The organism is Pseudoalteromonas sp. P1-8, from assembly GCF_001399985.1.
GTDB lineage: Bacteria > Pseudomonadota > Gammaproteobacteria > Enterobacterales > Alteromonadaceae > Pseudoalteromonas.
Genome location: NZ_LJSO01000003.1, coordinates 173,015 through 230,685, shown reverse-complemented (window position 1 = coordinate 230,685; position 57,671 = coordinate 173,015). Strand labels below are relative to the sequence as shown.

At 40.5% G+C, this 57,671-nt stretch carries 57 protein-coding genes; 13 read left to right on the top strand and 44 right to left on the bottom strand.

Annotation, left to right across the window (positions count from 1 at the left end):
* The first annotated feature begins 44 nt into the window (after positions 1-44).
* Positions 45-2,819: a flagellar hook-length control protein FliK gene (locus tag AN213_RS06430; protein ID WP_055197969.1), complete on the top strand. Its 2,775-nt coding sequence runs from the start codon at positions 45-47 to the stop codon at positions 2,817-2,819.
* 5 nt (positions 2,820-2,824) lie between these two features.
* The gene (locus tag AN213_RS06425) at positions 2,825-3,133 is read left to right on the top strand and encodes an EscU/YscU/HrcU family type III secretion system export apparatus switch protein (RefSeq protein WP_054562165.1); all 309 of its coding nucleotides are present in this window, start codon (positions 2,825-2,827) and stop codon (positions 3,131-3,133) included.
* A gap of 30 nt (positions 3,134-3,163) precedes the next feature.
* On the opposite strand, the gene AN213_RS06420 is transcribed toward AN213_RS06425, so the two are convergent.
* From AN213_RS06420 to AN213_RS06270, 31 genes are all read right to left on the bottom strand, one after another.
* The gene (locus AN213_RS06420; RefSeq protein ID WP_055020709.1) at positions 3,164-3,568 is read right to left on the bottom strand and encodes a DUF2802 domain-containing protein; all 405 of its coding nucleotides are present in this window, start codon (positions 3,566-3,568) and stop codon (positions 3,164-3,166) included.
* Positions 3,569-3,583: 15 nt separating this feature from the next.
* Positions 3,584-4,081 (bottom strand): chemotaxis protein CheW, encoded by a 498-nt coding sequence (locus AN213_RS06415; RefSeq protein WP_054553251.1) that lies wholly within the window; start codon positions 4,079-4,081, stop codon positions 3,584-3,586.
* Positions 4,082-4,102: 21 nt separating this feature from the next.
* Positions 4,103-4,861 (bottom strand): chemotaxis protein CheW, encoded by a 759-nt coding sequence (locus AN213_RS06410; RefSeq protein ID WP_055020708.1) that lies wholly within the window; start codon positions 4,859-4,861, stop codon positions 4,103-4,105.
* A gap of 2 nt (positions 4,862-4,863) precedes the next feature.
* Positions 4,864-5,634 carry a ParA family protein gene (locus tag AN213_RS06405; RefSeq protein WP_054562168.1) on the bottom strand — a complete coding sequence of 257 codons (771 nt, stop codon included), beginning with the start codon at positions 5,632-5,634 and terminating at the stop codon, positions 4,864-4,866.
* An 11-nt stretch (positions 5,635-5,645) separates the two neighbouring features.
* Positions 5,646-6,605, bottom strand: coding sequence for a flagellar motor protein MotB (locus AN213_RS06400; RefSeq protein ID WP_054562169.1), 960 nt, complete (start codon positions 6,603-6,605; stop codon positions 5,646-5,648).
* A 6-nt stretch (positions 6,606-6,611) separates the two neighbouring features.
* Positions 6,612-7,376 carry a flagellar motor protein gene (locus tag AN213_RS06395; RefSeq protein WP_054562170.1) on the bottom strand — a complete coding sequence of 255 codons (765 nt, stop codon included), beginning with the start codon at positions 7,374-7,376 and terminating at the stop codon, positions 6,612-6,614.
* Positions 7,369-8,532 carry a chemotaxis response regulator protein-glutamate methylesterase gene (locus AN213_RS06390; protein ID WP_054562171.1) on the bottom strand — a complete coding sequence of 388 codons (1,164 nt, stop codon included), beginning with the start codon at positions 8,530-8,532 and terminating at the stop codon, positions 7,369-7,371. The genes AN213_RS06395 and AN213_RS06390 overlap by 8 nt, the downstream gene beginning before the upstream one ends.
* A gap of 62 nt (positions 8,533-8,594) precedes the next feature.
* Entirely contained in the window at positions 8,595-10,898 is a 2,304-nt protein-coding gene (locus tag AN213_RS06385; RefSeq protein WP_055197967.1) for a chemotaxis protein CheA, read from the bottom strand.
* Between the two features lie 15 nt (positions 10,899-10,913).
* Positions 10,914-11,681: a protein phosphatase CheZ gene (locus tag AN213_RS06380; protein WP_054562173.1), complete on the bottom strand. Its 768-nt coding sequence runs from the start codon at positions 11,679-11,681 to the stop codon at positions 10,914-10,916.
* Between the two features lie 17 nt (positions 11,682-11,698).
* Positions 11,699-12,082, bottom strand: coding sequence for a chemotaxis response regulator CheY (cheY, locus tag AN213_RS06375; RefSeq protein ID WP_016708035.1), 384 nt, complete (start codon positions 12,080-12,082; stop codon positions 11,699-11,701).
* Between the two features lie 40 nt (positions 12,083-12,122).
* Positions 12,123-12,833 carry an RNA polymerase sigma factor FliA gene (locus tag AN213_RS06370; protein ID WP_054562345.1) on the bottom strand — a complete coding sequence of 237 codons (711 nt, stop codon included), beginning with the start codon at positions 12,831-12,833 and terminating at the stop codon, positions 12,123-12,125.
* Between the two features lie 26 nt (positions 12,834-12,859).
* Complete coding sequence (locus AN213_RS06365; protein ID WP_054553259.1) at positions 12,860-13,720, bottom strand: MinD/ParA family protein; 861 nt, start codon at positions 13,718-13,720, stop codon at positions 12,860-12,862.
* Positions 13,713-15,194: a flagellar biosynthesis protein FlhF gene (gene flhF / locus AN213_RS06360; RefSeq protein WP_055020706.1), complete on the bottom strand. Its 1,482-nt coding sequence runs from the start codon at positions 15,192-15,194 to the stop codon at positions 13,713-13,715. Before flhF ends, AN213_RS06365 begins: the two co-directional genes overlap by 8 nt.
* A gap of 20 nt (positions 15,195-15,214) precedes the next feature.
* Entirely contained in the window at positions 15,215-17,326 is a 2,112-nt protein-coding gene (gene flhA / locus AN213_RS06355) for a flagellar biosynthesis protein FlhA (protein WP_055020705.1), read from the bottom strand.
* Positions 17,327-17,397: 71 nt separating this feature from the next.
* Entirely contained in the window at positions 17,398-18,528 is a 1,131-nt protein-coding gene (gene flhB, locus AN213_RS06350; protein ID WP_054562176.1) for a flagellar biosynthesis protein FlhB, read from the bottom strand.
* A 9-nt stretch (positions 18,529-18,537) separates the two neighbouring features.
* Complete coding sequence (fliR, locus tag AN213_RS06345) at positions 18,538-19,317, bottom strand: flagellar biosynthetic protein FliR (RefSeq protein WP_054553263.1); 780 nt, start codon at positions 19,315-19,317, stop codon at positions 18,538-18,540.
* Positions 19,318-19,587 carry a flagellar biosynthesis protein FliQ gene (gene fliQ / locus AN213_RS06340; protein WP_054553264.1) on the bottom strand — a complete coding sequence of 90 codons (270 nt, stop codon included), beginning with the start codon at positions 19,585-19,587 and terminating at the stop codon, positions 19,318-19,320. It lies immediately after the preceding gene.
* A 40-nt stretch (positions 19,588-19,627) separates the two neighbouring features.
* Complete coding sequence (fliP, locus tag AN213_RS06335) at positions 19,628-20,368, bottom strand: flagellar type III secretion system pore protein FliP (protein ID WP_054553265.1); 741 nt, start codon at positions 20,366-20,368, stop codon at positions 19,628-19,630.
* Between the two features lie 4 nt (positions 20,369-20,372).
* Entirely contained in the window at positions 20,373-20,756 is a 384-nt protein-coding gene (gene fliO / locus AN213_RS06330; protein WP_054553266.1) for a flagellar biosynthetic protein FliO, read from the bottom strand.
* Positions 20,753-21,154, bottom strand: a complete 402-nt coding sequence (gene fliN / locus AN213_RS06325; protein WP_054553267.1) for a flagellar motor switch protein FliN — start codon at positions 21,152-21,154, stop codon at positions 20,753-20,755. Before fliN ends, fliO begins: the two co-directional genes overlap by 4 nt.
* A gap of 22 nt (positions 21,155-21,176) precedes the next feature.
* Positions 21,177-22,268 carry a flagellar motor switch protein FliM gene (fliM, locus tag AN213_RS06320; RefSeq protein ID WP_054553268.1) on the bottom strand — a complete coding sequence of 364 codons (1,092 nt, stop codon included), beginning with the start codon at positions 22,266-22,268 and terminating at the stop codon, positions 21,177-21,179.
* A 9-nt stretch (positions 22,269-22,277) separates the two neighbouring features.
* On the bottom strand, positions 22,278-22,799 hold the full coding sequence (gene fliL / locus AN213_RS06315) for a flagellar basal body-associated protein FliL (RefSeq protein WP_054562177.1): 522 nt from the start codon (positions 22,797-22,799) through the stop codon (positions 22,278-22,280).
* 72 nt (positions 22,800-22,871) lie between these two features.
* Complete coding sequence (locus AN213_RS06310) at positions 22,872-25,310, bottom strand: flagellar hook-length control protein FliK (protein WP_055197965.1); 2,439 nt, start codon at positions 25,308-25,310, stop codon at positions 22,872-22,874.
* A gap of 100 nt (positions 25,311-25,410) precedes the next feature.
* Positions 25,411-25,866, bottom strand: coding sequence for a flagellar export protein FliJ (gene fliJ / locus AN213_RS06305; RefSeq protein WP_055020703.1), 456 nt, complete (start codon positions 25,864-25,866; stop codon positions 25,411-25,413).
* The gene (gene fliI / locus AN213_RS06300) at positions 25,866-27,200 is read right to left on the bottom strand and encodes a flagellar protein export ATPase FliI (RefSeq protein WP_055197963.1); all 1,335 of its coding nucleotides are present in this window, start codon (positions 27,198-27,200) and stop codon (positions 25,866-25,868) included. The genes fliJ and fliI overlap by 1 nt, the downstream gene beginning before the upstream one ends.
* 17 nt (positions 27,201-27,217) lie before the next feature.
* The gene (fliH, locus tag AN213_RS06295) at positions 27,218-28,036 is read right to left on the bottom strand and encodes a flagellar assembly protein FliH (RefSeq protein WP_054562181.1); all 819 of its coding nucleotides are present in this window, start codon (positions 28,034-28,036) and stop codon (positions 27,218-27,220) included.
* A 3-nt stretch (positions 28,037-28,039) separates the two neighbouring features.
* The gene (gene fliG, locus AN213_RS06290; protein ID WP_054553274.1) at positions 28,040-29,080 is read right to left on the bottom strand and encodes a flagellar motor switch protein FliG; all 1,041 of its coding nucleotides are present in this window, start codon (positions 29,078-29,080) and stop codon (positions 28,040-28,042) included.
* Positions 29,073-30,788, bottom strand: coding sequence for a flagellar basal-body MS-ring/collar protein FliF (gene fliF / locus AN213_RS06285; RefSeq protein ID WP_054562182.1), 1,716 nt, complete (start codon positions 30,786-30,788; stop codon positions 29,073-29,075). The genes fliG and fliF overlap by 8 nt, the downstream gene beginning before the upstream one ends.
* Positions 30,789-30,808: 20 nt before the next feature.
* Positions 30,809-31,141: a flagellar hook-basal body complex protein FliE gene (gene fliE, locus AN213_RS06280; RefSeq protein ID WP_054562183.1), complete on the bottom strand. Its 333-nt coding sequence runs from the start codon at positions 31,139-31,141 to the stop codon at positions 30,809-30,811.
* Between the two features lie 170 nt (positions 31,142-31,311).
* A complete protein-coding gene (locus tag AN213_RS06275) occupies positions 31,312-32,715 on the bottom strand; it encodes a sigma-54 dependent transcriptional regulator (protein WP_054562184.1) in 1,404 nt (467 codons plus the stop codon).
* Positions 32,712-33,824 carry a PAS domain-containing sensor histidine kinase gene (locus AN213_RS06270; RefSeq protein WP_054562185.1) on the bottom strand — a complete coding sequence of 371 codons (1,113 nt, stop codon included), beginning with the start codon at positions 33,822-33,824 and terminating at the stop codon, positions 32,712-32,714. The genes AN213_RS06275 and AN213_RS06270 overlap by 4 nt, the downstream gene beginning before the upstream one ends.
* A 127-nt stretch (positions 33,825-33,951) precedes the next feature.
* On the opposite strand from AN213_RS06270, the gene AN213_RS06265 reads away from it, so the two are divergent.
* On the top strand, positions 33,952-34,539 hold the full coding sequence (locus AN213_RS06265) for a DNA-3-methyladenine glycosylase I (protein WP_055197961.1): 588 nt from the start codon (positions 33,952-33,954) through the stop codon (positions 34,537-34,539).
* A gap of 33 nt (positions 34,540-34,572) precedes the next feature.
* Here the strand turns inward: AN213_RS06265 and AN213_RS06260 are convergent, their stop codons facing one another.
* Positions 34,573-36,012 carry a sigma-54 dependent transcriptional regulator gene (locus tag AN213_RS06260; RefSeq protein ID WP_055197959.1) on the bottom strand — a complete coding sequence of 480 codons (1,440 nt, stop codon included), beginning with the start codon at positions 36,010-36,012 and terminating at the stop codon, positions 34,573-34,575.
* 142 nt (positions 36,013-36,154) lie between these two features.
* Positions 36,155-36,940: a flagellin gene (locus AN213_RS06255; protein WP_054562188.1), complete on the bottom strand. Its 786-nt coding sequence runs from the start codon at positions 36,938-36,940 to the stop codon at positions 36,155-36,157.
* Positions 36,941-37,133: 193 nt separating this feature from the next.
* Between AN213_RS06255 and pseB the strand changes: the two genes are divergently transcribed.
* Genes pseB through AN213_RS06240 form a run of 3 tightly spaced genes read left to right on the top strand, consistent with a single transcriptional unit; the run spans position 37,134 to position 40,131 of the window.
* Complete coding sequence (gene pseB / locus AN213_RS06250) at positions 37,134-38,135, top strand: UDP-N-acetylglucosamine 4,6-dehydratase (inverting) (protein ID WP_054562189.1); 1,002 nt, start codon at positions 37,134-37,136, stop codon at positions 38,133-38,135.
* 9 nt (positions 38,136-38,144) lie between these two features.
* On the top strand, positions 38,145-39,311 hold the full coding sequence (gene pseC / locus AN213_RS06245; protein WP_055197957.1) for a UDP-4-amino-4,6-dideoxy-N-acetyl-beta-L-altrosamine transaminase: 1,167 nt from the start codon (positions 38,145-38,147) through the stop codon (positions 39,309-39,311).
* Between the two features lie 19 nt (positions 39,312-39,330).
* Complete coding sequence (locus AN213_RS06240) at positions 39,331-40,131, top strand: AAC(3) family N-acetyltransferase (RefSeq protein ID WP_054562191.1); 801 nt, start codon at positions 39,331-39,333, stop codon at positions 40,129-40,131.
* Between the two features lie 5 nt (positions 40,132-40,136).
* On the opposite strand, the gene AN213_RS06235 is transcribed toward AN213_RS06240, so the two are convergent.
* Genes AN213_RS06235 through AN213_RS06215 form a run of 5 tightly spaced genes read right to left on the bottom strand, consistent with a single transcriptional unit; the run spans position 40,137 to position 45,262 of the window.
* The gene (locus AN213_RS06235) at positions 40,137-40,367 is read right to left on the bottom strand and encodes an acyl carrier protein (RefSeq protein WP_054562192.1); all 231 of its coding nucleotides are present in this window, start codon (positions 40,365-40,367) and stop codon (positions 40,137-40,139) included.
* Positions 40,357-41,763 carry a class I adenylate-forming enzyme family protein gene (locus AN213_RS06230; RefSeq protein ID WP_055197955.1) on the bottom strand — a complete coding sequence of 469 codons (1,407 nt, stop codon included), beginning with the start codon at positions 41,761-41,763 and terminating at the stop codon, positions 40,357-40,359. The genes AN213_RS06235 and AN213_RS06230 overlap by 11 nt, the downstream gene beginning before the upstream one ends.
* Entirely contained in the window at positions 41,763-43,262 is a 1,500-nt protein-coding gene (locus tag AN213_RS06225; RefSeq protein WP_055197953.1) for an argininosuccinate lyase, read from the bottom strand. Before AN213_RS06225 ends, AN213_RS06230 begins: the two co-directional genes overlap by 1 nt.
* Entirely contained in the window at positions 43,259-43,621 is a 363-nt protein-coding gene (locus tag AN213_RS06220) for a 2Fe-2S iron-sulfur cluster-binding protein (protein WP_055197952.1), read from the bottom strand. Before AN213_RS06220 ends, AN213_RS06225 begins: the two co-directional genes overlap by 4 nt.
* Before the next feature lie 3 nt (positions 43,622-43,624).
* Positions 43,625-45,262 (bottom strand): L-aspartate oxidase, encoded by a 1,638-nt coding sequence (locus AN213_RS06215; RefSeq protein WP_054562196.1) that lies wholly within the window; start codon positions 45,260-45,262, stop codon positions 43,625-43,627.
* 145 nt (positions 45,263-45,407) lie between these two features.
* On the opposite strand from AN213_RS06215, the gene AN213_RS06210 reads away from it, so the two are divergent.
* From AN213_RS06210 to AN213_RS06180, 7 genes are all read left to right on the top strand, one after another.
* Positions 45,408-46,160 (top strand): phosphosulfolactate synthase, encoded by a 753-nt coding sequence (locus AN213_RS06210; RefSeq protein ID WP_054562197.1) that lies wholly within the window; start codon positions 45,408-45,410, stop codon positions 46,158-46,160.
* 62 nt (positions 46,161-46,222) lie between these two features.
* Positions 46,223-46,915 (top strand): phosphoadenylyl-sulfate reductase, encoded by a 693-nt coding sequence (locus AN213_RS06205; RefSeq protein ID WP_054562198.1) that lies wholly within the window; start codon positions 46,223-46,225, stop codon positions 46,913-46,915.
* A 14-nt stretch (positions 46,916-46,929) separates the two neighbouring features.
* On the top strand, positions 46,930-47,619 hold the full coding sequence (pseF, locus tag AN213_RS06200) for a pseudaminic acid cytidylyltransferase (protein WP_054562199.1): 690 nt from the start codon (positions 46,930-46,932) through the stop codon (positions 47,617-47,619).
* Positions 47,619-48,578 (top strand): hypothetical protein, encoded by a 960-nt coding sequence (locus AN213_RS06195; RefSeq protein ID WP_055197950.1) that lies wholly within the window; start codon positions 47,619-47,621, stop codon positions 48,576-48,578. Before pseF ends, AN213_RS06195 begins: the two co-directional genes overlap by 1 nt.
* Positions 48,575-49,468 carry a DapH/DapD/GlmU-related protein gene (locus tag AN213_RS06190; protein WP_055197949.1) on the top strand — a complete coding sequence of 298 codons (894 nt, stop codon included), beginning with the start codon at positions 48,575-48,577 and terminating at the stop codon, positions 49,466-49,468. The genes AN213_RS06195 and AN213_RS06190 overlap by 4 nt, the downstream gene beginning before the upstream one ends.
* 4 nt (positions 49,469-49,472) lie before the next feature.
* Complete coding sequence (pseI, locus tag AN213_RS06185; RefSeq protein ID WP_055197947.1) at positions 49,473-50,528, top strand: pseudaminic acid synthase; 1,056 nt, start codon at positions 49,473-49,475, stop codon at positions 50,526-50,528.
* Positions 50,507-51,808 (top strand): DUF4910 domain-containing protein, encoded by a 1,302-nt coding sequence (locus AN213_RS06180; RefSeq protein WP_054562203.1) that lies wholly within the window; start codon positions 50,507-50,509, stop codon positions 51,806-51,808. The genes pseI and AN213_RS06180 overlap by 22 nt, the downstream gene beginning before the upstream one ends.
* 17 nt (positions 51,809-51,825) lie before the next feature.
* Here the strand turns inward: AN213_RS06180 and AN213_RS06175 are convergent, their stop codons facing one another.
* The 6 genes from AN213_RS06175 to AN213_RS06150 all read right to left on the bottom strand — a co-directional run bounded on the left by AN213_RS06175 (position 51,826) and on the right by AN213_RS06150 (position 57,558).
* Positions 51,826-53,904 carry a 6-hydroxymethylpterin diphosphokinase MptE-like protein gene (locus tag AN213_RS06175; RefSeq protein WP_054562204.1) on the bottom strand — a complete coding sequence of 693 codons (2,079 nt, stop codon included), beginning with the start codon at positions 53,902-53,904 and terminating at the stop codon, positions 51,826-51,828.
* A gap of 7 nt (positions 53,905-53,911) precedes the next feature.
* Entirely contained in the window at positions 53,912-54,208 is a 297-nt protein-coding gene (locus tag AN213_RS06170; protein ID WP_055197945.1) for a hypothetical protein, read from the bottom strand.
* Entirely contained in the window at positions 54,198-54,626 is a 429-nt protein-coding gene (fliS, locus tag AN213_RS06165) for a flagellar export chaperone FliS (protein WP_054562206.1), read from the bottom strand. The genes AN213_RS06170 and fliS overlap by 11 nt, the downstream gene beginning before the upstream one ends.
* A 39-nt stretch (positions 54,627-54,665) precedes the next feature.
* Positions 54,666-56,072 (bottom strand): flagellar filament capping protein FliD, encoded by a 1,407-nt coding sequence (gene fliD, locus AN213_RS06160; RefSeq protein ID WP_054562207.1) that lies wholly within the window; start codon positions 56,070-56,072, stop codon positions 54,666-54,668.
* A gap of 27 nt (positions 56,073-56,099) precedes the next feature.
* Positions 56,100-56,516: a flagellar protein FlaG gene (locus tag AN213_RS06155; RefSeq protein WP_054562208.1), complete on the bottom strand. Its 417-nt coding sequence runs from the start codon at positions 56,514-56,516 to the stop codon at positions 56,100-56,102.
* A 79-nt stretch (positions 56,517-56,595) separates the two neighbouring features.
* Positions 56,596-57,558 (bottom strand): flagellin, encoded by a 963-nt coding sequence (locus AN213_RS06150; protein ID WP_054562209.1) that lies wholly within the window; start codon positions 57,556-57,558, stop codon positions 56,596-56,598.
* Positions 57,559-57,671: the final 113 nt, after the last annotated feature.

The window sequence follows — 57,671 nt, the reverse complement described above, 5'->3', positions numbered from 1 at the left end:
CGAATATTGCTTTAAAACGATTAACTTATATTTGATCTAAAATAATGAATAAACAAAGCCAGTTGACTCTCAGCACTCAGCTTAATCTAGACCCAAAAGCAATCAGCAGTGCATCACAGCAATCACCTAATGATGCATTGAAAATGCTGGCTGAGCAGAGCCTAACTGCCCGTAATATCGTGATTGGTAAGCACAGTGTGCAAATGGACATGCTAATCAATAACTCATGGCAAACATTACGCTTATCAACAGAGCAAGAAAACCTTAAAACTGAGCGCTTTTTAGCGGCCAATATTCAATTAAGTAGTGATGGTAAACAGCTGACTATCACACCAGCACCGCTGACGATTACACTTGGCAAAAGCCAGCAATTACAAGCACTACTGAACTTGCTAACGCAAGGGAGTGCAAATACAAATATGCCGCACCCGGCTCAGATTGCGCCAAGTAAACCTTTACTACAACTACCGGCATTAAAAGCTGAGTTTGCTCTTAACAATAGCCTGGTTGCTCTTTTAAAAGCTGAAGCACCACTTAAAGCCATTTTGCTGCCTGCTACCAACCAACAAAATAGCTTTAATTTAAACATTATTAATCGCTTTGGGGATTCTCTCCATCAGCAAAGTGTTAGCCAACAAAAAGTAGCTGAGTTGGTGGCTAAGCTAACCCCTGAAATGAATTTAAAATTAGCTGGGCAACAAGTACAGTTAAGCGTTGCAAACAAGCAAAGTAATGAATTAACTTTACCGCTACCGGCAATATCGCCAAAACAAGCTAAGCAAATTCAAGCGCAGTGGCAATTTCATCCTCATGCATTAAAACTAATACCCCAGCAAGTTAAAAATACTGTTGAACTTATAAATAAAGCACCTGTGCAACAAATACTGTTAAAGAACTCTCTGTCAGAGACATTCAATCAAGCATTAAAAAGCCAAGCTGTTGAACCTAAGAGTACGTTGATAGCGCCATCGAGCAGCTCAAAATCCCCCATTAGCTCTTGGCTAAAAGACAGTTTTGCTGATTTAAAAACGCGTATTAGTGATGCAGTGCGCTATTTTGAAAAGCTCCCCGCTACCACCAAAGCGGCTGTTAACCAGTCAACGCATCAGCTGATTGAAAGCAAAAATACAATTAGCCAACTGGGCTTTAATGCTAATAAAATCAATATAGTAAAGTTTGCCGCTATTCAACAAAGCGCGCCACAACACGCCGTCCCCCAAGTATCGCAAAAAACCAGTGGACCAGTTTCAGCAAATACGCCATTACCTGCGACTAAACAGACAGAGCCATTAACCGAAAGTCAGTCTACAAGGCAAGTTAGCTTACCCGTGAGTTATAACAAGGCTCCACCTTTAATACAGTTACTGCAACGGATAAAAGTCAGCTTAGAGCCGCTTGTTAGCGTGCAGCGCCCTGCCACTCAAATAGCAATCAATAGTAAAGCGCAAACTCCTGCTTTGAATAAAGATACGGCTTTACAACAAGCACCTGTAGACAACAAAGCAGTTAGCGGCGCTGTTACTGCCATGAAATCTGACAAACCAGCCTCAGAGCAGCTCGCCCAAGCTAAAAGTAACCTTGCTAATTCAGTAGTTAAAAACCCGAGTGAGCAGGTTACACAAACTAAACAAGCGACATTAAGCACAGACCAAAATTCTACTGCGCTAAATGTAAAGCCTGATTTAAAAGGAGCACCTGCCCCTTTGCAACAACAGGCTGTAAAAACAGTGGTTAAAAACCTTGTAGCTGCAGAGCCTAACGAGCAAGTAAAACAAAATAATCTAGCGACTCGAACACCAGCTGAGCAAACAGCAGGATTACAAAAAGTTGCCCAGCAGCAAACTCAATTACACGCCCCCTTTTTAGCAACAAAAGAGCCTAACTTAGCTCAACCCTTATTGCCGATAAGACCGATTGAGGCCACGCTGATTGCTAAGCTATTACCGCTCCCTGAAAGCAAACCTTTAGCAAGCACACCTATACCAGTGCAATTAACAGAAAAACTTGTAGCTCTGAGTGAGCAAAACACATCGTCTTCGGTAGATTTGAATCGACTCGTAAATCAAGCATTTAATCGCATGATCTCGAGTCAAAACATGCACCCGACTACGATTGAACGAGAGCTTTTAAGTATCCTCAGGCCAACAGCATTACCCAGCCAGACTCAGCAAGCGAGCTTTAGCCAAGGGTTAGAACAATTAGCTGTGGCTTCACTTGCCGCGCCAATTATTAATCAAGCACCAACCAACCTTAGTTTTAATAATCAAACAGGTCTTGATGCCTTACTGCAAGTGTTAGTGCCCAACTTTAAAGCCGTTAACGGTAATAAATTACTCGAGCAGCTACAGCAGCCTGCGATACAAGCCATGGCGGCTGAAGCTTCACAACTAAAAAACACTTTGGCTCAGGTGCAAACAACACCTATCAATCAGCAACAAGATAACAGTGCTTTAGCGCAATTTTTCTTGCCGATGAAATTACCTCCTGAAACAGGGCAAACAGAAATCAGCTTAGGACAGTATAAAAAGCCAAGTAAAAATAAACTCGAAGCGAAAAATGTCTGGTTTGTGCGCTTGAACTTTGATTATGCACAGCTTGGCAAGTTACAAATTACCGCAGAGGTGATGGATAAAGCAGTTGATTGCCAGTTGCTCGCTTCTTCACAAGAAGTGACAGCGCTTGCTCATCCGCATTTAGAAACACTGCGTCATAAATTAGCAGGCCATGGCTTAAATGTAGGTGAGTTAAACTTGCAACAAGGAACGTCAAGCCACCAAGCTTTTTATAAATCCCATGCGATTATTAACATTAAGGTATAATTCTTATGAGTGAACAAGCGGTGCATAAATCAGCAATTGGCTTACTCTACGAAGCTGGTAGCTCGCCACGAGTAACCAGTAAAGGCTTTGGTGAATTGGCTGAAGAAATCGTCAAACTTGCTGAGCAAAAAGGTATTTTGATACACCAAGATGCTGATTTAGCACAAACCTTATCACATCTTGAGTTAGGTGAAGAAATCCCGAAAGAGCTCTATTATGTCATTGCCGAGTTAATTGCTTTTTCGTACGTATTGCGTGGTAAATTTCCACCAGGTTGGCAAGACTTTCAAGGTAAGCTCAACATTCAAGCCTAGTGCTCAAATGTACTCAAATAAAAAAGCGCCTTATTGGGCGCCTTTTTGTTTATGAAGTGACATGAGTAGCTCAGCTTCGGCTCTGGGTAATTCGCATTCACGAATTATTTCTTCTAAATCAGCGCCTAGCTCAACCATTTTAACCGCTCGCGAATAAATTTTCGCATTCGGATCATCATATTTTTGTGCATCTTGTAGCTGTTCAAGCTCTTTACTTTTTTCTTCAACAGCAACAACGCGTTTGCCAATACTCAGCATGCCGGCTCGCATCTCAGCCACTTCGCTACGTAAAATACTCAATTGCTGTTGAGCTTCTTGTAACTGTTTTTGCTTGGCTTGAATCGCCGCCGCTTGCTTATTGTTATTGACAAAAATAAGCCCCAAACACACTAATACAAGTAAGATTGAGGCACCAAACAAAGAGTATAACAGCATATAATTTCCAAACGCTTATAGTGCGCTTAGCTCGTCCCACTCATCGTCATTTAATAATTTATTAAGATCAACCAAGATCAGTAACTCACCATCACGGTTAGATACACCTTGGATAAACTTAGCACTTTCCTCTGTGCCAATATTTGGCGCACTGTCAATTTCAGAGCTACGTAGGTAAACCACTTCTGCGACACTGTCGACTAAAATACCAATCACTTGCTTTTCAGCTTCAATGATAACGATACGAGAGTTATCAGTGACCTCAGCACCCATTAAGCCAAAACGTGCACGAGTGTCGATAACAGTAACAACATTACCACGTAGGTTAATAATACCTAATACATAAGAAGGCGCACCTGGTACAGGAGCAATTTCGGTATAGCGAAGTACTTCTTGTACTTGCATTACGTTAATGCCGTACGTTTCTTCTTCAAGTTTAAAGGTTACCCACTGTAACACTTCATCGTTGCTATCAGCGTTTTTATTTGCTGACAGTAGTCTTTCTTCACTCATGCTATTACTCCGTAAAAATAGTTACTGCTCACGGCTGTCTAAGCCCTGCTCTAGCAATTGATTTAAATTTTCAACGTCAATCAAGGCGCACATTTTCTCTTTGATGACACCTGCAAGCCAAGGCCGCTTACCTGATTTTGCTCGCCATTTTACATCTTCTTTACGAAGCGTAATATTATTTACGAGCTTTTCAGCCAATAATCCCCATTGGCTATCACCTAAGGTGATTAAATACTGATAATCTAATGATTGTTCTAATTTTTCATCATACTTTTCTGGCATAACCCAACGTGCAGTATCAACAACATTTAGTTTTTCTTCACGGTTTAGCATTACACCTTTAAACCATTTAGGTTTACCAAATAATTGGTTAACCTCTGCCAGCTGATGAATTCCCCCTAATGCTTTTAACGGTACAGCAAGCGTTAACCCTGCAACCTCAAAGAATAATGCCTGAAATTCACCATCAAAATAGTCTTCTTGACGATCAGACGAGGTTTTTGCAACCAGTTCAGCTTTAGGTTCTGCGACTATATCTTTGATATTAGCTTGGTTCTCGGTTTTCTCAAGCTCTTTAGTCGGTTCAGGGGGTGGTAAAACAGGTTCTGGAGTAGGCTGAACGTCTGTCAGCTTTTCTTCTGTCTTAGTTTCAGGCTCTTTAACCTGCTCCAGCAGCTTTGCGACTGGCTCAAGATTTTGGTCTGTAGGCTCATCTTCACACAACAAAGCGCCCAAATATTGGGTCATCACTTTTTCATTGGCAAATAAATGCTTACTCATCTTTAACCTTGTGCAACTAAGTAATCAAGCAGTGCACGATAGGCAAAAACGCCACGCGAACGCGGGCAAAATTGAATCGGCACTTGCTGTGCTAAACTAGCATCTCTAAACTTTGTATCGACAGGCACCACGCCTGACCATACCTTATCTTTGTAATTATCCTGCAGAGTCTTGTAAGCTTCAAGTGATGCTTTAGTACGTTTATCGTACATTGTAGGAATAATTGTATATTGGTACTGTTTTGCTTGCGATGTTTGCATCAACTCCATCGTACGCATCATACGATCAAGCCCTTTTAAGGCCAAAAATTCTGTTTGTACTGGCACTAAAATTCGCTCACTGGCAGCAAGTGCATTAACCATCAAAACCCCTAAAACAGGCGGGCAATCAATAATCGCATAATCATAATGGTCGCTAATTTTGGCCAGTGCTTTTTTAAGTATTAAGCCCATGCCATTTTTATTGCCCATGCTTCTATCAAGCGTCGCGATTGCCATAGTCGCAGGTAAGATATCAAGGTTTTCAAGTGTTGATGGACATAGAGCCTGTAAAATTTCTTCACTGGCCATGTTATTGCCGCGCGCAAAGATATCATACACGCTAACTTCTAAGTCTTCTGAGTCGATACCAAAATAATAAGTCAATGATGCATGCGGATCGGTGTCAATAAGTAACACGCGTTTTCCTTGTAAAGCGAGAATACCAGCAAGGCTAACGGCTGTTGTTGTTTTCCCTACTCCACCTTTTTGATTCGCTACGGTCCAAACTTTCACATCACACCTTATTATTGTTCATTGCGCGTGGTAATCCTAATGCCACCATGTGGTAATTGAATCACTTTAATGCTGTTATCATCGCTTGGCAACTCAATTTCTGTCGTCTGTTGGGGTTGGTTTTGTGACTCTTGTTCCGTATTTTCTGGCTCTTTTGGCGGTAAGCCATATTTAGACAATGCAACAACCACTTTGCGGTTTTCTGCGCGGCCTTGCTCAGTGTCATTACTTGCGAAGGGCGAATACTGCCCGTAGCCTTCAATAGCCATACGTGCAGGGTTAATGCCTAAACTCTCAAGCTCAACCAGTACGGATGTAGCCCGCGCTACAGATAGCTCCCAGTTTGAGCGAAACATCTCATTACGAATACCTTCGTTATCGGTATAACCACGCACGCGAATGTAGTTATCAACCGGTGCGATAATATCTTTCACTAAACCAACAACTTGCTTGGCACGCTGCTGTGCAACAGCACTGCCCGATGAAAACAGCATACCTGAACTTAATTCGATAATAAGCCAATCTTGGTGAAGCTCTAAACTCGCTTCACCATCACGAATTTCATCAATAAGCGCAGACTGCAATTTAGTAAGTAAGCTGTCGAGAGGCTTGCCGAGATGTTTTTTCTCAATATTGCTGGTTTCGCTTTGCCCATCGAGTAATTCAGGGCCTTGCTCATCTTTACGAATGCTCTCACCGTATAGAATGTCGTTCTCAGGGCTGACTCTGTCAGTTAGTATGCCTGTGCCGTTAACCCCAGTGCCAACCTGTTGTTGCTGACGAGCTGATTTTTCGAACACCTGCTCCAGTGAGTCTGAGAGAATTTGAAAATCTTCATTTTTACTAATTGCGATAGCATACATGACCACAAAAAAAGCAAACATGATGGTCATGTAATCGGCATAAGAGACAAGCCAGCGTTCAGTATGTTGGTTTTTTGACGTGTTATGACGCAGACGACGGCGCATCATAATAAATTACTCGTCAACTAAGCTTGGGCGCTCTACACGGTACGCCTCAAGTTTTAGTTCGATATTTAGTGGGCTTTCACCTTGCGAAATAGCAATAATGCCTTCAGCAAGTAGTTCATGATACAGCATTTTTTGCTCAACTTGCTGCTTAAGTTTGTTCGCCATAGGCAAGAATAATAAGTTAGCTAAACCAACACCATAAATAGTAGCGATAAACGCAGTAGCGACACCGGCACCCAGTTTTTCAGGATCGGTGATAAATTGCATGGCCTGAATCAAACCGAGTACCGCACCTAGAATACCAATTGTAGGGCTATAACCGCCCATGGCTTCGTAAACCCGGCTTACCTCTAGTAAGCGCTCGCGTTCAAGCATTAAATCAATTTCAAGGGTATCTCTGAGCTTTTGCTCATCAATCCCGTCAACAAGTAGACTCAACCCCTTTGCCGCATAAGGATCTGAATGCGACAGCGCTTCAGACTCAAGGGCTAAGTAACCTTCTTGGCGTGCTTTGTGTGACCAACGCTTAACTTGTTCGATGGCTGCATCAATATCGTGATATGGCGGAAAAAACACCCAATGACTGATCTTTAGTGTTTTAGTAAAAACACTTGCAGGGGTTTGCAGCATCACAGCCCCAAGCGTACCACCGAGTACGATGATAAGCGCAGGACCATTAAATAGTGCAGAAACAACACCGCCCTCTAATGCATAACCAAAGGCGATGGCACTTATCGCGACAATTAAGCCAAGAAAAGATAGCTTATCCACAACCAGTCTCACGTGTTAGGCGAGCTGCAACATCGGTTAGTGCTAAGCTCTCGCTCGCCAGCCCCGCATTTGCAACAGCTTGTGGCATACCATACACCACACTGGTTTTTTCATCTTGCGCCCAAATAGTAGCACCGACTTGCTTAAGCATACGCGCACCATCACGGCCATCAGCGCCCATGCCCGTTAATACGACAGCTAGCACATCACCACCAAAGGTTTTTGCAGCACTAGCAAAAGTCACATCAACACTCGGTTTATAAGTAATACGCGGACTGTCGTCTTCAAACACACGTAGTGTGCGAGAGCCGCCTCGTCCTTCTATTAGCATTTGTTGACCACCAGGTGCTAAATAAGCGGTACCAGGCATCAAGCGGTCACCATTCTGCGCTTCTTTCACATTGATTCTGCATAAGCCATTGAGGCGGGCTGCAAAAGCAGGTGTAAACGCAGCTGGCATATGCTGAATAAGCAAAATTGGATGCGGAAAGTTAGCTGGCAGCTGAGTTAAAATTGTTTGTAGCGCTACAGGTCCACCGGTTGATGTACCAATAGCAACCAACTGATATTGCTTGCCCGAAGCGCGAATGTTACTTGTACTCGATGACGAGGCTGCAGGCGAGCTAGCAGGAGCTGGACGGCTAAAGCTGCGATCAGGCTGAACAATCCCGCTGCGAGCACTTGTACTGCTACTGCTCCGTGGTACAGGTGCCGGAGTTGGTCGCGAAATAGGTGCTGGGCGCGCAAAACGAGAAAGGCGACGGCGACCAATCTCTTTTACTTTATTTTGTAAAAGCGCGATTGCATCTTCATTGTTGCGCGCAATATCTTCGAATTTTTTCGGTAAAAAATCTAAGGCACCAGCATCAAGTGCATCTAGGGTTGCTGTTGCACCATCACGGGTGAGTGATGAGAACATTAGAATAGGAGTCGGTGTTGCTGCCATTATTTCTTTCACGGCACTAATGCCATCAAGAACCGGCATTTCAACATCCATAGTAATTACATCAGGTTTTAATTCACGGGCTTTATCGACCGCTTCACGACCGTTTACGGCAAAACCAATCACTTGAATATTGCTGTCTTGCTCTAAAATTTCGCTTACACGGCGGCGAAAAAAGCTTGAATCATCAACAACTAATACTTTGACTGCCATTGGCACTCTCTTGTTTTATATCATTCAAAGTGCAGCTAAATGCTGCACTTTATTATTTATTATTAGCCAACGTAGTGTTTAAGCATGCTAGGTACGTCGAGGATCAATGCAATGCCACCATCAGAAGTAATTGTCGCACCTGCCATACCTGGTGTGCCTTGTAATAAGGCATCTAAAGGTTTAATAACAACTTCCTCTTGACCTATTAACGAGTCAACTACAAAGCCCACTTGCTTAGTACCTATTTGTACAATCACCACGTGACCTTCGGCTTTACGCTCTTGGCGGTTGGCACCTTTTACTAACCAATGTTGTAAATAGAAAAGCGGGATCGCTTTTTCACGTACAATAATTGTCAGTTGGCCATCAACTACGTTAGTTTTAGTTAAATCAAGGTGGAAAATTTCGCTAACACCAGCAAGTGGTAATGCAAAAGTTTGCTCACCCACAACAACCATTAAGGTCGGTAAGATAGCAAGTGTTAATGGCACCTTGATTTCAAGTACAGTACCTACACCCAGCTCAGACTGAATATTAACCGAGCCATTTAACTGAGTGATTTTAGTTTTAACAACATCCATGCCCACACCACGGCCTGAGATGTCAGAGATCTCTTCTTTGGTTGAGAAACCTGGTGCAAAGATTAAGTTGTACGCTTCGGTATCCGACAAGCGACTTGCTTGGTCGTGATCGATCACCCCTTTGCTAATTGCGATTTTTTTCAGTTTCTCAGCATCCATACCTGCACCATCATCACGAATGGTTAGTAGGATGTGATCACCTTCTTGTGATGCCGAAAGCGTTACGGTACCTGTACGCGGTTTACCTGCGGCTTCACGCACATCTGGCATTTCAATACCATGGTCAACAGAGTTACGCACTAAGTGCACCAATGGATCAGCAAGTGCTTCAACAAGGTTTTTATCTAAATCGGTTTCTTCACCAACTAGCTGCAGGTTAATATCTTTTTTCAAGCTACGGGCTAAGTCACGAACAACCCGCGGGAAACGGCCAAATACTTTCTTAATTGGCTGCATGCGGGTTTTCATAACCGCGCCTTGCAAGTCTGCGGTTACCACATCTAGGTTAGAGATGGCTTTGCCCATTGACTCGCTATTGCTGTTATTAGCAAGGCTCACTAAGCGGTTTCGGACCAATACCAGCTCACCCACCATGTTCATGATTTCATCGAGACGTTTAGTATCAACACGTACCGTTGTTTCTGCCTGTGGTGGTGGCGCTTTTTTCGGTGCAGCAGAGGCTGCAGGCGATTTTTCTGGTGCTTTTGCAGGAGCTGGAGCAGGTTTAGGCGCTGCGGCAGCAGGTTTAGGCGCAGGTGCCGGTTTTGATGCTGCAGGCTGTGCTGGTTTTGCAGGTTCTGCTTTTGGTGGTTCAGGCGCTTTTTCTGGCGAAGCCGTTTCTAAAGACTGAGGAGCAGTACCTTTACCGTGTAATTCATCAAGCAGCGCTTCAAACTCGTCATCGCTAATTTCATCGTCTGAGTCATTGCTTGAAGTATCTGCTGCAGGTGCTTGAGGAGCCGGCTGTGCTGGTTTTGCTGCTTCAGGCTGAGCAGAAGTATCTTGTTTTACTTCACCGAAGTTACCAACGCCATGCAGTTCGTCTAATAAGCTGTCAAATTCATCATCGGTAATATCGTCACTATCACTGCTAATTGCTTCAGGAGCAGTCGCTGCTGGACCTTGCCCTTTGCCATGCAGTTCATCTAGTAAGCTTTCAAATTCGTCTTCGGTGATTTCGTCAATATTTTGAGGCTCAGCGCTGCTATCTGCAAGACCGCCGCCATCAAATAACATATCAAACGCAAACGGGTCATCTTCATCGATATTGTCTGTTGCTGTATCTGCTGTGACTTCAGGCGTATCAACAGCAGGCTCTTCAACTGCGGGTTCTTCAGGTGCAACTGCAACATCCTCTGCTACAGATAAGTCTTCACCTGCAAGCTCTTCTGCGGTTGGTGGCTGACTTAATTTATGAAGGACTTCTAATAGGGCTGGATCTGCAGGCTCTGGCTGTTCGCGATTTTGAATCGTAGCGAACATTTCGTTGATAGTATCGAGAGCCTGTAAAATTACGTCCATTAGTTCTGGTGTTACACTGCGTACACCTTGACGTAATAAATCGAAAACATTCTCTGCACCATGACACGCATCTACAAGCTCAGTCATACTTAAGAAGCCTGCACCACCTTTAACAGTATGGAAGCCTCTAAAAATGGCGTTTAATAGATCTTTGTCTTCTGGGTTGTTTTCAAGCTCGACTAATTGCTCTGACAAAAGCTCTAAGATTTCTCCTGCTTCAACAAGGAAATCCTGTAATATATCTTCATCGACTTCAAAGCTCATGCAGCTACTCTCCTCTTAGAAGCCCAGACTTGATAATAGATCATCGACTTCATCTTGTCCTGAGACAACATCATCGCGAGACTCTTTATCAATAATTGGCCCTTCAGGACCTGCTAGTGTGTCACTTGTTGCAGGTGCTTTTTCTATGGCCTGTTTTTCTTGTTGTTGATGACCATCTTCTTGACTGCCAAACACAGTTAAGAGATTAATTAAACTGTCTTCTACCTCTCGCACCAACTCAATAACACGGCGAATAACTTGTCCGGTTAAATCCTGATAATCCTGCGCCATCAGCACATTAGTCATCAAACCTTGGAGCTCATCGGTTTTGGTATGCGAGTTATTCATGAACTTATCTAAGCTATGACATAACGATTTAAATTCACCGAGTTCAATTTCTCGGTTCATTAAACGATCCCACGTAGGTTTGATTGCGGCAATTTCATCAGCAAGTTGTTGCGCTATTGGTAAACTTGCTTCAACCGCATCCATGGTTTTATTGGCGGCGCTTTCTGTCATTTCCATAACATAATTTAAGCGCTGCTTAGCGTCTGGGATCGCGTCGGTAGTTAAATCAGTGAGACGAGTATCTAGGTCAAAGTTTTTTAACGCTTCATGAAGCTGACGCGTCAATTTGCCGACTTCAGCAAACAACTCTGATTGTTCTTTTGATGCAGCGTCAAGAATGAGCTTATCTGCTTTTTCTTGTTCACCATTTTCAAGATACTCAACAAGTTGACGAGCTTGCTCTAAACTTATTTGAGGCGCAGCAAGTGCTGACATAAGCCTCTCCCCTTAGATTAACCTAAACGTTCAAACACTTTTTCCAATTTGGTTTTAAGTGTCGCAGCAGTGAATGGTTTAACGATATAGCCATTAACACCTGCTTGAGCAGCAGCAACAATTTGTTCTTTTTTCGCTTCAGCTGTCACCATTAATACAGGAATATGCTTAAGGCTATCATCAGCACGAATTGCACGTAACAAATCAATACCTTGCATACCAGGCATGTTCCAATCTGTTACAACAAAATCAAATTCTTGATTTTGTAGCATTGGCAATGCTGTTGAACCGTCGTCAGCTTCCTGCACATTGGTAAAACCTAAATCCCTTAATAGATTTTTAATGATACGTCTCATTGTAGAAAAATCATCAACAACAAGAATTTTCATGTTTTTATCCAAAACATCCTCCGGTGAGGTTTGAACCTTTATTTACTTACTACTAATTAATCCAGTCATTGATTTTTGCTTTGAGCTTAATCATCGCCTGACCATGTATTTGACTCACACGCGACTCGCTAACATCGAGTATGTGTCCTATTTCTTTTAAGTTCATTTCGTCGTTGTAGTACAAAGACAAAACGAGAGCATCTCTTTCTGGTAACGATTGGATAGCCGTTAATAGAGACTGGTTAAACCGCTCATTTTTAACGTTATTAAACGGTTTGTCTAGTCCTAAATCCTGACCTACTGGTGTGATGACGTCTTCATCTACACCTAAATCTTCAATACCTAATACTTTACTCGAATTTACATCATGTAGAATATGATGGTACTCATCTAGCGTAATATCAAGTTTTTCAGCGACTTCAGTATCTTTGGGCTCACGATTTAAAGTGCTTTCTAATTCGGAAATGGTTTCAGCCACAAGGCGGGCATTTCGGTGAACTGAGCGTGGCGCCCAGTCACCTCTACGAATTTCGTCTAACATCGCACCACGAATACGAATTCCAGCGAAGGTTTCGAAACTAGCACCTTTGCTAGCATCAAAGTTTTTTGACGCTTCAATTAGGCCTATCATACCTGATTGAATTAAATCATCGAGTTGCACACTGGCAGGTAAACGAGCAATTAGATGGCACGCCACTTTTTTGACTAAAGAGGCATGTTTTTCGACAATCGCATTTAAATTCTGTGCTGATTGATATCCCATCGCTTTATTCACCGATGTTGTCATAGTTAGCCGTTTACTAGTTTTTCAATAAAAAATTCTAAATGGCCAGACGGTTGATTAGGGATCGGCCACTTAACTGCTTTTGTTGCTAATGTTTTAAACGCCACCGCTGCCGGTGAGTTCGGGAATAATTCAACAATCACCTTTTGACGTCGCGTAGATTTACGCATGTTCTCGTCATAAGGAATGGTTGCTACCAACTCCATTGAAACATCTAAAAAACGATCCGTTACTTTTGAAAGTTTAGCAAATAATTCTTGCCCTTCACGCAAACTGCGCACCATATTGGCAACAATTTTAAATTTATATACGCCATGCTCACGGCTAAGCACTTTAATAAGTGCGTAAGCATCAGTAATTGAGGTAGGTTCATCGCATACAACCACAACAACGTCTTGGGCTGCACGAGAAAAGCTTAATACCATGTCAGAAATACCTGCGGCGGTATCGACAATTAAAATATCAAACTCGGTATTTAACTCGCTAAAAGCGCGAATAAGGCCTGCATGCTCAGATGGCGTTAATTCAACCATGCTTTGTGAACCAGACGTTGCTGGTACAATTTTGATGCCCGCAGGGCCTTCAACAAGAATTTCGTCAAGCTCACACTCGCCTGACAAAACATGAGATAAATTACGTTCAACACGAAGGCCAAGCATTACGTCACAGTTTGCCAAACCTAAATCGGCATCTAATACTAATACACGATTTCCTTGCTGACCTAATGCGATTGCGGTATTGAGTGAAACGTTGGTTTTACCCACTCCACCTTTACCGCCAGTAACAGCGATAACTTTAACGCCACTATTATTATTTTGATTCATTTTGCGCAGGCCGCTTGCTTGATCTAATACTGTGTTAATCATACATCCCTACTGTGTTCGACGCTACTGCTTGACGTCTTGAATGTTGTGCTTTTGCTCGTTTTAAATACAATTGTTCAGCTTTTTTCACTAGTTTTTCAGCATTCGCTACGCGAATATCCTCAGGAACGCGCTGACCGTTAGTAAGATACCCTATTGGCAGGCGATTTTGAATCGCTATGCTAATAATCTCACCTAAACTTAAAGATTCATCCAATTTAGTGAAGATACAGCCACTTAGGTGAACCTTTTTAAAGTGTCTTACGGTTTCTTGCAACACATTTATCTGTGCTGTAGCACTTAATACTAAATAACTACGAATATCAACACGCTGATTACGCATTAGGGTATTTAACTGCTCAGTTAAACGTAAATCACGTTGGCTCATACCCGCTGTGTCTATTAATACTAGACGCTTATTACGTAAATGGTATAACACTTCAGCTAATTCATTCGCATCTTTTACCTGCTTAACACCACAGCCAATAATACGACCATAAGTAGCCAATTGTTCGTAGGCACCAATTCTGTAGGTATCAGTGGTGATCAACGCCACTTTATCAGCACCATATTTTTGTGCACCCAGTGCAGCTAATTTTGCAACTGTGGTTGTTTTACCAACGCCTGTTGGACCCACTAACGCAAATACACCGCCTTGACGCAGAATTTCGTTATTCGTTGTATGCATTTGGTTTTCAACCATTTGCAGAAGTGCTTGCCACGCTTGTTGACGTGATACGTCGTCAGGAATGAAACAAGCCATTTGCTCTGCAACATCACGTTCAATACCCATACCTGCTAAGCGGTCAATCATACATGCACGAGTCGGATCACGGCGTGCCATATCTTGTTGCATTAAGCCAGATACTTGGTGTTCAAGTAATTGACGAATCGCATTCATTTCTTCACGCATGGTCGTCATTTCTGATTGATTCGCAGGTGCTGAGTTTTTGTGCTCGGCTGGTGAATCTAAATCATCAAAACCAGAATCTAAGTCGTCATCAAAACCTAAGCTATGTGCTTGAGTTTGTACACGAGGTGCTGCTTGCTGTTGATAACGAGGAGCTTGCTTATATTCAGGCTGTTGCTGCTCAAAGCTTGGCTCTTTTGGTTGATAGTGTTCACTCGTATCAATACCAGATTGACTAAACATTGACGCAAGCTCTGGCGAACGAGGGCGTGGGGCTTGACGCTCAAGTAACGCTTGTAGGCTATCAGCAACTTTCGCTTGCGGCTCAGGTTTAGCACGCATTGGCTCAGGTTTAACAAAGTTATGCTGTGGAGCAGGTGCTGATTGTGCCACTGCTGGTTTAGCTTCGGCTTTCGGGGCTGCTTTGTCGTAATCAACAGCTGCAACGATTTCAACGCCGTTAGCAAGCTTTTTGTTCGACATAATAACCGCATCAACACCTAGTTCATCTTTCACTTCTTTCAGTGCTGTGCGCATATCTTTAGCAAAAAAACGTTTAATTTTCATGGTTCAACCCCTTTACTATCCTATTGTTGGCCTACTGAGCTGACAATCTTAATCTGTCTTTCGTCTGGTACCTCTTGGTAAGACATCACCCTTAAACCTGGGATGGTGTACTTAACGAAGCGAGATAACACAGTTCTTAACATTCCTGACGTTAACAGTATCGAAGGTTCACCGGCCATTTCTTGGTTTTGATGCGCTTCATTCAATGATTGTTGAAGTCGCTCTGCAAGGCTTGGCTCTATTCCGGCACCTTCGTCACCTGCATTCTGAAGTGACTGATGCAACATCTGTTCCAACTCAGGCGCCAAGGTTATGACAGGGATCTCAGAAGACATACCAACAGCGTCTTGAACGATCAATCTGCGCAGTGAAATTCGCACTGCAGCCGTTAGTACATCAGGGTCTTGGCTACGTGGGCCATACTCAACAAGGGTTTGAACAATCGAGCGCATATCGCGAATTGCCACCCCTTCATTGAGTAAGTTTTGTAGCACTTTTACGATAGTAGTGAGTGGTAATACGTCAGGAACCAGTCCTTCAACAAGACGTGGATGACTCTTCGCTAACATATCTAGTAAGTTTTGTACTTCTTCATGACCAAGTAGTAAAGCAGCACTGTTAGTAAGTAACTGGCTGATATGAGTTGCAACCACAGTTGCTGAATCAACGACGGTATAGCCAAGTGATTGTGCTTCATCTTTTTGATCAGGTTTGATCCACACCGCATCTAATCCAAATGCAGGGTCTGTAGTGGCAACCCCTTTGATTGGACCAAATACTTGGCCTGGATTAATCGCTAACTCATCACCATGCTTAAGCTCACCCTCACCGCTTGAAACACCCATCATAGTAATTCTGTAAGCGTTAGGGTCGAGCTCTAAGTTATCGCGAATGTGCACAGGAGGTACTAAGAAGCCAAGCTCCTGAGACAGTTTTTTACGAACACCTTTAATACGATTTAACAGTTCACCACCTTGAGATTGGTCAACAAGTGGAATCAATCGATACCCCACTTCTAAGCCAATAACATCAACTTGCTGAACGTCATCCCAACCCAGCTCTTTTTGTTCTTGTTTATTGGCAACACCTGTACCTGGTGCACCACCATTTGCCTCTTGCTCTGCTTTTTCGGCTTCTGCTTTGGCTTTTTGTTGCTGTGTGAAATAAGCAAGGTAACCTAGTAATGCACCCAAGCTTAAAAATGCGATGTGCGGCATACCCGGCACAATACCCATGATGATTAAAATACCTGATGCGATATAAAGTGATTTTTCGTTACCTAGCTGTGTCTTAACTTGGTCGCCCATGTTGTGCGATTCATTTTGACGGGTAACAACGATTGCGGTACCGATAGACAGTAATAGTGAAGGTAGCTGTGCAACTAGACCATCACCAATGGTTAGCAAGGTGTACACTTCCATCGCACGGCTGAACGATAAATCATGTTGGATCATACCAACAAATAAACCACCAACGATGTTAATCACTAGAATAACGATACCCGCTATCGCATCGCCTTTTACGAACTTACTCGCACCATCCATTGAACCATAGAAATCGGCTTCGCGGGTGACTTCTTCACGACGTTCACGAGCTTGCTCTGCACTGATGAAACCGGCGTTTAAGTCAGCATCAATCGCCATTTGTTTACCTGGCATTGCGTCAAGAGTAAAGCGAGCTGATACTTCAGAAATACGGCCAGCACCTTTGGTGATAACCACAAAGTTAATAATGATTAAAATCAGGAAGACCACTAAACCAACTGCATAGTTACCGCCGATAACCACCGAGCCAAAGGCCTCGATAACTTTACCGGCTGCATCTCCACCATTATGACCTTCTAGCAATACCACACGGGTACTGGCGACATTCAGTGCTAAGCGCATGATGGTTGCAATTAGTAGAACCGCAGGGAACATACCAAATTCAAGTGGTTTCATGGTGTAAACAGTAACTAGTAACACCACCAGTGCTAACGCGATATTAAACGAAAATAGAATATCTAAAAGAAATGGCGGCAGGGGTAAAATCACCATGCCCAGCGCAGCAAGTACCATTAACGGCGTGCCGATACCCTTCGCATATTCTTTTTTATCTCTGTTAAGTTGTTGTAATACCGCTTTAAATTCCATAATTCAACAATTTCAAAATATTGACACTACACGGAATTTGCAATAACTATTCCAAGTTATATAACTACTGACTAATATTTGTAAGCATCGGGTATTGGGAGCTTTTTATTAAGTGGAACAGGACGTTTTCCACGCCCTTTTTGGAAGCGCTTTAACTGGAAGACATAAGCTAGCACTTGCGCAACGGCTGTGAATAGCTGATCAGGTATTTGATTGCCCACATCGGTGGTGTGATACAGCGCACGTGTAAGCATCGGTGACTCAACAATTGGCACGTCATTACCCTTACCCACTTTACGAATTTGCATAGCAAGCTCGTCTACGCCTTTAGCAAGCACAATTGGCGCACCCGCTTTAGCTGTATCGTATTTAAGCGCGACTGAGTAGTGCGTCGGGTTGGTTACAATCACATCGGCATCAGGCACGTCTTGCATCATACGCCTTTGCGACATTTCACGCTGAGTACGGCGAATACGCGCTTTTATTTGCGGATCACCCTCAGAGTTTTTAAATTCGTCTTTTACCTCTTGTAAGGTCATTTTTAACTGTTTATGGTGTTTGTGACTTTGATAAGGAGAATCTATTGCTGCAATAATGATTAACGTACAAGTTAACCCCAAGAACATCCAAGATAGTATTTCGAGTGCATGGATAAAATTTCCCGGCGCGCTTTCAATGCTTAGGTGCAGTATTTCATCAAAGAAAGTATTAATTAAGAACACCGCAAAACCTGCAACCACTACAAATTTTAAAATAGACTTAACTAGCTCTACTCCTGCTTGAGGGCCAAGCATACGCTTAATACCTTTAGCCGGCGACATCTTACTTGCTTTTGGTGCTGCCGCTTGCCAACTAAAGTTATAGCCCCCCAGTAAAGTATTCCCAACAAAAGCGGCTATCACGATGATCAACACAAACATTGCCATAGGGAATAACAACGCATCCGCAACAATTCCCCACACTGAAAACATTTTAGTGGTGTCGTAGGTTTCATTACGGTTAAGGCTTAATAAGCGCCCCATCACATTATAAAGACCTTTGCCAATTTCAGGTCCATACAACAATAAGGAAATAGCTGAAAAGATAAGCACAAACATTGTACCTAGCTCTTTTGAGCGGGCAACCTGACCTTTCTTTTTGGCATCATCAATTTTTTTCTGCGTGGGTTCTTCGGTTTTTTCTTGACCTGAATCTTCAGCCATGGCGTGCTCCTAAGGTGTACAACCAACAAGGCTGCACATTAACTCAACCATTTTTAACCACTGAAACTCAAATTGAGTCATGAAGTTACCTAGCGTTGCCCAAATAATCACGAGCCCAGCCACTAAGGTAAACGGAAAACCAATCGAAAAAATATTTAACTGCGGTGCCGCACGGGTCATCACACCAAACGACATGTTAATAACCAGCATAGCTGTCAGTGGTGCTAAAGCAAGCACCAAGGCTGTGGTGAACATCCAACCGCCCCAAGTAACGATATCCCAATAATGATCAACCGCCCACCAATTGCCATCAATTGGTAATACTTCAAAGCTATGAATGACCATTTGGATCATCATTAAGTGACCATTAAAAACAAAGAACAGTAAGGTAGCCAAAATCAGGTAAAACTGACCCACAGCGGGTACACTCAGACCATTCGATGGATCAACGACGGACGCAAAACCAAGACCAGTTTGCATCGCGAGTATTTGCCCTGCTAAAACAAAGGTATTTAATAATAGTACTGAAGCAAAGCCTATCGCCACACCAATAAGCATTTGCTGAATGACCACAAGGATCATCTCAAACGAAAATAAGTTATTAAAAGTCGCAGGGGGCAGCATAGGCACAGCAACAAAGGTTACAACTACCGCTAAACCAAGCTTAATTCGGCTTGGTACATTCTTCGCACCAAGGCCTGCCATGATCATAATCATTGAGCTAATACGCACTAATGGCAGCAAAAAATCGCTGAGCCATTGAATAATAACCGCAAATGGAAATTCCATTTAGCCTGCTATCTCCGGTATCGACATCACTAAGCGAGTGAAGTAGTCCATAAGCTCTTGCGTGAACCAGTGACCACCGATAATAAGTGCGCTTATGGTAATCAGCAAACGAGGTAAAAAGCTTAAGGTTTGCTCATTGATTGATGTTGCCGCCTGGAAAACTGCCACTACAAGACCGACTAATAAGCCAGGTACTACGATTGCAGACACTAACTTTATAACTAAGAATAGCGCGTCACTGAGTATATCGACAAAAATTTCTGGTTCCATTTTGTCTCTCCTACCTAATTATGTGTCTTGAATTGCATTGTTACACCCCGAGCCCAAAGCTCTTCGCCAGCGTGCCCATCACAAGGCTCCAACCGTCTACTAATACAAACAGCATAATCTTAAACGGCAAAGATACAATCATCGGCGAAAGCATCATCATACCCATGGCCATTAATACGGAGGCCACGACTAAATCCACAATCAAAAATGGGATGAAAAACATAAAACCAATGATAAAGGCCGTTTGCAATTCGCTGGTAACAAACGCTGGGATCAATACAATCAACGGCGTGTCTTCTGGCGAATCTAATTGCTCATAACCAGCTATTTTCGCAAAAGTCTCTAAATCTTTTATACGAACTTGCGAGAGCATAAACGCTTTCATTGGCTCTTTGGCAAGCTCTAATGCTTGTACTGAGGTAACTTGTTCATTCAAGTATGGCTCAATAGCGCGCTCATTCACCTGCTGATAAATTGGCGCCATAATAAAAATACTTAAAAACAGCGACATACCTAACAAAATTTGATTCGATGGCGTTTGTTGTAGGCCTATTGCTTGGCGTAATATCGCCAGAACCACAATAATCCTTGTAAATGAGGTCATCATAATGACCGCCGCTGGAATAAAGCTCAGCGCCGTCATGATCGCTAACACTTGTAGCGTCACGGAGTAATCTTGAGAGCCATCAGGGTTGGTGGTAATGGTCAGTGCTTCTATGCCTTCAGCATTAACCGACGGCAAAAACAACACACTTGCTAAAATAAGTATCCACTTGATCATAGCGTTAATTCTTTTTATTTGAAGGTGATTGTGGGTTCAGCAACTTACCAAATTTTTTGGCAAGTTCTGGCAGTTCTTTTTCTTGTAGTGGTGTTTCTAGCTTATGCAGGTAGTTAATACTATGCGGGGTCACACCAATTAAGTGCTGAGCGTTATCGATTTCAATGACCATCAAGCGCTCACGAGAGCCCAAAGGCAAACTGCGCACTACTTTAAATTCATCACTGTTGGCAAGGTTTGGGTTTAATTTTTTAACCAAAAAAGCCAAAGCAATAATAACCACCAGCACTAAAAGCAAAGACATCACCATAGACAGTAAATCTGCCGTCGGTGATGCCGTAGGAAATGCAGTGCTCGACGCACTTGTTAAAGCAACTAAAGCATTCATCGTAACTTTTTAATACGCTCAACTTGGCTGATAACGTCAGTTAAACGAATACCGAACTTATCGTTGACAACAACCACCTCACCATGCGCAATCAGGGTGCCATTAACCAATACATCAAGTGGCTCACCAGCGACTCGGTCTAGTTCTACCACTGAACCTTGGTTAAGCTGTAATAAGTTACGAATGTTGATTTTTGAACGACCCACTTCCATCGAAATAGTAACTGGAATGTCCAAGATAGTATCAAGTTTACGTTTTTCGTCGCCAGACAGCTCATGTCTTTCATCTTTTAACTCATCAAGCTCCGCTACAGCAGCATCACCTGAGCCACCCTCAGCTTCTTCAGCTTCGGCTAGTGCCGCAGCCCATTCGTCCATTGTATCTTGATCATCACTCATTATGTTTAACCTTATAAATCGACTACCAGTCTAAATCTACACCTTCAGATAGATGTAGATCTTCTTCTAGTTCTGCTAATTCTGCATCTGAATCCAGTTTTTTGCCACCTTTTGTGAACACATGTAGTTCTGACTTAACTGATTCAGGGCGTTTAATTTTTTCACTAATTTGTAGTGCCACATTGTCACGAGAGCGGCCCATTTTCGCTCTGAAAGTCGGCAATTCTTCTACAAATACGGTGATATGTTCTGGCATTTCAACAGGGATAATATCGCCAGCTTTAAGCTCCATAATCTGTTGTAGCGTTAGATCAACCTCAAGCAATTGAGTCGATAAATCGACCTCAACATCCATGATCTCATCACGTAATGCTTTACTCCAACGTAAGTCAGTGTCTTCAGTGTCTGATTGCACACCGGCATCGAGTAATTCACGGATTGGCTCAAGCATCGAATAAGGTAATGCGATATGGAAATCACCGCCACCACCATCTAGCTCAATATGGAAAGAGCTAATAACAACCACTTCAGTTGGACTTACGATGTTAGCCATCGCTGGGTTAACTTCTGAGTCAAGGTACTCAAAAGACACATCCATTACCGGCGCCCATGCTTCTTTATAATCTTCGAAGATGATTTTAAGCAGCATTTGAACAATACGGCGTTCTGTTGGGGTAAATTCACGGCCTTCTATTTTTGCATGATAGCGGCCATCACCACCAAAAAAGTTATCCACTAAAATGAATACTAATCGGGCTTCCATGGTAATTAGGCCGGTGCCCTTCAACGGACGAAAACGTACCATGTTCAAACTAGTTGGCACGAATAAGGTATGAATATATTCGCCAAATTTAATCATTTGTACGCCGTTAATCGACACCTCAGCGGTGCGGCGCATCATGTTAAATAGGCTAATTCGCATATGACGGGCAAAACGTTCATTCACGATCTCCAAGGTCGGCATACGACCCCGAACAATACGATCTTGTGATGAGAAGTCATACTGTAAGGTATTACTGTCTAAGTCATCACCTTCGTGAATATCTTCCTCTTCGACTTCATCAACGCCATGTAAGAGCGCATCAATTTCGTCTTGAGATAATAAATCGCTCACGCTGACCCCTTATTGCATCACAAAGCCGGTAAATAATACCCGCTCTATCACTTTGCTACCTTCAACATCACTTAATGCTGATTGTACTTTTTCAAGTGCAGCAACACGTACTGACTCTTTACCTTCACTGGTACCTAATTCATCTGCGGTCGTTGTTGAAAGAACGCCAAGTAAGGTACTTTCGATAAGTGGAATATGCTTTTTGGCAGTTTCTTCGTTCACTTCACCGCGAACAAGTAGCTGAACTTTTATTTGTACAATTCGGTCGCGACTAGCACCGGGTACATTAAATACAAATGGGCGTGGCATTGCGACATACAGAGCCGAACCAATCTGTGCGGAGCTCGATGGTGCAGCAGCCTCTGTCACTGTGGTTTCATCTGCTAGGCTTTCTTCAGGGGCATCATCGCCCATAAATAAAAAGTAACCCGCAGCAGCACCAGCAATCAACACTACAGCAGCAATGATGATAATCAGCTTCTTTTTGCCTTTACCCGTATCTTCTATTTCTAAATTTGCTTCTTCGGCCATTGTCACTTCCCTCAAAGTTACAGCAAGCTGTTTATCGCGCTGTAACTATTTTATTTCTTATAATAGCAGGACTTATGCATAGTAATCTATTGATGATGAAGATTGTTGTCGAGAAGTTTCTGCGCTTTGTGCTGTTACTTCTGGCTGCTGCTCCTCAGCTTGTTGATTTCCAGCAAGCTGCCCTTGCCCAGACTGCTCTTGTTGTTGCTCAGGGTTCCCCTGCTGAATACTACTTTCACCAAGCTCAATACCTTGCTGTGCAAGCATTTCTCGTAAGCGTGGCATTGATTGCTCTAAAGCTTCTTTAGCCTGCTGATTTTGAACAACAAAATTAATTTGAGCTTGCTCCGCATCGCTACGTATACGAATTTGCATACTGCCCATTTCTGGCGGATCTAAGCGAATTTCAGCTTCTTTATTATTAATATTTAGTAACGCGCTAACTCGCTCTTGAAGCATCTTTGCAGCATCACTTTTTATGATATTAATCGCTTGCATTACACCAGGGTCAACATTCACCGATTTAGATTGAGTCTGAGTTTGCGCAGTTGTTTGTGTATGCAGTGTTTGTACGTCTAGTGCTTGCTCATATTGCTGATGAGCCATTTCATAGGCACCTGGTTGTGTTGTTGCATTTGCTTGAGTCGTTAGCTGGGTAAATAATTGAGCTACACGCACAGTAACAGTTTCCTGTGTACGTTCTGTATTAATTTTTGTATCAAGCTCTGTGGTTACTTCTTCACTAGCAACTACTTTTGTCACATCGGCTGTAATTTGCGCGGTATTATTTTGTTTCGCTTTATTATTTTCAACATTAACTGTTGCTGCGGTTACTGGCATCGCAGTACTGGCTGTTGCAGGGGCATTTATAGCCTCTGTCAGCACAGTTTGAGCTGCAGCTAATTTTTCGTACTGAGCAGTGCCCGGCGTTAACGTTTGCAGCTGAGTATTCACTTTGTTTAACAATGCTTGCTGCTCATCCTTAGTCAGCGCCGTGATTTGCTTTTCTACGCCTGTAGGTAATTTGTTATCGAGAGCCTTATTGTCAGCTAATTCAGCATCTTGTTTTATCTGGCTTTCTTCAGCAATGTCTTGCTCTACAGCAAGTTGTGATACAGGACTCTGTGCAGTTTGCGTTGTAGGCTTACTACTGTTCACATCAGTCAATAGCGACTTGATTGTTGCCACCTCATCAGCACCGAGCTTATTATCAGCTTTAAGTTGATTTATTTGTTGCTCAAGTTGCTTTTGTTGCTCAGAGGTTAGCGATAAACCTTTAGCGAACTCACTTACAGCCTGCCCGTCGCCACTTTGTACTTTGGCCAGCAAGCTAACGATTGACTTATCTGTTACTGGTTTATCTGACTCTGGCTTTTCTGTTAAGGCTAGATCAACTTTGGTTGCTGCGTCAGTTGGTTTATCTGCCACTTTTGCCGTGCCAGCTTCAATGTTTTTAACAATGCTTTGCTCAGTACTGAAATTTGCTGCCGTTTTGTCAGTGTAGCTTTGTGTTTGTTTTGAATTAACTTCAGCTGTTTTTGTATCTACTTGATCATCGCTATTTAAATCTGCAACCACCTTATTTAAAACAGTTTTACTTGTCTCATTTAAGCCAAGTTCTTTGCCATCAGATGTTTTTGCAGCGTCTGAATTCACAGTCTGTTTTTGAGCGCTATTTAACAGGGCGTCTACATCAACTGTGGTTTCTTTGTTGTCAGTTGATTGTGTTGCACTGGCAAAGTTAGCTACCTGAGGTTTTGTATCCGGTGTATTAACAGCTGAAACACCCTGCTTTTCTTTGTCTGTTAATGGACCATCAACAATCGGAGTCACGCTATCTTTTGGTGGTAAATCGCCAATCGCTTTTAGCTGGCTATCTACCGCTGTCGCAACTTTAGACTTATGTAATAAGCTTGCTATTGAATTGTCGCCTTCCGCGTCGGCTTTTGAATCATCGGTTTGTGCAAAGTCTGTCATCGGTGAAGGTATAACAGGTGTGATGGTATCGATTGGGGTTGGTTTTTTATCAACAACTACAGGGCTAAAATCATTATTTTCAATCAATTTATTAACACGTGTACTCATAGCTTGAGCTGCATTAATTTGCGAAAGCAGTGAGTTTTCTTCATCTTCTACAAGAGCAAGTTCATCGCTTGGCTCTTTAGTTACAGCTGCATTACGAATATCTGGACTTGTTTTAGATTGTTGCTGTGTAGACGTGGTAGCAGTTGCAACTTTAGCATCAGCAGTTGTGTTCTCATCACCTAATTTGGCATCTGATTTAGGTTCTTCAGAAATACTGACAGCTTTAGTTTCATCAACAGAATGAGTATCTGCATCACTTTTTGTTTGAGGGGTGCTATTTGCTTGCGCGTTTGCCGCTTCACTTGCTTCTGTAAGTGAAGTTAAAAAACTTAAGCCCGATGCTTTGTCGCTAGACTCTGAGTCTTTGCCTGAAAAACCAGTACCTTGCTCAGTTTTAACCTGCAAATTGATATCACTGATCGCCATAATTCACCTAAAACTAAAGAGGCAATTTGCCGCCGCAAGTGCCAAAATTAATGCTACTGGTTAGGTAAATGCAATTAACATGCCTAAAAAAGATAGTATTTTAGAGAAGTGCGTTTTTAAGTTGACGTTGATAAAACTGATTTGAAGCAAATTCATCCAGCATTTTTTGCTCCGCTTTAGCTACTTTCATCGCTTGTTTTTCAGCTTGCTTTTCGATTAATTTCGCCACTGCTTTTGCTTTCACTTGCTGTTTTAACCACAATGCTTTGCGCTGCGTAACAACCTGTTTTGCAGTATTCACTGTGCTGGCTTGCTGGCGTATCGCTTCTTCAATTTTTGCGATAAAGGCATGATATTGACTAAACCCAGCACTAGACAAACCAGATCGTCCTTTCAAATGCAACTGCTGAGAATACTCCATGCGAAAGTTATTCAGCCCTTGCAGTTTTTGTTGATTACTTTGTAAGTGCTGCTGGGCTTTTAAATAATCCATGCGTAAAGATTCTTCTTTATCGCTCTCAAGCTTTAACAATAAATCAAGTTTACTTTGAGCCATTAACCTTGTCCTAATAACTGTGCAAGACCTTGTAGACCATCATCATAACTGATCACATCTTTCATGCCTTGCTGAAGGAATTGATTCACACGTGGCATCATATTAATTGCTTGGTCAAGCATAGGGTCGGTGCCTTTTTGGTACGCACCTAGTGTGATCATATCTTTGTTCTGTTGATACATTGAATACACTTGTTTTAGCACTCGAGCTTGTTGCATATGCGCTTCAGATACAACCTGTGGCATAACTCGAGAAATCGATTTTTCGATATCAATAGCCGGATAATGACCACTGTCAGCTAAATCTCGAGATAAAACAATGTGGCCATCTAATATAGCGCGAGCAGAGTCAGCAATTGGATCTTGCATATCATCCCCTTCACTAAGCACAGTGAAAAACGCGGTGATCGAACCTTGCCCTTCACCACCATTACCAGCACGCTCCACCAGCGCTGGTAATTTAGCAAATACTGAAGGCGGATACCCCTTAGTCGCAGGAGGCTCACCAACGGCTAAGGCGATTTCACGTTGCGCCATGGCATAACGGGTAACGGAGTCAAGTAATAACAATACGTTAAGACCTTGGTCGCGAAAGTATTCCGCAATGGTCACTGCACTTTCACAGCCTTTTAAACGCATTAATGGTGAAGCATCCGCTGGAGCTGCAACCACCACTGAGCGCTTACGCCCTTCAACACCTAAAATTTCTTCAATGAACTCTTTTACCTCACGACCACGTTCACCCACAAGACCTACCACAATTACATCTGCTTCAGAGCCACGAGTCATCATACCCAGTAATACTGATTTACCGACACCAGAGCCTGCAAACAGACCCATACGTTGCCCTTGACCAACGGTAATAACGGAGTTGATGGCTCGAACACCTACATCCATAGGCTGACTAATTGGTCGTCTTGCAAGAGGGTTAATTGAGTTTTGCGCAAACTTTAAGTGATGCTCAGCATTAATGGCACCTAAGCCATCAAGTGGCCGACCAAGGCCATCCACTACACGGCCAAGTAAACTCATGCCAACAGGCAGTCCTGTTTCATTTAACTTTGGGATAACTCGTGCACCAGGCAGTACGCCAGAGATGTGATCATTTGGCATCAAGTAAAGTGTTTGGTCATTAAAACCAACGACTTCAGCATCAACAAAGCCGTTAATGGTTTCAATTTTACATTGACTGCCAACAGGTGCTCTAAGCCCTTTTGCTTCTAGCGTTAAACCAACGACACGCGTCAGAATACCGGCAACAGCTGGTTTTGGGGCCTTGATATTTTTTTCATAGCGCTGTAAGCGTTCGCTTAGAGTCATTGATTGAGCACTCATAATGAGCCTAAAAAGTATTAGATACCACTGCTATGCAAAAAGTTTTCCAACGTTTCTTTGACGCGGGTTTTTATTGTCATGTCGAGGGATGATTGCGGGGTTTTAATTTCGCAGCCACCACGTTCTAAAGTCGGCTCTGCAACTAACTGCCAATGGTTATCTGCGATAGTTTGTTCGCCATAACTTTCAGTAATTAAAGTAATATCATCGGGGTGTAAGTGAATACGTACTTTAGCTTGCTCTTCACCTAACGCATCAATAGCTTGCTTCAAAGCATGTAAAATGACTTCAGGTGAGGTTTTAATTTCTTGGTAAACTAAAATTTCAGTTAACATAACAGCTAACTGCACTAACTGCTTTTCGGCACTTTCATCGACTTTAGATAATGGTTGAGAAAGGCTATCAAGTAAGCTTCTTAAGTTGGTCAGCTGCTCTTCTAAAATTGGCTTTATTTCTTCTTGCCCTTGCTCCTTACCTAGCTCAACACCTTCTTTAAAACCTGCTTCTTTTCCCTCATGTGCGCCTTTTTCAAAACCATCTATATAGCCTTGCTCATGACCTTGCTTTAGCCCTTCTTCATAGGCATCTTGACGGATCTTTTCAAGCTCAGCCATTGTTAGGGACGGAATTTCAGGCTCTTCTGGCTGCTCTTCGGCCTGCTGCTTTTGCTGCTCTTTACGATATAAGTCAGCTAAAGGCGTGCCATACGCCGTTGAGCGTCCAGCGAGTTTTGTTGTATCTTGCGTCACTTCTGGAATTGGCCAGTTTTCCAATAATTCATCGGCAGCTTCACTGGCATGCACTGGGCGTCCTGTATGAAATGAAGACTTACTCATGGCTTACAGGAACTCCTCACCACCACCGCCACCAAGCATAATTTCGCCTGAGTCAGCTAAACGACGTGCAGTAGAAAGAATTTCTTTCTGTGCCGCTTCTACTTCACTAATACGAACAGGGCCCATTGCCTCAAGATCATCAGCGAGTAATTCAGCAGCACGTTTTGACATATTACCCAAAATCTTCTCTTTTAATGCTTCGTCAGTACCTTTAATTGCTTTCATTAATACATCTTGCTGTACTTCACGAAGGATCGCTTGAATACCACGGTCTTCAACATCCATTAAGTTCTCAAAGACAAACATAAGGTCTTGGATTTGCTGTGACATCTCTTCATCGTGTTCACGGATTGAATCCATTAACTGACCTTCAACATTGGTATCTAGGTAGTTCATGATATCAGCAGCCGCTTTCAAGCCACCCATTTTCGCAGCTTGCGCACCAGCTTGACCTGCGAACTGTTTCTCCATGATTTCATTCAACTCTTGCAATGCTGCTGGTTGAACTTCTTCAAGGTTTGCAATACGCATGGTTAAATCTAAGCGCACTTTTTCTGGGAATTGCGACAAGATTTCCGCTGATTGCTCTGGCTCTAAATACGATAAAACAATGGTTTGAATTTGCGGGTGCTCGTTGCGAATAATATTCGCCACTTGCTTTGAATCCATCCACTTCAATGAATCAAGACCTTTCGCCCCTGAGCCCATAACAATTTGGTCAATAAGGCTGGCTGCCTTGTCTTCACCAAGCGCTGCTGTAAGAGCTTTTTTGATAAAGTCTTCAGACTGGAAGCCTATGGTACTGAAGCTTTGAATTTGCTCAATAAACAAATTATGGACTGCGCTAATTTTCGCTTGCGATAAATCATCTAGCGCAGCCATTGCCATACCCACTTTTTGCACTTGCTTTGGCTCTAAGTGCTTAAGGATTTGCGCAGCATCTTCTTCTGATAAGCTCAGCAATAAGATTGCCGCCTTATCAACACCGTCTAATTTATCAACATCAAACGCCGGTGGTAGTTGTTTTTGTTCTTGATCAGTCATCTTCTGTTAACCACGCTTTCACTACTTGAGAAGACAGTTCTGGTTCATTTGCAACCAATGCACGAACTGCTTTGAGTAAATCTTCATCGCCATGTAAGTCTGGCAGCTGTAGTGTACCATCACTTGAGAATCCTACAGCAGCAGAGTCAAAGTCTTTATTTAGCATATCTAGCGTGCTATCACCAATATCTACACCTGCACTTAATGCATCTTCATCATATTCTTCTAGTGTATCGTCTGGGTAAATTAGACGTTTCAGCATAGGTCTTACTACAAAGACAATCAGTACGATGATAACCAGTGCACCTAATGCTAAGCGTAGCATCTTCATGAACCAATCTTGCTCCCAAAGTGGAACTTCAATCGCTTCACCAGCATCTTCACGAACAAATGGCACTGTGACAACCTCAAGTGCATCACCACGCTGCATATCAAAACCAACACCGCCTTGTAATAAACGACGAATATTTGACAATGCTTCTACAGAGCGAGGAACCATGGTTGTTTCACCATTTTCACCCACCTGCGGTACATAATCAACGGCAACTGAAACACTGATACGACGAATAACACCGGTTTGCTGACGCTTATGCGAAATTGTTGTATCAAGCTCGTAGTTACGTGTTGCTTCTTTATGCGAACGACTTGGGTTCGTTGCTGAGCCTGCTCCACCTTGGCCTGCAATTTCTGGAATATTAGAGTTAACTGGCGGCTGATTCGTTAGCGCACCAGGAATGCCCACTGCAAGACCACCGATGTTGTTTTCTTCGAACGTGGTTTCACTGCGCACAGCGGGTAAGTCTGGGTTATAACGTTTTTGTGTTTCTTCGACTGCACTAAAGTCCATGTTTAAATCGACTTGCGCGGTATAGTTACCTAAGCCTACAACTGGAATAAGGATGCTATCGATTTTATTTAAGTACTCTTCTTCACGCTTACGTTCAATTTCATACTCTTTACGAGAGCGAGCAGCAAGTGAGTTTTGTGAGCCTGAATTAAGTAAGCGACCATTTTGATCGGTAACAGTAACACGCTCTGGCGATAAACCTTGGACTGCTGAGGCAACAATATCAACTACTGAGTCAACTTCTTCACCGTCAAGTGTACGACCGCGTTTTAAGGTAAGCACTACCGTCGCTGAAGGTTGTTTTTCGCGACGAGCAAATACGTTTTCTTTTGGAATAGCTAAAAGTACTTTGGCGCGAGTAACATTTTTTAGCTCTTCGATGGTACGTGCAAGCTGTTGCTCACGACCATGTTTTAAACGTTCACGTTCAAGGCGTTGGCTAACACCAAACCCCATGTCTTGCATGATGATGTCAGTCCCTGAGCTTGGCGCTTGCTCTAGGCCTTCACGAGCCATCAATAATTTGATGTTTTGGTATTCACCTTCTTCAACAGAAATGACGTTACCATCAAGTTCGTAATCAATCTTTTGAGCGTCTAAAAAGTCCAGCGTTTGAATAAGCTCTTCCGTTGGCATTTTGCCAAGCGGACGCATATCTGGTTGACGAGCCCAAATAATAATAAAAATTGCGATAGCCAAACAGATTGCCAAAGCGATCACTAAAGTAACCTGGCGTAAAACATCTACACCGTTTAAGGCACTTAGGTAGCCTGACTTTTGCTCTTGTTGATCATCAGTATCGGTTGAGTCGATACCGCCGCCTGCTAAGGCTAGATCAGTTGATTGATTAGATTGCGCCACAATAATTCTCCACTACCTAGTTACACAGGCATGTTCATGATTTCTTTATAAGCTTCAACAAGTTTATTTCGAACTTGCACCGTAGCTTCAAAAGCGACTGATGATTTTTGCGAAGCAATCATTACGTCAGCTAAAGAAACACTGCGATCGCCCATTTCCATTGCTGTTACTTTTTGCTTAGCGTCTTGTTGTAAGCCATTCACTGTATCAAGTGCATTGGTAAGTAAATCACCAAACTGTGCCGACGATGTTGGCTGAGTTTGTGTTGGTAAATTATTAATTGAGTTACTACGGCCTACTTCTGAAGCCATAGCTTGCATTTCTTGAAATAATGCGCTGTTTTGAACTTTCATAATACTCTCTGACAATGCAGTTTACTTATGCACTGATAAAGCACAAACCGTGCCACAAAATAAAGCAAGTAAATTCAACTACTTGAATCATTAATTTCACATGTCAGAGTTTTGACAGCAAACAAGCTCACAAAAATGTGAGCTTGTTTGAGCAACTTTTTGGAAGGAGTTTATGCAGGTAAGGCTATACCCAAGTCTCGCATTTGCGCCAGTTTATAACGTAACGTGCGCGGACTAATACCTAAGGTTTCTGCAACCTCTTTACGCTTACCGTTACAACGCGCTAAGGTTTCTAAAATAATACGATGCTCTTTGTCTTTCAGCTCGTCTTTGTAATTACCTTGCTCACTCACTTGTGGCACGGTATCTAAATTAACTTCAACAGGCTGTTCTTGATATACCGGTGCGTTGTGTGGCGGCGTAGCGACTGGCTTGATATCAACCGTAAGCAACTCTTCAATAAAGACATCATCTTGATGAATACTATTCCCATCACATAATATCAACGCCCGTTGAATAACGTTATCAAGCTCTCGTACGTTACCAGGCCAAGCATGAGATAGTAGCTTTTGTTTCGCACCCTCACTTAGTTGAGCGATAGGCTCTTTACTTTTCAGGCAATGACGCTCTATTAAATGCTCAGCCAATACAATAATGTCGCCAGGACGCTCGGCTAATGGTTTCCACATTAGCGGGAATACATTTAAGCGATAATATAAATCTTCTCTAAATAGATTTTCGCTCACTGCTTCTTTTAAATCTCGGTTACTTGTAGCTAGAACGCGAACATCAAGCTCTATCGTTTTACGACCGCCTAAGCGCTCTACTTCGCGCTCTTGAAGTACACGCAGTAATTTAGCTTGTAAGCCTAAATCCATCTCAGTGATTTCATCTAGTAAGATGGTACCACCTTGAGCTTGCTCAAATTTACCCGGGCAAGCTTGAATCGCGCCGGTAAACGCCCCTTTTTCGTAACCGAATAAGGTTGCTTCAAGCATGTTTTCAGGAATAGCAGCACAGTTAATAGCCACAAAGGGAGCATCGCTACGATTTGATTTATCGTGGATAAAACGAGCCAAGACTTCTTTACCCGAGCCACTTGGGCCGAGTACCATGACACTGGCATCTGAGCGGGCAACTTTGCTCGCGAGCTCTAATAGTTTAATACTTGATGGATCGGCAACGATTGGGCCATCGGTTTCTTTTTCCTTTTCAGGCAAATAACGACTCACCATATTAAGAAGCACTTCTGGTGCAAACGGTTTTGCCATATAATCAATCGCGCCTAAACGCATTGCTTCTACAGCATCATCGATAGTGGCATAGGCCGTCATCATTAATACCGGCAACTCAGGGTAATTAAGTTTAATGCTACGTAGTAGGTCAAGGCCGCTCATAGCGCCCATTTGCACATCACTAACAACCAATGAATAGCTATTTTGCTTAAGCAAGATCATCGCTTGTTCAGCGCTATCTGCAGCAACGCAATCAATACCCGACATTTCAAGGGTATCAATCAGTGCTTCTCGTAAGCCTGCGTCGTCTTCAACGACTAAAATAGAGTTAGTATTCATTTTGCCTCCGCTGACATTGGTTCTGCACTAATTGGCAAGATCAAACTAAAACATGCTCCCCCATGAGCATTATTAGTCACTTCAACCCGTCCTTGGTGCGCATTGGCGACTGAACTTACAACTGCAAGTCCAAGCCCCGTGCCTTGGCTTTTGGTAGTGTAAAAAGGTTCGAATAATTTGTTCGCATGACGTAAATCAACACCTGGGCCATTATCACTGACACTGATGCGAACGCAGTTTTCGCTGGTTTCGTCACGTTCGGCACTCAGGGTTACCACAGCCTCAGAGCCAATAATTTGAATACTGTTGTGGATCAGATTTTGAATAGCACTCGCCAGAGCAGTTTTATTACCCATAATTTCAATATCTGGCTCAGGCAAGTTCACGCTAAGTTCACTGTTATTTTGTGCAACCATAGCATCAGCACCGGCTTTTACTTCATTAAGTAACTGTTGCATTGAAACGCTTTCGACCACTTGTTGCTCACCACTTTTGGCAAATAACAGCATATCGTTCACTTGGGTTTCTAAATCTTTTAAACGCGACATTAGCTTCGTATGAAAGTTGCCACGCGAGCTTTCTGGCAATCGCTTTGAGCCTAAATTGGCAGCATAAAGCATGGCCGCAGATAACGGTGTTCTGACTTGATGAGCAAGCGAAGCGACCATTTTGCCAAGCGCACTTAAGCGCTGCATATGTGCTACTCGCTTTTGTAATCGCCTGGTTTCAGTTAAATCTGTCATTAAAATTAACTGCCCTGGCTCTGGAGCAAGCGCAGTAATATCAAGCTTTATTAAACGGCCATCCTTAAGTGATACTTCATGTCCATCGTCTTGCTGTGGTCGAAATGAGCGTTGAATTACGCTAAACCACTTTTCACCTTCGAGGGGTTCACCTAGCATATCAATGGCAATTTGATTGGCTTTTGCGATCATGCCTCGGCCATCTAAAACCACCACACCCGCAGGCATGGTATCAACCAAATGACCTAACCAACTGGCTTGTTGGCGCAGCTCACTCAACTCACCCACATACTCTTCTTGTTGTAAGCATGGGTTATATTGTTTGGCTGTGATAAATTGTGGTTTTAGGACATTTGCTAAGGCCATAATCGATACTCAAAAAATCGTGTCTACCTAGCTAAATGCACAATCCGTACCAAATTTATTTTTGTTTTATTTCAATAAATTAAAGACAAAACAACACTGACAAAAAAATGACAATCGCGAGGGAATAATGCAAAAAGAACACCATTGTCGTTGCCCGTGGCTCGATACCAGCAAAGAAGATTATGTGACCTATCATGACCAAGAATGGGGGGTGCCATTATATGATGATCACCGCTTATTTGAATTTATAACCTTAGAGTCAGCACAAGCGGGACTGAGTTGGTATACCATACTTAAAAAGCGTGATGGCTATCGCAGTGCCTTCAAAAACTTTGTTGTCGAAGAGGTTGCCAAAATGACCGAAGACGACGCCGAACGATTAATGCAGTTTGAAGGTATTATTCGTAATCGCGCTAAAATCGCCGCCACTATTAATAACGCGCAACGTTTTATTGAGATTCAAAAAGAGTTTGGCAGTTTCTCAAATTACCAATGGCAGTTTGTTGGTGGCAAACCGTTGGTAAACGATCTTGATAAATTAGAGGATTACCCGGCTATTACTGAAGCCTCAACAGCATTCGCCAAAGATTTAAAAAAGCGCGGTTTTAAGTTTTTAGGCCCTACTACGGTGTATGCCCACATGCAGGCCTGTGGCATGGTAAATGACCATAGCAATGATTGCTTTAGAAAAGCTGAGATAATTAGTGAATATTAAAGAGATAAAACCGAGGAAGAAACCTAACGCGGCTTAGTCACGCGTTAGGTTATATTTTTTCATTTTTTCGACCAGTGTGGTGCGCCTAACACCTAAAATTTCTGCAGCTCGTGCAACAACGTAATCATAGCGCTCTAATGCTTGGCTGATTAAGCTGATTTCTAGCTCAGCAAGATACTCTTTGAGCTCAATCCCTTCATCTGGTAGTAAACCTGAGTCAACCGTTGTTGCTGGTACATCAGGTTCTTCATCATCATAATCACTAAAGCCTGTACTGAAAATATCGTTGAAAGCATCTCGCTCCATCAATTCTTCTGGATACTCAGGCTCATAAGCCTCAACTTCAATATAACGATATTTAGCTGGAAGGTCTGGCACATCAACTACTTTATCAGGGAACATGATCACCATGCGTTCAACTAAGTTAGCAAGTTCACGAATATTCCCCGGCCACGCATGCTCTTTTAAGCTTTGAATCGCACGCTCAGTGAATTTGGCCGTTGTGCCACTTTGCTCGTTCACACGACGCATTAACTCTTTTAAAAGCAGAGGAATGTCGTCAGCACGCTCACTAAGCGAAGGATTTTCAATTGGAAACACGTTTAAGCGATAAAAAAGGTCTTCACGGAAGTCGCCCTTTTCAATCATTTCTTCAAGGTTGCGGTGAGTCGCAGCAATAATGCGTACATCTGCTTGAATAGGCTTAGTACCCCCTACTCGCTCATAGCTACGCTCTTGCAACACACGCAGTAGTTTAACCTGCATTTGCAAAGGCATATCACCAATTTCATCTAGAAACAGCGTGCCGCCTTGCGCTAATTCAAAACGCCCTTTTCGTGCAGAAATAGCCCCCGTAAAAGCCCCCTTTTCATGGCCAAATAGCTCACTTTCAAGAAGCTCGCCTGGGATAGCACCACAGTTTACCGGCACAAATGGCCCGGTATTGCGTTTAGAGAGTAAATGAACGTTACGTGCAACAACTTCTTTACCTGTGCCTGACTCACCTAAGATCAGTACATTTGCATCGGTTTTTGCTACTTGTTCAATTAAAAAGCGCACATCTTTTACAGCTTCGGTTTCACCGACTAAACCATCAAACGATTTGTTAGATTTAGCTTGTTTATGGTCACCCGGTAGCATGCGCTGATATTGCTGACAATCATGCAATAGCTGAGTAGTTACATCATGGTTAAACGGCTCACAAATTAAACCAACTACATTAGCAATGCTTAGTAACGGTTTGAGTGTTTCACCAATTAATAAAAACGGAATGGCTGGAAACTGTTTGATCACAGCCTCGTGATTTAGCTGCTGTAAAGCACCAAGAATGACCATGCATTCTTGCTGTTGATGTTTTTCACAAAAAGACTGTAATGAAGTCTCATCAACTAATTGTGCAGTTTCACCAATGAAGGTAAGTGCTGCATGTAAACCTATCGCACGATTATTATTATTGTCTAAAATTAAGATCATTATTGGCGAACCACAGTTACCACGAGGTTAGTTAATTTCTAAATTGTAAGCGAGTTTAGGAGGGATGCAAGCGCTAAGCGGCAATTTATTGACATCAACGCCAAAAAATAGTCACTTAGCACTAAAATTTAATACTAAAGAATTAAAGTAAACCTAATATAGATTCGGCTGAACGATTTGCCTGACCACGTAAGGCAATCGATGCTTGCGATAAAATATCATTAGCTACTTGATCAGACACAGCTTTTGCATAGTCAGTATCTTCTATTCGGCTTTGGCTCGCAGCAATGTTCTCTCGCTGGTTGCCTAAACCTTTTATCGTACTCGCCAAGGTGTTTTGAAAAGCGCCTAGCTCAGCTCTTTGCGTGTTAATTTCTTCAGCTGCTTGGTCGCTAATATCAATCGCAGCTTGAGCTCCTGCTTGGGTTGAAATATCGATTCCTGCAATAACTGAAGCAATACTACCATCAGATGGCGTCACTGATTGTGTGGTGTTGGCATCAGGACCAACTTGAAACGACACTTGCTCACCATCAAATAAAGGTTTACCACCGAATGTCGCATTTTCAAAGGTTTCTGATATTTGCGTTTGTAATTGCGACACTTCTTCTTGAAGTGCAGCTCTATCATTATCTGTGAGCGCACCATTACCCGCTTGAATAGACAGCTCTCGAATGCGAGAAACGGCATCATTTACACCAGATAAATTTGACTCTGTTACTTGCGAGTAAGAAATGCCATCGTACGCATTATTAATTGCTTGACTGTAGCCATCTTGCTGCGATGTTAATCTATCAATAATTTGCAGTGCAGCGGCATCATCTGCCGCTGAATTTACTTTTTTACCTGATGCTAGTTGCTCAGCAAGCTTGTTACCCGTTTGCTGAGTTTGGTTTAAAAACCCGGTATTGGGTGATTGAATTTTCATGGCGGCCTCCGACAAACCGATTGTTTAAATTATAGCTTAATTTGCCAAAATTTGCACTTTGTACCATGGTTTAGATAAATTAACTTGGCATCTGACTTGCTAGTGTATTAGTTAATAGTTAAATTACTGAGAATTGTGTCAAAATTCTCACTTTGCGTATCAAACGCCAATGAAAAATAACTCGGGTAACACTATGTTCGACAATAAAACAATTTTAATTACCGGTGGTACCGGTTCATTCGGTAAAAAATACGTCAAAACGCTTCTAGAACGCTATAAGCCAAAAAAGATCATTATCTTTTCGCGTGACGAACTCAAACAGTTTGAAATGCAGCAAGAGTTTGACCAACCGTGTATGCGTTATTTTATTGGTGATGTACGCGATAAAGAAAGGCTTCGTCGTGCTATGCGTGGTGTGAACTATGTGATTCACGCAGCAGCATTAAAACAAGTACCTGCCGCTGAATACAACCCAATGGAATGTATCAAAACCAATATTAATGGTGCTGAAAATGTCATTGATGCGGCTCTTGATAATAACGTAGAAAAAGTCATTGCACTGTCGACTGATAAAGCCGCGAACCCAATCAACTTATATGGTGCGACTAAACTTGCATCAGATAAGTTATTTGTGGCTGCTAACAATATTGCTGGCGGCCATAAAACAACCTTTGCTGTAGTAAGATACGGTAACGTAGTGTGTTCGCGTGGCTCTGTTGTGCCTATTTTCCAAAAATTTATCGACCAAGGCCGCGACCATATACCAATTACTCATGAAGAAATGACTCGCTTCTGGATTAGCCTGCAACAAGGTGTTGATTTTGTTTTAACAAACTTTGAGCGTATGTTAGGTGGCGAAATTTTCGTTCCGAAGATCCCTTCAATTCGCATTACTGATCTTGCCAAAGCAATGGCACCTGACTTACCAATTAAAATAATTGGTATTCGCCCTGGTGAAAAGTTACACGAAGTTATGTGTCCTGCCGACTTATGCTTTGAAACGTACGAATATAGCGATCACTTTGTAATCGCTCCGGGCATAAAATTCAGTAGTCGTAGCAATGATTTTACTGAAAACGCACTTGGCGAAAAAGGCGAGCAAGTTGCCCAAGGTTTCGAGTATAACTCACTCGATAACCCAGATTATATGAGCATTGAAGAAATTAAAAACTTCAATGTCCAAGCGTTACTGTAATACTGCATTATGACGAATAAGGTAATTCCTTACGGCAAACAAAATATTTCTCAAGATGACATCAACGCCGTAATTGATGTATTAAAGTCTGACTGGCTAACGCAAGGACCTGCTGTTCCGGCATTTGAAAGTGCTATTGCAGAATATTGTGGTGCTCACTATGCCTGTGCCACTAACAGTGCGACTTCAGCGTTACATATTGCTTGCCTAGCTTTAGGCGTAGGTAAAGATGACATTGTATGGACATCGCCAATCTCCTTTGTCGCCTCGAGTAACTGCGCCCTGTATTGTGGCGCAGACATCGATTTTGTTGATATCGACCTTGAAACAGGCAATATGTCTGTTGCAGCGCTTCAAGAAAAACTAACGTTAGCCAAACAAAACCAGCAACTTCCTAAGGTCGTGATCCCTGTTCATCTAGCTGGTCAGTCATGCGATATGGCAGCAATCAATGCACTTGCCAAAGAGTATGGTTTTAAGGTTATTGAAGATGCCTCGCATGCTATTGGCGCGAAGTACAAAGATAAGCCTGTTGGCAGCTGTGTTTATTCAGATATTACTGTGTTTAGCTTTCATCCAGTCAAGATAATTACATCTGCTGAAGGGGGTATGGCGGTTACCAACTGCGCTGAGCTCAACAAAAAAATGAGCCGCTTGCGAAGTCATGGTATTACTAATATTCCTGAAGAAATGACCGAGCCAAGTCACGGCCCTTGGTATTATCAACAGTTAGAGCTTGGTTTTAATTATAGAATGACTGATATGCAAGCCGCTTTAGGACTGAGTCAGTTAAAGCAGCTAGACAACTTTGTATCAGTGCGAAACGACATTGCAACAACATATAACCATGCATTTGCAAACTCAACGGTAGCTCATTTAAAACAATCGGATGATTGTTACTCTAGCTACCATTTATATATTGTTCGTTTAACGCAGTGTGAAGTAGAAAAACATAAGTCAATCATTACAGGCATGCGCGAGCAAGGAATTATTGCTCACTTGCATTATATACCGATCCATTTACAGCCTTATTATCAAGCTTTAGGCTTTTCGGAAGGTGATTTTCCTAATGCAGAAACGTACTACAAACAGGCTGTTACTATTCCTCTGCATCCAACTATGGCAGCAGATGAGCAAAAAGCTGTAATTACGGCATTCTTTAACCTAGTGAATTAAACAAGGAATTAGAGCTTTCATGTTAGCAGACATATCTTACGAAAGTTTAAAACAGGCATACTCTTCTGTTGGTATCACAGAAGGAAAAGTTGTTTATGTTACTGGAGATATCACAAAAGTTGGTATTTCTCTTTCTTTGAGTAAGTTCGAGCTGTTAAATTTACACCTTAAAGTGATTATGGATTTGATAGGCCCAGAAGGTACAATTGTAGTGCCAACCCATAGCTTTTCACTTTGTAATACTAACATTCCATTTTCACTAAAAAATACACCTTCTGAAACCGGTGCTTTTAGCGAATTTATCAGAAATCAAGCAGGAAGCATTAGACAGCTTCACCCTTTTTCGTCTCGCACTGCTATAGGAAAAGAAGCTTCTTATATTTGCGAAAACACAGCTCCTCATAGTTATGGTATGCACACTCCTTTTTCAAGGATGCTGGAGCTTGACAGTATGTTTATTTCCGTAGGTATTCACCCAAAACAAATTGTCAGCCTTGTTCACCAATGTGAGTCTGACATGAATGTACCTTACAGATATACAAAAGAGTTCATACACCCAATTGAAACTGGGCAGCACACAGAAATGAAAGCTTTTTATCATCTAGTAACATATTTAAACTGCGATATAAAAAGAGATAAAAATGTCAAAATATTTGAAAATTTCGAAAAAAAATTTAAATTAAATCACTCTAAAATGTGCCATGGCAGCGTCTGGGGCTTCAATATGAGAGAGTTTTATAAAGCAACGACTGAGCTGATGAGAGATGATATTTACAGTTGGCTTGCGGAGCCACCGAATAGTCGCCCCTACCAAGCTTAATGCATTTATTTATTATCTAAAAACTCTATTAACTCAGAAACAGTACCTAACTTAGACAACTGTTCATCATTGATGTCTATACCTAGCTCTCTCTTAATTTTTAAGACTATAGTCATAACATCTATAGAATCCAGTCCAAGTTCAGCAAAGCTTGATGAAAAATCCGCTTCGTTACTAAGATCCACACTTGGGTTTTGAATTAAAATTAACTCTTTTATGATTTGTTTATTTTTCATATTGCTCACATAAATGCTTTTTAATTAATGCTCTACTTACTTTACCAGAACGTGTTCGTGGTAGCTCACTTAATGTAAATAGCTTATTCGGTCTAAAATTTGAATCAGTATCTTTCAAATGTTTTGCTACATCCTTGAGAGTTACTTTAGTTTCTCCTTCTACACATAAAACAATAATACTATCTTTAACTTTACTGGGATCTTCCATACCAAGTACTGTAAAAGCATTGCTCTTAAATAACGTCACCAGTTTAGATTCTATTTCATCAGGGTGCACTAAAACACCATTATAATTTATTACATCATCACTTCTTCCTGAAAAGACTAGATAACCTTGCTCATCTAAGTACCCAACATCAGAAGTTATAAACCAACCATCTTGAAGCTGACTATTCCATAGCTCATCATCGAGATACCCTAAGCATAAATTACTTCCTCTAATTGCTATTCGCCCACTTTCGAAAGGGGGTAAAGCACAGCCTTGCTCATCAATAATTTTTAACTCAGAGCATTCTGAAGCAGGTCCTTCGGTCTTAACCTTATCTAAATTACGGTTTAGCTCAAAGAATGTTACTCGCATAGCTTCACTTAACCCATAATGGAGAAATATTCTTGTTTTAGGCAGTGAATTACATAATTCAATTCGGAAAAAGTGATCAAATCTCATCGCGCCAGTTTGTAGCCATTTTAGGTTGTCTGCAACTGCCGCCAACTCACTTTTGCCTACTTGTAGTAAAGCTGCTAACAAAGAAGGTGCCGTTGATAATGCATTACAATCATACTTACTAAACAATGATGAAATTGATAAAGGATTACTAAGCTGAGTTGGTAGTACAATTCTTCCGCCGGCCATCAGGACACTATGGCATCGCCCAAAACCAAATGCATGATCTATTGAAGCAAAAACTAATTCTGCAATTCCCTCATCAACCTCCATCTTACTATTCATGAATGCACAAATATCGTTGATGCCACACTGAGATAATCTTACCCCTTTCAATTTGCTGGAAGTCGTTCCAGAAGTAAAAATAACCATAGCTTCTTGATCAAATGAAACATCAATATTCGTTGGCTCTAATTGAGGGTAAGATTCAATAAACAATGCAGCATCACTAGTTTCCAATGCCCCCTGTAGTCTCTGTGGATCAATAAAGGGAATAGGCACTATGCTAACCCCACATTTTGCACCAGCATAATAAGAAAAAAGGAGCTCAACAGGTGAAAAATTTGATACTGCGACTCTTTGACTAGGCTTGATATTTTTTGATTTTAAAAAAGTAGCGAATTTGTCTATTTCAGTATGAAACTCATCATAGCTATATTCTTTATCGTCAAATGAAACCGCTATTTTCGTACCTTTTTTGTTAGCTATTTCTGTATAAATACTTGTTAACATTATTTGTCCTTTAGCTCATTCAAAAAGAGGTTCACTTTTTTCACAAAGCGCTCATTGAAAGATGACATTCTATAATTTCCTTGAAACGAATGTGCCTTAGCTATACTGTTTTTACTGTCCTGAACCATTAATTGGACTTGCTCGGGGTTTGCACTACCAAGTCCTTTCCTTAAAGAAATAAGAGAAGGTATGTCAATGTTAGAATTAAATACCTGATCCGGAATGTTTGGCAAATCAATATTCAACTGCTGTGCTGCTAACTTTATACTATCAAGAGTAAAACCATCTTGCTCTTCATCACAAGCATTCCTTACTGCCCTACCGATGATTTTATGAGCACTACGATTATCTAAGTCCGAAAATTTGACCAACATATCACATAAGTCTGTTGCAACAATAAATTTGTCAGCTGCAGCTTCTGCAAGCTTATCCTTGTTAAATTTAGATGTAGATAAAATCCCGGCAAAAAGATCGACACACTGAATAGCATAATCTAAAGCCTTTGGTAGCTCTCCATAAGCATAGAGTCGGTTATCAGGCTGCCCACTAATAGTCTGATTTGTAGATAAAATATTTGTCATCATGCCATTAAAGGTTCTAGCTTGACCGCGAATGAATGCTAACCCATATGGGTTTTTCTTTTGTGGCATTATGACACTTGTGCGGGTAAAGCCATCAGCTAACTCAAGATAAGAGAATTCTGCGCTATTCCAAATTATAAACTCTTCACTGATTCGATTTAAGCTTGTCATTATCGAACAAAGACTCGTCATCACATCAATACACATATCTGGTGCCCACATCGCATCCCGAGTGTGAGTTAATATGCCATCAAATTCCAGCAACTCGGCAATAAACTCTCGATTCATCTCAATTTGAGAGCCATTAACACTCCCTGAACATGCAGGAGATAAATTCACCATTTTTATAGCTGTTTCTATGCGACTAATGTCTCTTAATAGCGGTCTTTGAAACCCTTGTAAATAATGGGCTAAGGTAGTCGGCTGTGCATGTTGTAAATAGGTAAAGTCTGCCATAAAAGTATTTAAATGCTGTGAAACAACTTGATTAAATACCTCACATAACTGAATTAACTTTTCATGAAGGCAAAATAATTTTTCGCGACAAACCATTTGCCAAGCTATTGTACTAGCTTCCCTTCGAGCACGTCCGATGTGGACATAACCACTATCAGGACCAATATGCTGTTGCAAATATTTATCTCTATTATTGTAACTATCTCCTACTGCAGGATCTAAGGGAATGTTTTCAGTTCCTTGTAGGTGGACTTCAAGAAGGCCTGATAGCAACTTTCTTCCTTTCGATGAAGAAATTACTCCCCCTTGAATTAAAGTCATGACATGACTCATATCCGCTATACTTAAGTTGCTCATAATATATGGGCTACATTCAAGTTCATATTGAAATGCACTGTTATATAAGCGTTGATCTGGACCTTCTTTAAAGCGAGAACCCGCACCTAAAAAACTATTACTCATTTTTTCACCTCTATTTCTGAACAGTTTTCAAACTGCGGCTCAACTATTAGGTCACGAACAACTTTCGTGCAATTGTAAGGGGTTATTTCAAGCTCATTGCCAAATTCGGAAACTAACTTTGCTATATTTTCACTGCAAGCTAACATCACTTTGCCATTAACTTTTAAACGACAACTACCACACAACCCTATTCGGCAGTTTTTATCGAAAGCCAGAGTGCTATCAAATTCATACAGAACTCTCATAAGCAAATCGAGAAGAGTCTCTTCATTGCTATAGCTAAGAGTAAAAGGTTGTAAGATTGATGGACTCACTGTTTCTTTGTTAAAACGATAAATGTTTAATGTTATTGTGTTCATTAATTATGAAATCCTAATTAACTCACATGCCATTCCACCTGACTCGTGTTTATAGGTTAGTGTTGCCATTTCAAAAAAATTGCCTTCTGATGGGAAGTCATCACGATAATGGGCTCCTCTTGATTCAGGCCTACAAAGAGCCGCGCGACATATAGCCTCTGAGATTAAAAGCATATTTTTAAGTTCAATATATTGTTTTATTTGCTGATTATAAAAATGAGTGCGGTCGCTGATTTTTATATCTAAATACCTTTGATTCAAGTCGGCTAATATTTTCAACTGCTCTTTCAACCCATTTTCATTTCTTATTACTCCAACGTTTTGAGACATTGTCGTTTTCAAAGTACTCAGAATTTCTCCCATCGTTTCTTTGCTATCCCCAAACGGAAAAGTGAACTCCTTGAAAGAGGCACTTTGGTAATTGGCCTTTTTTTGGAGCTTTGCAGCATTTTGTCCAGCGAGACGACCAAAGACAACCACTTCAAGCAATGAATTCCCACCGATCCGGTTTGCACCATGTACACCATTACAAGCTGCTTCACCCGCAACAAATAAGCCATTTATTATATCGCCCATATAGTTAAGAACTTGACCATTAATATTACAACTAACCCCCCCCATTAAATAATGAGCTGAAGGTATTATAGAAATTTTATCCTTAGTTACATCAGCATTAAGGTAAGTAGCCGCTATCAAAGAAGCTTCCTTCAAAGCAAACTTTTTTTCCTCTGGAATATTTGTTAAGTCAAGATAGAGCTCAGAGCCTGGGTGATTACTTAATTCTTTTGCAATTGCTATAGACACTTTATCTCTACCAGCCAACTCCTTTTTCTCTGGATAGTAACGTGACATAACATTGTCATTTGAAATTGAGACTATTTTACCACCAGCACCAAGTACAGGTTCAGGTATTTGTATACCACTATTTCGTAAACCCAAAGGGTGGAACTGAACAAATTCCATATGCCTTAAAGCAGCACCAGCATTGAATGCGAGGGACAGACCATCACCAGTTGTAGAAACAGCATTTGTATTATATTTATAGCTATTCAAACCTCCTCCAGTTGACAATACCACTGAATTAGCAAAAATCTTGAATAGCTGAGTATTCCGCAAGTGTAAAACTTGAGCGCCAATAACTTGACGACTTTCTTGGATTAACTCTACAGCCATCATCTGATCTAGTAAGGTGATCTGTTCATTCTTTTTTATTTGCTTGATTAAAGCGACCATAATCGCAAGCCCGGTCCTATCTTTACTAAAGCAAGCTCTGGGAATATTAGAACCTCCGAAGGCTTTGTTTTTGTAGTGCCCTGACTCATCTTTACTAAACTGCACACCTAATTTTTCTAACCAATGAAGATTTTCAGGAGCAGACTCGCACATATACTCAATACAATCTTTACTAGCAACTCCTCTACCCGCATTAAGACAGTCATTTATATGAGCAAAAGCATCGGGTTCATTTATGGCAACATTTACTCCTCCTCTGGCACTGACAGAGTGAGAGTGTAGAGGCGGAATCTTTGATATTAAAATTACTTTCTTACCTGCATAAGCGGCCTCTAACGCAGCGCAACAACCAGCAATGCCTGCACCGATAACTAAAACTTCAGCATTAAGTGATGTTAATTTACTCAACTAAGCTCCTAGATATCAAATCAGTTAAAAAATAAGTATTTTTGCTAAAACCTAATCTATTATGAAGTAAAATAAAACAAACAGATACAGTAATTCAGGCATAGATAATGCTTAAGTTATCATATATTTTAAAAAAGGATTAGATATGAAACTCATCGACCAAAGACCAACTAAACCGCGCCAAACAGGTAAAACTAATGTGCTTGATAAGGGGTTGGGTTTAGAGCAGCTCAAAATGCAATTAGAAGCCTGCGGTGAATTCATAGATGTTATCAAGCTTGGCTGGGGAACATCATTAGTCACTCCCAATTTAGAAGCAAAATTAGATTTAATAAAATCTCATGGTATAGAACCTTGCCTTGGTGGTACCTTATTCGAATATTGTTACTTAACTAATAAAGTGGATGAATACATCGATTTTCTTAAACAACATAAATTATCTTTAATTGAAATATCTGACGGTACAATTTCAATCCCACAAAAAGAAAAAAACGAACTAATTAGCCGCTTTGCAAAAGACTTTACTGTGCTTTCTGAAGTGGGCAGTAAAGATGATAAGGTGGTTGTGTCTCCATCAAAATGGGTAGAGCAAATAAAAAGTGAAATTAATGCTGGGGCAAAAAGTATAATTTTAGAAGGAAGAGAAAGTGGAACAGCTGGCTTATATCGAGGTGATGGCGAAATAAGAATGGGATTAGTAGAGGAAGTAATGGAATCAGGTGTTGAAATCGACAAATTAATCTTTGAAGCTCCCAAAAAAGCCCACCAAGTTTTCATGATTAAGCAATATGGCCGTGATGTAAATATGGGAAATATTGCATATGAAGATGTTATCTCTCTAGAAACACTTAGACTAGGATTGCGCTCTGATACTTTGTGCTCAATTCATCTCAAATAAATATTTCTAAACTTCGGCCGATATAATTAGAGGTAATTTAATTCTGTAGTGATGGAGTTATGATGTTGGATACAAATATAGATATCGACTTAATCAATAAACGCATGGTTAGCTGGACAGCTAGCCAACGTATAGGTTGGGCTCTAACAAACTTACCTAAACAACATATCGTAAGTACTAGTTTCGGTGCCCAAGCTGCTGTTATGCTTCATTTAATGACATTACATAAGCCTGATATTTTAGTTGTTTTTATTGATACAGGTTACCTATTTGATGAGACAATTGAATTTTCAAAACATCTAACATCTACACTTAACTTAAATTTGAAAACATTTAGGCCATTACTTGATAGAGAAAAGTACGAAAAAAAATTTGGAAAAGTTTGGGAAAATGGTTTAGAAGGCTTGGAACTTTACAATCAAAACCGGAAAGTCGAGCCCATGCAACGTGCATTAAATGATTTACATGCAGCAACATGGTTCTCCGGGATAAGGAAGGAACAGTCACCCACACGTGACCAAAAAAAGTTCATTGAATTATCAAATAATCGATACAAAGTGTCTCCTATTTTAGATTGGACCTCTAAAGATATTGATAGCTACATAAAAGATAACTCTCTAGATTACAACCCTCTTTGGCATAAGGGATATGTTTCAATCGGTGATACTCACACTACTAAATCAATATATGAAGTAGAGAGCATAGAACAAACACGTTTTTTTGGATTAAAGCGTGAGTGTGGCTTACACGAATAACGACTGGACAATAAATGAAAATAGCGATCATTCCTGCCCGTGGTGGGAGTAAGAGAATACCCAAAAAAAATATTAAGCTGTTCTGCGGTAAACCTATTATCGGGTACGCAATAACAACAGCTATCAGCAGTGGTTTATTTGACAAGGTGGTTGTATCTACTGACTGTTTTGAAATAGCTGAAATAGCAAAGCAATTTGGTGCTGAGGTTCCCTTCATGCGTGACCCTGCACTCGCTGATGATTTCGCTCCTACCAGAGAGGTAGTTCAAGATGCCTTAAACTTTTTTGAGCAAACACAAAGCATTGATTACATTTGCTGTATTTACCCAACTACTCCATTTATAAATCCAGAACAGCTGATAAATTCATTCAATATGCTCAATCAGTCAAACAAGAAAAATGCTTGCTTCAGCGCTACTGAATTTCATTACAGCCCATATAGGGGGTTTACCCAGACAGAAAACGGACTTGAGCTTTTATTTCCTCAACACGTCAGCAACAGATCGCAAGATTTACAAAAAGCTTACCATGATGCTGGACAATTTTATTGGTACAAAACAATCAACGATAAGGAAATTAAAAAAGTAATAGATTCATCTGACGCACTAATACATATATTACCTCACTATTTAGTTCATGATATAGATACTCAAGATGATTGGGTTAGAGCTGAATTGTATTATAAAGCAATGAAACAGAATTAATGGCTATTGGATTTAACTTTGATGCTAACTCAAGTGTTGGTTATGGGCACCTTAATCGATGCAATGAAATTGCTAAAGAACTAAAAAAAAGAAAACAAAAAACCATTGCAATTGTCGGAAAAAATTTCAATAACTCATTTATAGATCTACACTTTGATGAGGTCATAAAAATAAATAATAGCTTTTCAGATGCTGGTGAAATTGCGCAAATATGTATTGAAAAGAGTATTCCCAAACTTTTAATTGATCATTATCAATGTGATGTGATCTTCCAAGAAACTCTAACTTCCTATGGGATTGTATTTGGTCAATATGATTTTAAGTGTGAAGGAAGTTATTTAGGTAAATTTGTAATAAATATAAACCCTTGTGCGAATAAAGACTGGTACAACAAGGCGGTACTAAATAGAGAAACCAAGCTGCTTTGCGGCGCTAAATTTGCCATCATAAACCCTAATTTGGTTACTAAACCTTTAGAGGGTGAGGGTGTATTTGTTTGCATGGGCGGCGGTAATGATAATGGTGTTGCCGCCAGCATAATCGACCAAGTTAATAGGGTATACAAAGGTGAGATTCACCTTGTTGCGTCATCCTTATCTAGCTCAATTCCTTTAGTTGAGAAACTAAACAACGCTAACATTACAACTCATGTCGACTTAAGTGATTATTCAGAAGTAATAAAACGCTGTCATTATGCTATTGTTTCTGCAGGCACCTTAAGCTATGAAATGGCATATATTGGTATACCATTTAGTTGTGGTTACTTCGCTGAGAATCAAATAAAAATAGCTAACTCTTGGCAACAATCAGGCTTAGCACATAGTTTAGGTTGTCTAACAAACAAAATAAGTGGGCAACCCTTCAAGGAACTTCTGAATAACATTTCTCTTAAAAAACCACGAAAGCCACTTATAGATGGGTTAGCAGCAAAAAGAATAGCAGAGGTATTGCTTACATGACCAAAATCCCTTTAAACGAACTTTTATCTGTATTTGATGATATTAAAACACAGAATATTCATAGTGACATTCAAGCAAAATGTACAGATTTTTGTTGGGGAACAGGAGATGAATGCATCGTACTCGCAGCAAATAAAAAATACTTCCAACAAGCTATAAACAATAGCAATGTGGTTTGCATAATTGCTCCTGAAGTAATCATTCAGACTGATAAAGCGGTGATAACAACTAATAGATTCGATGATCTATTTCATTACATTCATAATACTTACTTCTCAACAAAAGAATTAATAACCCACTATGTGAGCCCAACAGCTTCAATTAGTGAAAATGCTGTTATTTGCCCTCCTGTTCACATTGGTCATAATACAACCATTTGTTCAGGAGCATATATTGGAAAAAACACGGTGTTAAATGATGATGCATACATAGCCCAAAACTGCACTATTAGCACCGAAGGAATGCTTGCGAAGTCAATAAATGGCATAAAAAAGCATATTACTCATTATGGTTCAGTCATTATTGGTAAAGGATGCTACATACATGCAAATTCAAACATTTCAAAAGGATTGTTTTACTCGGGAAAAACACTTATCGGTGATTATTGCCACATAGGAATTGGCGTAAACATTGCTCATGATGTTGTTATCGGACAATCCACAGAAATTAGTGGTAACTCAAATATTGCTGGTAGATCAACGATAGGAAGTGATGTGTGGATTGGCGCCAATTGTACGATATCAAACTGGGTTAAAATTGGAGATAAAGCAAAGGTTAGAATTGGTTCAACTGTTGTATGTGATATACCCGAAAAAGCTGATGTTTCGGGTAACTTTGCAATAAAACACACTATTAACCTCAGAAAATTCATAGAAGACCAGGCAAACTAACACTATGTTTAATAAATCAATTGTAATAGATAATTTCAACATTCAAAACCACTCGAAACCTTATTTAATTGCAGAGATATCAGGTAATCATGACAATGAGATTGATCGTGCTAAGAAGTTAATATTAGCAGCGAAAGAAAATGGTTTTGATGCTGTAAAAATTCAATACTTTACTGCTAATGATATGACATTGGATATCAGTGAAGGTGACTTCATTGTAAAAAGTGGTTTGTGGAAAGACCGTAGCTTGTTTGAACTTTATGAACAAGGCGCAACCCCTAAGGAGTGGCTCCCCATTTTATTTGATTATGCGAAAGAGATAGGTATCACTCTATTTTCTTCCGTATTTTCTCATGAGGGACTTTGTATTTTAGAAGAGTTAGGCTGCCCTGCATACAAAATTGCTTCTTTTGAAGCAATGGACCTAGATTTAATTGAGGCGGCTGCTAAAACGCAAAAACCTGTGATTATTTCAACCGGTATCATAGATAAAGTTGGGATAGAAGAGGTATTAGACACATGTAAAAAAGTAAGGAATAGAAATATCGGTTTAATGCATTGTATAAGTAACTACCCTGCCCCTTATGACAAATTTAACTTAGCAACAATCACTGATATGCAACAAAGCTTTGATATCCCTATTGGGCTTTCTGACCATAGTACGGATGAAATATGTTCTCTTATTGCTATTGCCAACGGCGCTTCGATGATCGAAAAGCATATTACCGTGAGTCAAAAAGACGGAGCAATTGACTCTGAGTTTTCTTTACCTATTTCCCTAATGAAAGAATTCACCGATAAATTACGAAACGGTTTCGCTACTATTGGTAAGGTTGACTACAGTAACTCGTCACCACGCAAAAACTTCCGGTCACTATATGCTGTTAAAGATATCCCAAAAGGACGACTTATCACTAGTGACATGATAAGAAGTATTCGTCCTGGCCATGGCCTCCCCCCAAAAAACAAAAACAAAGTATTAAAGTGCACAGCAAAACAAAATATTAATGCAGGAACCCCTTTAGATTGGAGTCTACTATGTCAAACTTTAAAGAATTAGACGGAAAAGCACTACATCAAATCGCAAAGGAGTTATTTCCTATTTGCAGAAGTATTACCGGTAATGGTGTTAGAAAGACTTTAGATATTATTGATGATTATATTGAAGGGTACTCATTAGTTAAGCATGAAGTACGTTCTGGTACCCAAGTATTTGATTGGACTGTTCCTAAAGAGTGGAGTATTGAAGAAGCGTGGATAAAAGATTCTAAAGGGAATACTGTAGTAGATTTTAAAGACTCAAATTTACATGTACTTGGCTACTCAACCCAAGTCGACAAAATAATCCCGCTTAATGAGCTACAAGAACATTTGCATTCATTGCCTGAACAGCCTGAAGCAATTCCTTACGTTACATCTTATTATGAGCCTCGATGGGGTTTTTGCATAACAGACAAACAAAGAAAGTCTCTAACTGAAGATGATTACCACGTATTCATTAACAGTCATCATTTTGATGGTTCTTTAACCTATGCAGAACTTCTTATCCCGGGTAAAAGTGAAAAGGAAATTTTAATATCTAGTTATGTTTGTCACCCCTCACTCGCAAATAATGAGCTTTCAGGCCCCCTTGTCTCTTTGGCTTTGATCAACTGGTTAGCAAAAAATGAGAATAACTTTTATAGTTATCGCTTTGTTTTCACAACGGAGACTATTGGCACAATCACCTATTTAAGCCGTAATTTAGAACATTTAAAAAGTAATATTGCTGCAGGCTTAGTTTTAACATGCATAGGGGATGACGGTGACTATTCAACTGTACAATCACGTTATGGTGATAACTTGAGTGACAAAGTCGTTCAAAAGGTATTAAGTGAAAACTATAAAAATGACGCAAAGATATACTCTTTTTTAAAAAGAGGAAGTGATGAACGCCAGTATTGTGCACCCAATATCGATTTACCAATTACTTCTATAATGAGGACAAAGTATGGAGTTTATCCTGAGTACCATACTTCATTAGATGACTTAACTTTTATGACCCCCTCTGGTTTAAAAGGTGGGCTAGACTTTGCCAAGAAGTGTGTTCAATTATTTGAAAAAAACCACAAGTACATTACAACTAAGTTATGTGAACCTAAATTAAGCAAATATAACTTATACCCAACTCTTAGCAAAAAAGGTTCATCAAATGTTGCGAGGAATCTTCTTAATGTTTTAGCTTACTGTGATGGAAAAAATGATGTTATAGACCTGGCTAACATTCTTGGAATCAGCACTGATGAGATTATAAACTTAATAAAGATTGCGTTAGAAAATAAATTAATAGAAGCGCTTTGAATAAAGCGCTTCTTTCTTTACTCCAGTCCCCAGTCACATGGCTTATCATAACTTTCAGGAAAATCAGCTTCAATCTCGTCTAAATACTCATTCCACATATCTAGACCCTCTTTAAACCAATTAAGTGTTAAATTATCATCCTCATAGCTATATAAAAGAGTTATCAATGGGCAATGATAATATAACAAAGAGCCTTTGAATAATTGAAAGTAGTAACTATAACGCCCCCCTCTCAAAGAATATACATACCTCGATTGACGCCGAAGAATATCTAAACAATCTTGGCGACTCGAAAAGCTAGATAGAGATATATCTTTTATGTTTTTTGCTATAGTAGAGAAAGCTTTTAAGTCAAGCATTTGATAATCATCATCCTTTACTGACTCACTGATAAACTGAGTATTTTTTATATATTCAACAACCTCGTTTTTATCTGTAGAAAGGCTAGGGATTAAGACTTCTTCTTCAGTTAATGGATAAGCTCCTTTTAGTTTTGCACCATGGCCAACATTGAAGTAATTAGAGTTTGGTTTATGTTTAATTAATAATTCCATTTGATTTTTAGAAACCATATAGAAATTATTTGCATAAACTATGTTCCCAAGATTCCCTTCGACTTCATGATCGTAACCGCTGTGAGGCTTAAACTGACGTTTTAAAGAAGAATCATTGTAAATAGAGTACTTAGAATGATGCTCCCCAGAACCTGTTATCGCATTATCCACACCAATTAAATAGATATTTTTGAACCCAAACGAACTAGCATAAGACAATGCTGTATTTGCAACTAAAGGGTTTGAATAGGGAATTATTTCTCTACGCAACAATCCATTCCCTATTCTAGCCAGAGCATAATAATCTGAACCTGCTTCGTTCCCCTTTATTGCAAGGCCTGTCCATTTATAAAGCTCAGGAGTATGTGAGTAGATAACATTAGTTGTTAATAAATTTAAATCGGAATAATCTTCTTTCTTTTGAGTCTCAAGCAAAATTTCATAATTACGTTTAGGACGCTCGATTAAAACATGAAAGTCTGGCTTTATACCCATTTTAAGCAGTGAACCTAAGGCGGTTCCTGCAGCCAAAATAATTGCATTATCTTTATTTTGTCTTAGTAATTCTTCCGCACTATCTAATGATGGTCCATTACCCACGACAAAAACAGGTATTTCAGCTACATCATCAGCTACAACATTATCACTTATCCAAAATGGCAAGTTACTATTCATATGTTTAATTGTATGAGCTATGCTAGTAACAGCATCATTGTAAAAACCAAAGCCGTTCTGAAATTGATAAAACTGCTTAAAGAAATTTGAAATTAATGAGTTTAATTCATTATTTGGGTAGTGTTGGTAGCAAAAGGTTTTAGATATTGAGAAAGCCCCAATATCTTGTACAACTTTGTAAAGTGAATCAAAGAAGTTTTCATAGCTAATTCCTAGATGTATAAATAAACAACCTAATGAATCATCTACTCTTTGAATAATTACATCCCACTCTATACAAAACAGGCTCGCAAAAAAAAGCTCAAAGTCAGGTTCCACGATGTGGATATAATCAAACTCAACCTTATTAAGCAAATACTCAAGGTGATATCCTAAACCAATGCCAAAAATCATTGCGCTAGGGAAGCGATCTGGCAGTCGTTTCAATGTATCAGGTTTTTGTTCTCTTATATTAGCTAGTAATTCACTAATTTTATTCATGTATTTAACATGAATGCGATTGTCTTTCTTCTTTTTTCTGAAGTCATATTTAACCGCACTAATAGCAGGTTTATTTAGGTTTCTTTCAACTTGTTCAACGCATTGGGTGTAAGGATTATCATTATATAAAGGTACTTTTTCGCCTTTTTTAACAAAATTTGCTTTAAGCTCTCGAGTTACATGTAAACAAAAGTCATCCCGAGTTTTATAGTTTTTAATCGCTTGCGCAATTTCAGGGTAGTATTTTTCAAAAGCAGTTACATTATTAGCAAACCGAATATTAGCTTGCTCTGCAAACTTCTCTTCATTTATCTGTTGCTGCAAAGAACTATCAAGTTTTTCTGCTAGCGATTCTATTTGCTGCTCTAAGCTCGATTCTTTAGTCATAAGGCTCTTATTTTATACTTTTATAAATGTCTAATTTTTTTTGAGTTTTGAGATGTGTGCCCAATGATTTTGCAGTATCTGCCTTCAAAGAAGCTACTTTCGTTATCAAGTTATTAAAATCATTTAAAATTGATTCAAGACGACTAACATCTGTATTTGACATATCAGATGATGCAAAGCATTGTTCCAGTAATTTTTCAATCTGTTTAGTATTTGCTACAGCCTCGTCAAAATGCATATTTTCAATATTTTTTAACAAAGAACAGAGGCAAATATCTAGTTTATCTAAGCGTTCAGCCAACATTAGCATCAACACCGTTTTCACTCAGTGTCTGCTGACGAATATCATTAGGAATTGAATCCCATGCTGATTTGATTTCTTTTAATAAGCTCGAAACTTCATCTATGATGGTAGGATCATTCTTAATGCTCGCATCAAGAAGGCGGTCTAGCATATATGAGTATAATGCATAGAGGTTTTCTGTAACCTCACCACCCACTTCAAAATCTAAGCATCCTCTTAATGCTTCAATAATTGCAGATGCCTTAGATAAATGCTCACTTTTAGCTTCAAGATGCTTTTTCTCAATTGCAACTTTTGCTAATACCATTTTTTCTAAAGCACCAGCCATTAACATTTGGATTATTTCATAACGATCAGCACCTGCAACTCGAGTTTTAAGTGCTTCTTTCTGATAATTTCTTACTTTTGCATTATACATAATTTACCTACAAATAATTGCTGAAGACATTAGCTACTACTAAGATTTTGATTTAGTAAACCCTGGTAAACTAGATAATTGAGCACTCAAGTAAGTTTGAGTCGATTGCATCTGAGCCAATAATACATCAAGACCTGAGTACTGTTTACGAAGCCTAGCTTCTAGCTCTGTCATACGGTATTCATGATTAGCGACATCATCTTCGAGATCATCTAACTGAGCGTTTAAGTTTGTTTCTCTTTGTTTAATTATACCGTTAGAGTCAACATAGTTTTCTAATAAAGTTTCAAATTGTGTAGCTAGTCCATTTTCACCTGCAAAAGCCTTGCCAATATCATCGTAGTTTTCGTCCATTGCTTCATTTAAACTACGAACTAGAGATGACTTTTCTAAATAACCATCCTTATCAACGCCTAAGCCAATATCAAATATACTTTCAAATGGACCTGCATCTGTTAAGTTAACAGATAAATTATTGACAAGCTGTGATTGTAAAGAGCGAATCGTTGCATCACCATTGAGTGGCTTACCCACTCTTGATTGAAAACCTAACTGCCCGATTACATTGTTATAATTCGCTATGAATTCATCTACGAGCTTAGTGACACTTTCACGATCAACTTGAACTGATAACTTTGCAGTTTCACCATCGACGCTTTCTCTTTTAGCTGTAATAGTCATGTCTTGAACAGCATCTTTAAACGTGTTGGTATCATTAGTAATAGTAATACCATCAACTTTTATCGAAGCGTCTTGAGCTTCATCACCAGATGCAATTGCAATACCACCAGCAGTAACACCATCGTTAGCAAGTGTCGAAACATTATCAAGTTCAGCAGTATCATTCGTAATTACTAAATCATTGCCAGTACCTGTAACAGATGAGGTTAGGACAAGCTTAGACTCTGTACCTGTATTTATAATATTGGCAGTTACGCCAAAGTTGTCATCTGAATCATTTATGGCATCGCGCAACTCAGCAAGAGTTGCACCTGCATCTAAGGTAATATCAAAATTTTTATCGCCTGCTGCAAACGATAAAGTACCACCTGATGCCGTAACCACATCATCAGTGGATGCAAAGAGGCCATCATTAGATGTTGCTCTACTACCTTGAGCAAGTTCTAATACTTCAATGTTGAAATCCCCAGGAGAAATATCTGAAGTTGGTGTTACTGATATCAGATCACCATCATCACTGGTAGGCTGTTTGATAGTTGCAGTTCTTTTGTTAAAGTTATCTGGATCAGCTAACTTCTCGATAGTGTCTTGCAACTTAGAAAGAGCAGATTTAATTTCACCTATCGCTGAAAGCTCTACCTGTAAAGACTCTTCTTTTGCAACAAATGCGTTCATTTTAGGAGTGTTTTCAGCACTTACGGTTGCTGAGATAATGCTCTCAAGATCTAAGCCAGAGCCAATTCCAGCTGAAGTAATTAACGGCATTTTAACCTCCTGAAAAATATTACACTTTTATGCTGAATGATTAAATAGCATACCTTTACTAGTTAATTTATCGGCAAATTCATCCAAAGCTTTAGCCACTTCTCGAAACTCTTCTGTGGGTATCTCACGGATCACCTCTTCACTTTCTTTATCGAGCACTTTAATGATCGGTGGTTCACCTAGCTCATCAAACTCAAAAATTAAGTTTGTCGAAGTTACCGGTATATATTTATTAAGCTTCTCGAGGTTTTCTTTTACCTCAGCAATCATATCTTGCTTTTCTTGACGCTTCTTGCTTGAAACTTCATCAATATTAACAGGTTCCCTACTAGCAATTTCTGTGCCTTTATTAAGCTTCTCTTCATCTAACACTGATTTTACAGAAACACTGTTTGAAGTATTAACATTATCTGAAGCCCTAGCTGCGGAATTAATATCTATCATTTCTCTCTCCAGCTGTTATCTGTTAAATTATAAGCCACTGTACTGAAAATTTCCTCTGTACAGTGACTTAAAACTTAGACTACCCTAGTAACGAAAGAGCTACTTGTGGGCGCTGATTTGCTTGACTTAAGATAGAGCTACTTGCTTGTTGTAAGATTTGCATCTTAGTCAAGTTAGCAGTTTCTGTTGCAAAGTCAGTATCTTGAATACGCGAACGTGCAGCTGTTAGGTTTTCAGCTATATTTGATTGATTTCGGATTGTTGATTGGAAACGATTTTGAACCGCACCTAATTCAGCGCGCTTTTTATCAACAACAGCGATCATTGCATCCATACCAGCTAATACTTGCTGCGCATTAACTTGTGAAGATACGCTAATAGTTGTTGCACCGAATGCAGAAAAGCCAACTGTTGCTGCGGTTAAACCTGTACCAACATCACTAATACCAGCAGCTAATGTTGACATGCCTTTTCCTGTCACACCTGAAGCAACTTGAGCGATGCCTGACATAGTAAAACCACCATTAGCAGTTAGTGAATTTGCTGTACCACCAACATTTTTCATGCTAAAGCTAATTGTTTGAACTGCATCAGCACCAACTTGGAAACTGGCATTATAAGTTCCATCAAGAAGGTTTTGACCACCGAACGTTGTATCTTCAGCCACTCGATTAACTTCTGAAGCTAATGATCGAATTTCTTCTTGAAGTGCTAAACGGTCTTCATCAGTATTCGAACCATTCGACGCTTGTTGTGCAAGCGTACGAATACGTTGGAACATTGATGTTACTTCGTCTAGTGCACCCTCAGCTGTTTGCGCAAGAGAAATACCATCGTTCGCATTTCGGTTACCTTGATTAAGGCCGTTAACTTGTCCTGTTAAACGGTTAGCGATTTGCATACCCGCAGCATCGTCTTTCGCACTATTAATGCGTAAGCCAGATGATAATCGCTGGAATGAAGTGTCTAAGGAGTTGCCAGATTTCATCAACTGACGCTGTGCGTTCAAAGAACTCACATTAGTATTTACATAGATAGCCATGTTAGCCTCCGCTTTATCATTTAATAGCTAAACAGCGGGATACCCCTACCCTGCTATTTAACCGACATAGAGTCCTAGATTGATAGTTCTCTAAATCAGTTATCGTCTGATAA

Coding starts and splice junctions, on each gene's coding strand:
- AN213_RS06430 (WP_055197969.1), top strand. CDS start 45: ATGAATAAACAAAGCCAGTTGACTCTCAGCACTCAGCTTAATCTAGAC.
- AN213_RS06425 (WP_054562165.1), top strand. CDS start 2,825: ATGAGTGAACAAGCGGTGCATAAATCAGCAATTGGCTTACTCTACGAA.
- AN213_RS06420 (WP_055020709.1), bottom strand. CDS start 3,568: ATGCTGTTATACTCTTTGTTTGGTGCCTCAATCTTACTTGTATTAGTG.
- AN213_RS06415 (WP_054553251.1), bottom strand. CDS start 4,081: ATGAGTGAAGAAAGACTACTGTCAGCAAATAAAAACGCTGATAGCAAC.
- AN213_RS06410 (WP_055020708.1), bottom strand. CDS start 4,861: ATGAGTAAGCATTTATTTGCCAATGAAAAAGTGATGACCCAATATTTG.
- AN213_RS06400 (WP_054562169.1), bottom strand. CDS start 6,605: ATGATGCGCCGTCGTCTGCGTCATAACACGTCAAAAAACCAACATACT.
- AN213_RS06390 (WP_054562171.1), bottom strand. CDS start 8,532: ATGGCAGTCAAAGTATTAGTTGTTGATGATTCAAGCTTTTTTCGCCGC.
- AN213_RS06385 (WP_055197967.1), bottom strand. CDS start 10,898: ATGAGCTTTGAAGTCGATGAAGATATATTACAGGATTTCCTTGTTGAA.
- AN213_RS06380 (WP_054562173.1), bottom strand. CDS start 11,681: ATGTCAGCACTTGCTGCGCCTCAAATAAGTTTAGAGCAAGCTCGTCAA.
- AN213_RS06370 (WP_054562345.1), bottom strand. CDS start 12,833: ATGGGATATCAATCAGCACAGAATTTAAATGCGATTGTCGAAAAACAT.
- AN213_RS06365 (WP_054553259.1), bottom strand. CDS start 13,720: ATGATTAACACAGTATTAGATCAAGCAAGCGGCCTGCGCAAAATGAAT.
- flhF (WP_055020706.1), bottom strand. CDS start 15,194: ATGAAAATTAAACGTTTTTTTGCTAAAGATATGCGCACAGCACTGAAA.
- flhA (WP_055020705.1), bottom strand. CDS start 17,326: ATGGAATTTAAAGCGGTATTACAACAACTTAACAGAGATAAAAAAGAA.
- flhB (WP_054562176.1), bottom strand. CDS start 18,528: ATGGCTGAAGATTCAGGTCAAGAAAAAACCGAAGAACCCACGCAGAAA.
- fliR (WP_054553263.1), bottom strand. CDS start 19,317: ATGGAATTTCCATTTGCGGTTATTATTCAATGGCTCAGCGATTTTTTG.
- fliQ (WP_054553264.1), bottom strand. CDS start 19,587: ATGGAACCAGAAATTTTTGTCGATATACTCAGTGACGCGCTATTCTTA.
- fliP (WP_054553265.1), bottom strand. CDS start 20,368: ATGATCAAGTGGATACTTATTTTAGCAAGTGTGTTGTTTTTGCCGTCG.
- fliO (WP_054553266.1), bottom strand. CDS start 20,756: ATGAATGCTTTAGTTGCTTTAACAAGTGCGTCGAGCACTGCATTTCCT.
- fliN (WP_054553267.1), bottom strand. CDS start 21,154: ATGAGTGATGATCAAGATACAATGGACGAATGGGCTGCGGCACTAGCC.
- fliL (WP_054562177.1), bottom strand. CDS start 22,799: ATGGCCGAAGAAGCAAATTTAGAAATAGAAGATACGGGTAAAGGCAAA.
- AN213_RS06310 (WP_055197965.1), bottom strand. CDS start 25,310: ATGGCGATCAGTGATATCAATTTGCAGGTTAAAACTGAGCAAGGTACT.
- fliJ (WP_055020703.1), bottom strand. CDS start 25,866: ATGGCTCAAAGTAAACTTGATTTATTGTTAAAGCTTGAGAGCGATAAA.
- fliI (WP_055197963.1), bottom strand. CDS start 27,200: ATGAGTGCTCAATCAATGACTCTAAGCGAACGCTTACAGCGCTATGAA.
- fliH (WP_054562181.1), bottom strand. CDS start 28,036: ATGAGTAAGTCTTCATTTCATACAGGACGCCCAGTGCATGCCAGTGAA.
- fliG (WP_054553274.1), bottom strand. CDS start 29,080: ATGACTGATCAAGAACAAAAACAACTACCACCGGCGTTTGATGTTGAT.
- fliE (WP_054562183.1), bottom strand. CDS start 31,141: ATGAAAGTTCAAAACAGCGCATTATTTCAAGAAATGCAAGCTATGGCT.
- AN213_RS06275 (WP_054562184.1), bottom strand. CDS start 32,715: ATGAATACTAACTCTATTTTAGTCGTTGAAGACGACGCAGGCTTACGA.
- AN213_RS06270 (WP_054562185.1), bottom strand. CDS start 33,824: ATGGCCTTAGCAAATGTCCTAAAACCACAATTTATCACAGCCAAACAA.
- AN213_RS06265 (WP_055197961.1), top strand. CDS start 33,952: ATGCAAAAAGAACACCATTGTCGTTGCCCGTGGCTCGATACCAGCAAA.
- AN213_RS06260 (WP_055197959.1), bottom strand. CDS start 36,012: ATGATCTTAATTTTAGACAATAATAATAATCGTGCGATAGGTTTACAT.
- AN213_RS06255 (WP_054562188.1), bottom strand. CDS start 36,940: ATGAAAATTCAATCACCCAATACCGGGTTTTTAAACCAAACTCAGCAA.
- pseB (WP_054562189.1), top strand. CDS start 37,134: ATGTTCGACAATAAAACAATTTTAATTACCGGTGGTACCGGTTCATTC.
- pseC (WP_055197957.1), top strand. CDS start 38,145: ATGACGAATAAGGTAATTCCTTACGGCAAACAAAATATTTCTCAAGAT.
- AN213_RS06240 (WP_054562191.1), top strand. CDS start 39,331: ATGTTAGCAGACATATCTTACGAAAGTTTAAAACAGGCATACTCTTCT.
- AN213_RS06235 (WP_054562192.1), bottom strand. CDS start 40,367: ATGAAAAATAAACAAATCATAAAAGAGTTAATTTTAATTCAAAACCCA.
- AN213_RS06230 (WP_055197955.1), bottom strand. CDS start 41,763: ATGTTAACAAGTATTTATACAGAAATAGCTAACAAAAAAGGTACGAAA.
- AN213_RS06225 (WP_055197953.1), bottom strand. CDS start 43,262: ATGAGTAATAGTTTTTTAGGTGCGGGTTCTCGCTTTAAAGAAGGTCCA.
- AN213_RS06220 (WP_055197952.1), bottom strand. CDS start 43,621: ATGAACACAATAACATTAAACATTTATCGTTTTAACAAAGAAACAGTG.
- AN213_RS06210 (WP_054562197.1), top strand. CDS start 45,408: ATGAAACTCATCGACCAAAGACCAACTAAACCGCGCCAAACAGGTAAA.
- AN213_RS06205 (WP_054562198.1), top strand. CDS start 46,223: ATGTTGGATACAAATATAGATATCGACTTAATCAATAAACGCATGGTT.
- pseF (WP_054562199.1), top strand. CDS start 46,930: ATGAAAATAGCGATCATTCCTGCCCGTGGTGGGAGTAAGAGAATACCC.
- AN213_RS06195 (WP_055197950.1), top strand. CDS start 47,619: ATGGCTATTGGATTTAACTTTGATGCTAACTCAAGTGTTGGTTATGGG.
- AN213_RS06190 (WP_055197949.1), top strand. CDS start 48,575: ATGACCAAAATCCCTTTAAACGAACTTTTATCTGTATTTGATGATATT.
- pseI (WP_055197947.1), top strand. CDS start 49,473: ATGTTTAATAAATCAATTGTAATAGATAATTTCAACATTCAAAACCAC.
- AN213_RS06180 (WP_054562203.1), top strand. CDS start 50,507: ATGTCAAACTTTAAAGAATTAGACGGAAAAGCACTACATCAAATCGCA.
- AN213_RS06175 (WP_054562204.1), bottom strand. CDS start 53,904: ATGACTAAAGAATCGAGCTTAGAGCAGCAAATAGAATCGCTAGCAGAA.
- AN213_RS06170 (WP_055197945.1), bottom strand. CDS start 54,208: ATGTTGGCTGAACGCTTAGATAAACTAGATATTTGCCTCTGTTCTTTG.
- fliS (WP_054562206.1), bottom strand. CDS start 54,626: ATGTATAATGCAAAAGTAAGAAATTATCAGAAAGAAGCACTTAAAACT.
- fliD (WP_054562207.1), bottom strand. CDS start 56,072: ATGCCGTTAATTACTTCAGCTGGAATTGGCTCTGGCTTAGATCTTGAG.
- AN213_RS06155 (WP_054562208.1), bottom strand. CDS start 56,516: ATGATAGATATTAATTCCGCAGCTAGGGCTTCAGATAATGTTAATACT.
- AN213_RS06150 (WP_054562209.1), bottom strand. CDS start 57,558: ATGGCTATCTATGTAAATACTAATGTGAGTTCTTTGAACGCACAGCGT.